General features: G+C 61.6%; 45 protein-coding genes, 1 tRNA gene and 2 pseudogenes (1 of these 48 only partly in view). 11 read left to right on the forward strand and 37 right to left on the reverse strand.

From position 1 onward, the window contains the following. A pseudogene (locus tag ACOVRJ_RS06210) lies at positions 1-6920 on the reverse strand (hypothetical protein); the annotation flags it as partial. A 15-nt stretch (positions 6921-6935) separates the two neighbouring features. On the opposite strand from ACOVRJ_RS06210, the gene ACOVRJ_RS06215 reads away from it, so the two are divergent. Further along, positions 6936-7039, forward strand: a tRNA-OTHER gene (locus tag ACOVRJ_RS06215). A 193-nt stretch (positions 7040-7232) separates the two neighbouring features. Here ACOVRJ_RS06215 and ACOVRJ_RS06220 read toward each other — a convergent pair. From ACOVRJ_RS06220 to epsA, 6 genes and pseudogenes are all read right to left on the reverse strand, one after another. After that, positions 7233-7826 (reverse strand): annotated as a pseudogene (locus tag ACOVRJ_RS06220) (filamentous hemagglutinin N-terminal domain-containing protein); the annotation flags it as partial. 21 nt (positions 7827-7847) lie between these two features. Further along, the gene (locus ACOVRJ_RS06225) at positions 7848-9551 is read right to left on the reverse strand and encodes a ShlB/FhaC/HecB family hemolysin secretion/activation protein (RefSeq protein ID WP_422043021.1); all 1704 of its coding nucleotides are present in this window, start codon (positions 9549-9551) and stop codon (positions 7848-7850) included. 199 nt (positions 9552-9750) lie between these two features. Beyond that, on the reverse strand, positions 9751-10857 hold the full coding sequence (locus ACOVRJ_RS06230) for a PEP-CTERM sorting domain-containing protein (RefSeq protein ID WP_422043022.1): 1107 nt from the start codon (positions 10855-10857) through the stop codon (positions 9751-9753). Between the two features lie 78 nt (positions 10858-10935). After that, positions 10936-12492, reverse strand: a complete 1557-nt coding sequence (locus tag ACOVRJ_RS06235) for a hypothetical protein (RefSeq protein WP_422043023.1) — start codon at positions 12490-12492, stop codon at positions 10936-10938. Between the two features lie 91 nt (positions 12493-12583). After that, on the reverse strand, positions 12584-13423 hold the full coding sequence (locus ACOVRJ_RS06240; RefSeq protein WP_422043024.1) for a PEP-CTERM sorting domain-containing protein: 840 nt from the start codon (positions 13421-13423) through the stop codon (positions 12584-12586). Positions 13424-13725: 302 nt separating this feature from the next. After that, positions 13726-14685, reverse strand: coding sequence for an XrtB/PEP-CTERM-associated transcriptional regulator EpsA (gene epsA, locus ACOVRJ_RS06245; protein WP_422043025.1), 960 nt, complete (start codon positions 14683-14685; stop codon positions 13726-13728). Between the two features lie 310 nt (positions 14686-14995). On the opposite strand from epsA, the gene ACOVRJ_RS06250 reads away from it, so the two are divergent. The 4 genes from ACOVRJ_RS06250 (at position 14996) to ACOVRJ_RS06265 (ending at position 21469) form a co-directional block, all read left to right on the forward strand. Further along, positions 14996-16564, forward strand: a complete 1569-nt coding sequence (locus ACOVRJ_RS06250) for a S8 family serine peptidase (RefSeq protein WP_422043026.1) — start codon at positions 14996-14998, stop codon at positions 16562-16564. A 748-nt stretch (positions 16565-17312) separates the two neighbouring features. Beyond that, positions 17313-18452 carry a ribosome small subunit-dependent GTPase A gene (gene rsgA / locus ACOVRJ_RS06255; protein WP_422043027.1) on the forward strand — a complete coding sequence of 380 codons (1140 nt, stop codon included), beginning with the start codon at positions 17313-17315 and terminating at the stop codon, positions 18450-18452. Positions 18453-18537: 85 nt separating this feature from the next. Then, positions 18538-18879, forward strand: a complete 342-nt coding sequence (locus tag ACOVRJ_RS06260; RefSeq protein WP_422043028.1) for a nuclear transport factor 2 family protein — start codon at positions 18538-18540, stop codon at positions 18877-18879. 196 nt (positions 18880-19075) lie between these two features. Beyond that, positions 19076-21469 (forward strand): TonB-dependent receptor plug domain-containing protein, encoded by a 2394-nt coding sequence (locus ACOVRJ_RS06265; protein ID WP_422043029.1) that lies wholly within the window; start codon positions 19076-19078, stop codon positions 21467-21469. 1 nt (position 21470) lies between these two features. Here ACOVRJ_RS06265 and ACOVRJ_RS06270 read toward each other — a convergent pair whose 3' ends face one another. Further along, positions 21471-21884 (reverse strand): hypothetical protein, encoded by a 414-nt coding sequence (locus tag ACOVRJ_RS06270; RefSeq protein WP_422043030.1) that lies wholly within the window; start codon positions 21882-21884, stop codon positions 21471-21473. 190 nt (positions 21885-22074) lie between these two features. On the opposite strand from ACOVRJ_RS06270, the gene adhP reads away from it, so the two are divergent. Continuing rightward, positions 22075-23097, forward strand: coding sequence for an alcohol dehydrogenase AdhP (adhP, locus tag ACOVRJ_RS06275; protein WP_422043066.1), 1023 nt, complete (start codon positions 22075-22077; stop codon positions 23095-23097). Between the two features lie 43 nt (positions 23098-23140). On the opposite strand, the gene ACOVRJ_RS06280 is transcribed toward adhP, so the two are convergent. Together ACOVRJ_RS06280 and ACOVRJ_RS06285 are read right to left on the reverse strand one after the other, a co-directional pair. Next, on the reverse strand, positions 23141-23593 hold the full coding sequence (locus ACOVRJ_RS06280) for a GNAT family N-acetyltransferase (RefSeq protein ID WP_422043031.1): 453 nt from the start codon (positions 23591-23593) through the stop codon (positions 23141-23143). Positions 23594-23713: 120 nt separating this feature from the next. Continuing rightward, positions 23714-23911: a hypothetical protein gene (locus tag ACOVRJ_RS06285; RefSeq protein WP_422043032.1), complete on the reverse strand. Its 198-nt coding sequence runs from the start codon at positions 23909-23911 to the stop codon at positions 23714-23716. 1202 nt (positions 23912-25113) lie between these two features. On the opposite strand from ACOVRJ_RS06285, the gene ACOVRJ_RS06290 reads away from it, so the two are divergent. Continuing rightward, positions 25114-26178, forward strand: a complete 1065-nt coding sequence (locus tag ACOVRJ_RS06290) for a formylglycine-generating enzyme family protein (protein ID WP_422043033.1) — start codon at positions 25114-25116, stop codon at positions 26176-26178. 46 nt (positions 26179-26224) lie between these two features. Here ACOVRJ_RS06290 and ACOVRJ_RS06295 read toward each other — a convergent pair whose 3' ends face one another. Further along, the gene (locus tag ACOVRJ_RS06295) at positions 26225-26887 is read right to left on the reverse strand and encodes a hypothetical protein (protein WP_422043034.1); all 663 of its coding nucleotides are present in this window, start codon (positions 26885-26887) and stop codon (positions 26225-26227) included. A gap of 296 nt (positions 26888-27183) precedes the next feature. On the opposite strand from ACOVRJ_RS06295, the gene ACOVRJ_RS06300 reads away from it, so the two are divergent. Continuing rightward, on the forward strand, positions 27184-28977 hold the full coding sequence (locus tag ACOVRJ_RS06300) for a hypothetical protein (protein ID WP_422043035.1): 1794 nt from the start codon (positions 27184-27186) through the stop codon (positions 28975-28977). A gap of 9 nt (positions 28978-28986) precedes the next feature. Here ACOVRJ_RS06300 and argJ read toward each other — a convergent pair whose 3' ends face one another. The 5 genes from argJ to ACOVRJ_RS06325 all read right to left on the reverse strand — a co-directional run bounded on the left by argJ (position 28987) and on the right by ACOVRJ_RS06325 (position 33391). Further along, positions 28987-30228 (reverse strand): bifunctional glutamate N-acetyltransferase/amino-acid acetyltransferase ArgJ, encoded by a 1242-nt coding sequence (gene argJ, locus ACOVRJ_RS06305; protein WP_422043036.1) that lies wholly within the window; start codon positions 30226-30228, stop codon positions 28987-28989. Positions 30229-30321: 93 nt separating this feature from the next. Further along, on the reverse strand, positions 30322-31341 hold the full coding sequence (locus tag ACOVRJ_RS06310) for a S49 family peptidase (protein ID WP_422043037.1): 1020 nt from the start codon (positions 31339-31341) through the stop codon (positions 30322-30324). Between the two features lie 28 nt (positions 31342-31369). Continuing rightward, positions 31370-31756: a Rieske (2Fe-2S) protein gene (locus ACOVRJ_RS06315; protein WP_422043038.1), complete on the reverse strand. Its 387-nt coding sequence runs from the start codon at positions 31754-31756 to the stop codon at positions 31370-31372. A gap of 4 nt (positions 31757-31760) precedes the next feature. Then, entirely contained in the window at positions 31761-32420 is a 660-nt protein-coding gene (locus ACOVRJ_RS06320; RefSeq protein WP_422043039.1) for an HAD-IA family hydrolase, read from the reverse strand. Further along, a complete protein-coding gene (locus ACOVRJ_RS06325; protein WP_422043067.1) occupies positions 32417-33391 on the reverse strand; it encodes an RluA family pseudouridine synthase in 975 nt (324 codons plus the stop codon). The genes ACOVRJ_RS06320 and ACOVRJ_RS06325 overlap by 4 nt, the downstream gene beginning before the upstream one ends. A 928-nt stretch (positions 33392-34319) precedes the next feature. On the opposite strand from ACOVRJ_RS06325, the gene ACOVRJ_RS06330 reads away from it, so the two are divergent. Beyond that, positions 34320-37331, forward strand: coding sequence for an Rne/Rng family ribonuclease (locus tag ACOVRJ_RS06330; protein WP_422043040.1), 3012 nt, complete (start codon positions 34320-34322; stop codon positions 37329-37331). Positions 37332-37570: 239 nt separating this feature from the next. Here ACOVRJ_RS06330 and nagZ read toward each other — a convergent pair whose 3' ends face one another. From nagZ to ACOVRJ_RS06430, 20 genes are all read right to left on the reverse strand, one after another. Next, complete coding sequence (nagZ, locus tag ACOVRJ_RS06335) at positions 37571-38638, reverse strand: beta-N-acetylhexosaminidase (RefSeq protein WP_422043041.1); 1068 nt, start codon at positions 38636-38638, stop codon at positions 37571-37573. Positions 38639-38652: 14 nt separating this feature from the next. Continuing rightward, positions 38653-39048, reverse strand: a complete 396-nt coding sequence (acpS, locus tag ACOVRJ_RS06340) for a holo-ACP synthase (RefSeq protein WP_422043042.1) — start codon at positions 39046-39048, stop codon at positions 38653-38655. Beyond that, positions 39045-39581: a GNAT family N-acetyltransferase gene (locus ACOVRJ_RS06345; RefSeq protein WP_422043043.1), complete on the reverse strand. Its 537-nt coding sequence runs from the start codon at positions 39579-39581 to the stop codon at positions 39045-39047. Before ACOVRJ_RS06345 ends, acpS begins: the two co-directional genes overlap by 4 nt. A gap of 8 nt (positions 39582-39589) precedes the next feature. Continuing rightward, the gene (locus tag ACOVRJ_RS06350; protein ID WP_422043044.1) at positions 39590-40381 is read right to left on the reverse strand and encodes a pyridoxine 5'-phosphate synthase; all 792 of its coding nucleotides are present in this window, start codon (positions 40379-40381) and stop codon (positions 39590-39592) included. 52 nt (positions 40382-40433) lie between these two features. Continuing rightward, positions 40434-41210, reverse strand: a complete 777-nt coding sequence (gene recO / locus ACOVRJ_RS06355; RefSeq protein ID WP_422043045.1) for a DNA repair protein RecO — start codon at positions 41208-41210, stop codon at positions 40434-40436. After that, entirely contained in the window at positions 41207-42154 is a 948-nt protein-coding gene (gene era, locus ACOVRJ_RS06360; protein WP_422043046.1) for a GTPase Era, read from the reverse strand. The genes recO and era overlap by 4 nt, the downstream gene beginning before the upstream one ends. A 27-nt stretch (positions 42155-42181) precedes the next feature. Next, the gene (gene rnc / locus ACOVRJ_RS06365; protein ID WP_422043047.1) at positions 42182-42889 is read right to left on the reverse strand and encodes a ribonuclease III; all 708 of its coding nucleotides are present in this window, start codon (positions 42887-42889) and stop codon (positions 42182-42184) included. A 20-nt stretch (positions 42890-42909) separates the two neighbouring features. Continuing rightward, a complete protein-coding gene (locus ACOVRJ_RS06370; RefSeq protein ID WP_422043048.1) occupies positions 42910-43314 on the reverse strand; it encodes a DUF4845 domain-containing protein in 405 nt (134 codons plus the stop codon). Between the two features lie 53 nt (positions 43315-43367). Then, complete coding sequence (gene lepB, locus ACOVRJ_RS06375) at positions 43368-44342, reverse strand: signal peptidase I (protein WP_422043049.1); 975 nt, start codon at positions 44340-44342, stop codon at positions 43368-43370. 31 nt (positions 44343-44373) lie between these two features. Further along, positions 44374-46182, reverse strand: a complete 1809-nt coding sequence (gene lepA, locus ACOVRJ_RS06380; protein ID WP_422043050.1) for a translation elongation factor 4 — start codon at positions 46180-46182, stop codon at positions 44374-44376. 578 nt (positions 46183-46760) lie between these two features. Beyond that, on the reverse strand, positions 46761-48230 hold the full coding sequence (locus ACOVRJ_RS06385) for a Do family serine endopeptidase (RefSeq protein ID WP_422043051.1): 1470 nt from the start codon (positions 48228-48230) through the stop codon (positions 46761-46763). A 164-nt stretch (positions 48231-48394) separates the two neighbouring features. Continuing rightward, positions 48395-48856: a hypothetical protein gene (locus ACOVRJ_RS06390; protein WP_422043052.1), complete on the reverse strand. Its 462-nt coding sequence runs from the start codon at positions 48854-48856 to the stop codon at positions 48395-48397. A 66-nt stretch (positions 48857-48922) separates the two neighbouring features. Then, on the reverse strand, positions 48923-50170 hold the full coding sequence (gene fabF, locus ACOVRJ_RS06395) for a beta-ketoacyl-ACP synthase II (RefSeq protein WP_422043053.1): 1248 nt from the start codon (positions 50168-50170) through the stop codon (positions 48923-48925). Positions 50171-50217: 47 nt separating this feature from the next. After that, a complete protein-coding gene (gene acpP, locus ACOVRJ_RS06400) occupies positions 50218-50457 on the reverse strand; it encodes an acyl carrier protein (protein ID WP_263537748.1) in 240 nt (79 codons plus the stop codon). Positions 50458-50612: 155 nt separating this feature from the next. Further along, positions 50613-51362: a 3-oxoacyl-ACP reductase FabG gene (gene fabG / locus ACOVRJ_RS06405; protein WP_422043054.1), complete on the reverse strand. Its 750-nt coding sequence runs from the start codon at positions 51360-51362 to the stop codon at positions 50613-50615. Positions 51363-51378: 16 nt separating this feature from the next. Beyond that, on the reverse strand, positions 51379-52320 hold the full coding sequence (gene fabD / locus ACOVRJ_RS06410) for an ACP S-malonyltransferase (protein WP_422043055.1): 942 nt from the start codon (positions 52318-52320) through the stop codon (positions 51379-51381). Between the two features lie 49 nt (positions 52321-52369). After that, positions 52370-53347 carry a beta-ketoacyl-ACP synthase III gene (locus ACOVRJ_RS06415; protein ID WP_422043068.1) on the reverse strand — a complete coding sequence of 326 codons (978 nt, stop codon included), beginning with the start codon at positions 53345-53347 and terminating at the stop codon, positions 52370-52372. A gap of 29 nt (positions 53348-53376) precedes the next feature. Then, positions 53377-54474: a phosphate acyltransferase PlsX gene (plsX, locus tag ACOVRJ_RS06420; protein WP_422043069.1), complete on the reverse strand. Its 1098-nt coding sequence runs from the start codon at positions 54472-54474 to the stop codon at positions 53377-53379. Positions 54475-54741: 267 nt separating this feature from the next. After that, positions 54742-54927: a 50S ribosomal protein L32 gene (gene rpmF, locus ACOVRJ_RS06425; protein ID WP_263537751.1), complete on the reverse strand. Its 186-nt coding sequence runs from the start codon at positions 54925-54927 to the stop codon at positions 54742-54744. A 314-nt stretch (positions 54928-55241) separates the two neighbouring features. Beyond that, complete coding sequence (locus ACOVRJ_RS06430; RefSeq protein ID WP_422043056.1) at positions 55242-55814, reverse strand: DUF177 domain-containing protein; 573 nt, start codon at positions 55812-55814, stop codon at positions 55242-55244. 87 nt (positions 55815-55901) lie between these two features. Between ACOVRJ_RS06430 and ACOVRJ_RS06435 the strand changes: the two genes are divergently transcribed. Further along, positions 55902-56525, forward strand: coding sequence for a Maf family nucleotide pyrophosphatase (locus ACOVRJ_RS06435; protein WP_422043057.1), 624 nt, complete (start codon positions 55902-55904; stop codon positions 56523-56525). Further along, a complete protein-coding gene (locus tag ACOVRJ_RS06440) occupies positions 56522-57292 on the forward strand; it encodes an SAM-dependent methyltransferase (RefSeq protein WP_422043058.1) in 771 nt (256 codons plus the stop codon). The genes ACOVRJ_RS06435 and ACOVRJ_RS06440 overlap by 4 nt, the downstream gene beginning before the upstream one ends. Before the next feature lie 33 nt (positions 57293-57325). Here ACOVRJ_RS06440 and ACOVRJ_RS06445 read toward each other — a convergent pair whose 3' ends face one another. Further along, positions 57326-57671, reverse strand: the final stretch of a protein-coding gene (locus ACOVRJ_RS06445; RefSeq protein WP_422043059.1) for a DEAD/DEAH box helicase. Its footprint extends 1148 nt past the window's final position; only the last 346 of its 1494 coding nucleotides appear in the window; the start codon falls outside the window, past its right edge; it ends in the stop codon at positions 57326-57328.

Consider the following 57671-nt stretch of genomic DNA (forward strand, 5'->3'; position numbering starts at 1 on the left):
GTAACGCCGGGCGTGGTTGCACCGTTGCCGGGTGACGCCGTAGGTGATGGCGTTGGCGCTGCGGTTGGTGCAGCCGTTGGCGCTGCGGTTGGTGCTGCCGTTGGTGCCGCGGTTGGCGCTGCGGTCGGTTCAGCCGTTGGCGCTGCGGTTGGTCCAGCGGTTGGCGCGGCCGTTGGGCCAGCGGTTGGCGCAGCCGTTGGCGCTGCGGTCGGAGCTACCGTCGGCGCAGTCGTTGGTGCAACGGTTGGTGCGACGGTTGGCGCGATCGTCGGGCTTGACGTTGGCGTCAAGGTCGGGGCAAGCGTTGGACTTGTCGTTGGCGCTGCGCTCGGTGTTGCAATGCCTCCGGTCGGGGGCGCCGGCGGCTTCACGCCGGGGGTCGTCATGCCATTGCCCGGCGAAGGCACGGTAGGCGCAGCGGTCGGCTTTGCCGTTGGTCCTGCCGTTGGTCCTGCCGTTGGGCCTGCGGTTGGCGATGTCGTCGGTTGACCCGTTGGCGCTGCAGTAGGCCCAGCCGTCGGTCCGGCCGTCGGTCGAGCAGTAGGCGTCGTGGTGGGCGCAAGCGTGGGGGCCATTGTCGGCGGCAAGGTGCCACTGACGTGAATCAGCTCCACCCCGTCATACAAACGAACCGCCTCGACTTGAATCTGCCGAACATCACTGAAAGTGGCGTTCAAGGGATCAACCGCCACACCATTGCCGCCTGGCGTCGCATTGCTCACACCGGTACGCGCGGCGCGCAACATGACCAAGCCATCACGCCCGTCCTTGCCGCCTGGCGCACTCAGCTGCGCACCCTTTTGCAAACGGATGACTCCGGAGTCTGACATCAAGCGCAACTCGCCACCCTCGGCTTTCGCAGCGGTACTGCGTGCAACGATCTGGGCCCCCGGACGCACAGTCAAGTCACCACCGCTTGCCAGACTGACAACCGCGCCCCGTGCAGCTTGCGCCTGCAACTCTCCCTGAATGTCCAAACTTCCGCTGTCAGCAGACAGCTCGATCGCTGCGGAGCGCAGCACGGTCCCGGCCGCCAGGGTCTGATTGCCCTCTCGGTTGCGCACCGAAATCAGCTGATTGAAGTGCCCCGGTTCCAGTTGCGCAGCCAGGCGGCTCAAATCGACGGCTTGGCGGCTGTTCAGCTTCAAGCTTGCACCCGCCTCTGGGGCACCCGCACCCAGCAGGCGGCCACGCAGGTCCAACTCACCCTTCGCAGCACTCAACAAGAGCGTGCCGCCTGCAGCTTGATCCTTGAGTTCGGTCGTCTTCAAGGACGAAACGTTCAACTCCGCGCCCTCGGCAATGCTAATCTTGCCCAACTCACTGCGAGCCTCGAGACGGCCTCCTGGCGTCGTCACGGTCTGCCCGTCAAACTGCCGGATGCTGCCTCGCACGGAAGTCAAGGAGCCACTCGCGAACTCCAGCGCATTTCGCGCCTGCAGATTGATTTGACCCGAGGGCAGATCAATCTGGCCGGCTTGCCGCAAGTCAGCGGCACTGAGAGTCAAGGTAGCTCCAGTCCCTGGCAGGGCCCCGGCTTGCACTGGAGACTGGCCCTCGATCGCCAATGCTCCGCTCGCCGAAATCGCTTGCTTGGCCGACTGCTGGCCCACCAATCGACTCGACTTCAGTAACAGTCCGCCAGAGCTGTTCAGCGTCCCCTCGCCCATTAACACCACGTCGCCGCGTGCGCTCAGATTGGCTTGCGCAGCTCCTTGGATGAACTTAGCCCCGGACCCGATCAAGAGGTCGCCGCCGAGTGCTTGCAGATCCAATTGCGCGGAGCCGCTGCTGGACGCTTCGGTAGGTTTGAATGCACTGCTGTTCAAGAGCGTCAGGCGCTGTGCACTGGCACTGGCCGAGCCGGCCGTGCGCAAGACGCCCGCATCCAAGACCAAGGACTGCAGCTGAGCTCCGCCCAGCGAGGCCCCGTTTTCAAACAGGATGTCGCTATAGCTGCGCAAGCTCAGACTGTTGGCATTGCCCAAACCTTTGCTCAGCGCGGCGCCAAGCTGAAGCGCATTGCTGTCGTTTGCGGCGCTCGAACTGCCAATCAACACCTGCCCGGCACCCACGGCCAAGCTGCCGGCCTTCAGCTCTGCGGCATCATCGAGCTGCATCCGCGAGGCCGACTCCACACTCACGCTGCCCTTGGCACCCGCATCCAGGACACTGGACGCGCCAATGATCAGCTGTGCCTTTGAACCCGAAGGAACGGCACTGCGTTCCAAGGTCGAATCGCTGGAGGAGACACGCACCGAGGCACCATCGCCACTGACGCGCAAGGTCTCCAAGGCCTGCGAAGCAGCGCCACTCACCGCACGACCGCGCAATTCGGAACCCGCCGCCATCTCAACAGCATTGAGCGCTGAGAGAACAATGTCCTCACCGCTCAAGGCACTGCCCGCTTCAAGACGCACCGTGTTCGCACTCGTCTGAACCCAGGCCTTGCCCTGGGCGTCGACGCTACGGACGCCACCAAGCAGCAGTCGCCCCACACCCAGAGCACTCAATTCCTTGGCCGACAAGACCAGAGCATCGGTCGGTGATGCAGTCGAATCGGCCACCACGATATTGGCCGAAGCAATGCTCAAGGAGCCTGCGCCGGCCTGGGCTGCATGCGCGAAGCGCAGATCACCCTGCAGACTCATGCTCTTGGCATTCAAACTGAGATGGCCGGCGTCCACTGCCTTGGCAGGTGCCGAAACGCCAGCGCGGGCCGAGCGCTCGCCAAAATAGCTGTCGGCCTGAGATTGGCGAATCTCGGATGACTTGCGGGCCAGGGCGCTCGGCGTGAACACGAAGCCACTGGGGCGTGCATCGACCAAGTCGGTGCCCGCAGTCGCCAAGGTCGCGGCGGCCAACACCGCACCATTGGCCTGCTCCACGACAGTTGTCTTGGCGACAACGCCAGCAGAGCTGGACGGACTCACCAGAAAACTGCCAGGCAAAGTCGCGTAACGCGCCGGCAGCACGGCATACCGCCCGGCCTTCAGACGCACAGCGCCGAGCTGCAAGTCGTTCGCCAGGATCAGCTGACGCCCTGCGGAGATCTCCGCAGCTGCCCCGCTTGTATCCAACTCGCCGGAGATGTGCCGATCCAAAGGTGCCAGCTGCGCAGCACTGTCTGAGCTGGGCAAGATGGCGAAAGCGCCATTTGCAGCCCCTGCGAACACATCCTTAGAGCCACCTGGCCCGGCCACAAACTCATGCGCCTGCAAAGCGCCGCCGCCGGACAGGTCCAAGCTCGCCTTTTTCCCCTCTCGGCTGGACAAATCAATCGAAGCTGCGCTCAGATCAATTTGCTTGGCCGGCAAGGCGGTCAGCGGATTCGCCTGCGAGGCGTAGTACCAATCACTTCCACCCAAGGTACTGCCAAAGGGAACCAGCAGCCCAGCGCCCGATACCGAAGTGACGCTGTCGGGGCTCAAGGTCAAGCTGCGCTCAGCAGCAAGCTGAATGCGGCCCAAGGGAGCACGCAACACCCCATCTTGGACAATATCCTGAGCCTTCAATGTCAAGAAGCTGCCCGCAGAAAGCGGCGCCGTTGGCAGGCCATTGGCATTCGGTGCGCGGGACACCGTCAAGCGGTTCGCCCCAGCGTCGACAGTGAATTGGGTCGCCGAGCTCGCATAGATTTGCGCGCCGCTGAGGCTCAAATCCGCATTGCTGATCAAGCCGCCTTCAGGCTGCTTCTTGGCAGACAAAACGCCATGCAAACGAAGATCACCTTGGCTGCTCAAATTGACTTGGGCCGCACCACCGATCTGAACCTGCCCCAGCACATCAAGACTGGTACCGAGCGAAGCAGCGCCAGCCTGGCGCGGGCCAGACTGCACCGTCAAAACGCCGCTTCCCTTCGTCAGCGCGGTGCTGGATGCGAGGCCCGTGTTGCCAAGCATGACGGATGGCCCGCGCAGATCGACCAAAGCGCCCGATGCCAGCTGCAACAAGGGGGAATCCAGACTCAGGCGACGACCCGCCTCCAGACTCTGGGAACCGACAAACTCAATCCGGTCGAGGCTGGTCAGGCTCAGATCAGCCAGGCTGTTGGCGGCACCGAATAGGTCGCTTCCCATGGCCACCGTCTTGAAGCCCGGCAATCGAGCTTGCGGAGTCAGCGCTCCGCCTTGCAACAACAGCCTGTGAGGCGCAATGCCTGACGAGGTATCCGTCTTGCGAACGGCCACTGCAAGACGTCCGGCCGCCACATGGGCAGCCCCCGCCTTAGCATCAAAGCTGCCCGCCAAGCGGCTGTCCTGCGTCCCAGCCGCCTCGATGCTGATACTGAGCTGGCCCGCCGAGCTGGCCACGGTCTGCAGGCCCTCGGGAAAGGCCGGACCGCTGCTACCGCCAGCCAGCAAAGCTTGGCTGCCATTCGCCTGGATCGTGGCGCCCTCACGCCAATCAATCGTCGGCGCGCTGAGGCTCACACGCCCCCCATCCAGCACACGACCACGCTGCAAGCCATCGTTGCTCTGGCTCATCACCGCGCGGCCGGACACATCGATGCGGGCTGCTGAACCAATACGCAACACATCATCCGGGCCTGTGCCTCCGGCGACCGACAATTGCTCCAGGGTGATGTTGCCGCCGGCGGTGCGAAGAGCGCCGTCGAGCTGCAAGCTCCGACCGGCCCGCAACACCAACTGAGCAGCCGGATCCAGCTCAATCGAGGCTCCGGCCGCGACACCGAGCCTGCCGCTGTCCGAGATGGTCGATTGACCGCTCGACTGCAAGGTCAAGTTCACCGGGCGACGCAAAGACAGGTCGTTCTTCACCAAGGGCGCCACATCAGCGAGACGCGTGCCCTCGGCCACATTGCGCAAAGCCACGCTGGCCAGCCGGTTCTGCAACTGGGGCGCGATCACGCTGCCGGCCAGCACATCCAGCGACAGCTGACCGTCCACATCGAAACGCTCGAAGCCCCCTTGCGAGAAGAACTCGACTCCAAGATTGAGCCGTCCAGGGCCCGCCACCGGCGTCCCGCCAATCACCACATCGGCCGCGCGCAGGGTGAGTGCGCCCCCCCGCTCCACGCCATAACCGAGCAACTGACCACCCAGCTCAAAGCTCTGGGCCTGCCCGTTGATCAGGCTGCTGCTCAATGCGATCGAACCCGCATTGCCCCCCTGCACCGAGCCATTGGGGCGCAGTGTGGCGCCGCTGCTCACATCCACTTGTGAAGCACGAGCCAACACCAGGCCAGCCCCGGATCGCAGCGCGACGCTGCCGCCTTGGGCGCTGCGCTGTGCATCGACGCCGTCGCGTTCTTGATTCAGCAGCCGACCGCTGGTGTCAAGCCGCACACCCTCGCGCACGACGATGTCCCCGGGCAAACTTGAACTTTGAACGTTCTCAACCGTTTGGACCTGCAAGCTGCCGCCTGCGATACGCAAGTCGGCGCCGAGTTGAACACCCTCGCTGCCACGGGTGTACAGCGTCAGCGCGCTGCGATCCGCAAGATTCAGCGTCGCCCCCGACTCGGTCTCAATGCCACTATCACTGGCCAAGACAATGCTGCTGAAGCCCGCTTGTTGCAAGCTGCCCGTGCGCAGCTGTGTCCAGCCATTACGCACCGCAGGTATCTCACTGCCAACGCTTGAGCTGCCTGTAGCAGCCCCCAGCGTCGCACCCAAGACCGGATTGGCCCAATAGCTGGCATCCAAGGCGGACAGGGCGGCACTCAACACGATACGGCTGTCCACCCCTGTGCCTTGCGCATTGGTGCTGCCGAGTTGGAACTGACCGCCGCGGGCCAAGGCATCTTGCCCCGCCACCTGACGCGAACCTACCGTGGTGCCGGCCAACAGCGCGCCATCCAGGATGCTTTGCTGCGCGAGCACGCGCAGCGTGCCCGCAGCGCGACCCTCGACATAGCCGGCAGCGGTCGAACCCTGCGCGCTCGCGCTGTATCCTTTCACCCGGCCCCAGCGATTGAAGAGGCCTAAGCTGGCATTGCTGATGCCCACATACCGAACATCCGCCTTGGCCTCATTCAGCGAGGTCTGGCTGCCATCCGCCGCGGTCAACAAACTCGGCTTGACCGTCGCTTCGGTGTAGCTAACCTGCCCCCCTGCCATTGAAACCTTGGAACCCTGATGGGCAGCCACCAAACCGGTGGATTCCAAAGCGACCACACCGCCGGTCGACATGCGTTCGTTCGCGTCTTTCGCAATACCGGCGCGGTAGCTGCTGATGTCGCCCAGGATGGGCGCTTCACTGCGAATATCGAAGGTCACCTTGGCTCGATACAGCGGGCCATCCTTCTGCAGCGGCGAATCCTTCAGATCATTGCCGCCCAAGAGTTCGCTGGTCACAAAGTTTCGCGCTGCCGACACCACCGTATCCGTGGTGCCCGCCACGTCAAGTGCCGCACCGTCTCCAATTACGATGCGAGCTTGCGGATCGAAAGCCCGTCGACTTGCATCCAGAAGTGGCGCGCTCATGGCCGCGCTGCCCGCCTGCACCTCGTAGTCCGGCGTCTTCTCGGCTCGCAGACGCACCTGCGCACCCGGTGCCTTGATCTGGGCACCGCTACCGTCCGCGTTGCGGCCCTGCAGATCAATGCTTCGCCCGCTCATCTCAATGCGAGAAGCATTGAAAGTGTCACCGGTTGAGGTTTGTTTGCCCGCATCCGCCAGGACTTCGATGCTGCTGCCCGCACCCAAGGTCAGCGTTCCGCCTGTGCTGGCGCGCTTGGTAATGTCCGCACCCGAAAGGGCCACGGTTTCCCCTCGAGCCAGCAGGAAGACCGAACCGTTCTCGCTGACGCTGGTGCTCGCACTGATGCGGCCGCGCTGATTGACCGCCATCCCCACCAGCGTCGTGTTGCCACGTTGGGTGACGATCTCGCCCAGTTGCTCCACCGAGCCACGACCCGTCCCGACCTCGACCAACAAGCCCCGAACCGCCGGCACCTTGGCATTGATTTCGGAGGCGTAGATCTTCTCGACCGTGGGCGACTGCAGGTAGACCTGCTCACCGGCGGCCAATGCGGTTTGGCCACCGGGCGTTTCGATTCGCCCCGCCTGCACCACTTCTTCAGCAAACAGGAACACCCGCCCGCCATTGGGGGTGGTGATCGAAGCGCCCTTGGCCACCTCCACAAAGCCCTTGCCCAGATCGGGCACGCCCAAAACTTCAGCATCACGCCGGAAGCTGGGGTTGCTGGAGTAGATGGACTGAGTCAGTCCACTCAGGAAGTCCGCGTTGTCCACATTCAAGGTCGATGCGATCAACGCACCCACATTGACCTGCGCATTCGGCCCAAACAGAATGCCATTGCCATTCAGCACGAAAACATCACCCCCGGTGATGCGTTCAGGCTGGGTCCCACCCCGTACATACTGAGGATTAGGGACGGTGGATATCAAACTGCCAAAGATGGCACTGGGCGCACTGCCCTTGTCGACCCGGTTCAGCGCGGCACTTCCCGCACTGGGCATCCGATACTCAACCTGACTGTTCGCGCCAATATTGAAGCTCTGCCACTGATAGATGGCCCGTGCGCTGCTTTGTTCAATGACCTGATTGATACCCCCGCGGGCATTGACACTGTTCTGCGGAGCCGCTGCCCCCGTGCCGCTGGTGCGCCATCCGGCCAAATTGACGGTAGGCACAGGTACCGCATTGGCGGCCGGCGCCGACACACGCAAACCGGCCTGTGCGAGCGACTGCAAGGGCCAAATGGCCACCAAGGCCATCATCAGCGGCGTCACGAGCGGTGGCGAGACCTTCAGTCGGACGGGTGAACTCATTTCAGATGCGTGCCCCACAAACTGTGAACCAGCGGACGTCGAAGCGGTGCGGCGAACGGATGACATGGCAGATAGGGTCGGTTGAACTTAGATCTGTGCCGAAAGACGCACATGGACGCGCGGCTCACCCTTGCGGCTGAACGCGGTCGACTTCAAGGGCCACGCGAGGTCAAACTCGGTACTCAGGTTCGGTGCCGTGCGCAAACGCAGGCCCAAGCCCGTGCCCAGCAAGCGAGTGGCACTGCTTTGCTCTGGCAAGGGCTGCAAGGTTTGAACTCGTGCCGCATCCAGGAAAGCCAACAGGCTCAGTTCGCGCCAAAAACCAAGGCGAGTTCCGGCATCACGGTCGCTGCCCGATGCGGGCGAAGCAAGGTTCAGCAGGTTCGCGCTGCGCCACTCCAAGGACGCAAGCAAGGCGCTGTCGCCGGAAGCCTCGGCCTCCAAAAAGCCCCGCACCGTGTCGGCCCCGCCAATGCTGAATTGCTCACCGGACACCAAGGGTTGAGTGGCCAACTGCCAGCCCACACGACTGCTCAGGCTGCCCAGAGATGCCTCACTGCCCACCCAAGCGGCCAAGGGCCGGTTGTCACGCAACTCGCCGCGCCAGTATGCGAAACCTCCATCGGCACCATCGCGCTTGCACTGGAACTGGTCGACCTTGCCTGAATTGCCCAAGCAATCGATATCCCGCTGAAGCAAGCTGCGCACCGCAAACACCAGGGAGGTGTTCAGCGTGATCTGCGAACGGTTACCGAACCAGTTGCCCGTGTAGCCCAACTGAAACGGCAGGTACTTCAAAGGCGTGGACAGGCTGGCCTGGTCTTCCTTGACGTTCTTGTAATCAGCACCCAAGCTGAAGCTGTGCAATTCATCAGCGCGGCCCACAGAGCGCAGCCAGCGCGCGCCCCAGGTACTGCCCTTGCCGATCACCTTGCCGGCTCCCAGGGGCTCAACCAAGCTGTCTGACAGGACCACACTCAACAGCAAGGTGTCGCTGGCCGAGAGGGGCGCGGTGTAATTGGCGACCAGAACCTTGGACTGCTCAGGAGCCTTGGGCGCAGTGATGTAGCTAAGCGACAAGCCATGATCGCGTTGCCACAGATTGTCATAACGGAGGTTCAGTGACGCACGCCAGGGCTCCGTGTTCGCCGCATGCCGATTGTTGAGCTCGAAGGTGGCAGACATGGGCAGCTGATCGCTCACCTTCAACTCGGCTTCCACCGTACCCGGAACCAAGCCGGGACGCAGCACGGGCTGCACCTGCCGCTCGGCGCGGCTGAGCGAGGCCAGCTGGCGCTGCACCTCATTGAAGTCGGGCACGGTGCCGGGGGCCAGTTGAGCCACCCGCTCGCGGATCATGCCCTGGTCGTAATAACGCGAGCCGGTGACGCGCAAGAGCTCAACGCGACCCTCGGTCACCCGCAACAGAATCAATCCTTCGTCCACGCGCTGTTCCGGCACATCGACGAAGACGGTCAAGTAGCCGGCCTCTTGATAACGCTTTTCCAGAGCGGCGCGCGCACCCTCGACATCCGCCATTTGCCGGCTCTCACCCATGAAGGGCAGCAGCACTTTCTCGATCGCCAAGGCCGACAGCACCGTGTTCCCCTCCACCTCGAACTCGAGAATGGGGAAACGCGGCTCGGCCGATTCGGCGGGCCGATTGGCCTCAGCAGCGGGCTGAGCCTGCGCCGTCAACGGCGCCAGGCTCAGCAAGCCCAGAGGCCCGCAAGCAAATAAATTGAGTGCGAGGGCAAGCCTCGCTGACGTCGGAAACGCGAGCGATTTCATGATGCAGTCAGTATCGAAAGCCGCAGTGAATCGGCGATGAAGAAGGCTGATCCGTTTGGACTAGCCGCCACACAATCCGGTGACAAGAAAAGGACAAACCCACCTAGATAGGTGGGTTTGCGGGGCAGATGAAGTGGCTCAGGCCAAGCAGGCGCAAGAATGAGTCATGCGCAAATCCTCATCCAACAGCTGAGAACCCTCAGGCCGCAGCGCGGCGCCGCCCCCGATACGCCAAGCCAGCCAGGCCCAAGCCCATCAAGACCCAAGTCCCGGGCTCCGGCACCGCCGTGACCGCAGCCACCACCAAGGATTGCGGCACATAACCCGCAAACTCATCGAGCGGCAACTCGAAACGACGCGCAGCAAAGCCGGCCGTGTAATCGGTGAAACTGATGCGCTGCAAACCCGCAGCCGTCTTGGCGGTCACACCCGAGGCTTGCATGGTGTAGCTGAGCAGGTACTTGCCCGCGTAGGGAGAGTTCACCGAGGCGTCAACTTTGGTGAAGCCCCAGTAGCCGTCGTAGGCCAGGTTGTCGAACTCGTCGACCGACACGGTCGCACTCTGATTGGTGCTGGACCGGCTGACGTAATAAAACCAGGAAGAACTATTGACTGCGTTTGACATATCAAACGTAGCGTTGCCGTTCAACTTTGGAGTCAGTCCAACGCCATTGTTTCCGTAATAGGCATTGCCTGATTCAGAGTCCAAGTTGACACTACTGCCATTGGCAAAAAAATCCAGCGCAACACCTGTCGTGCCATGGGTACCGGTGTTGTTTACCTTATCGAAGAAGGTCCCCATTTGTGTGGGGCTTGTCCCTGTAGTGAACAGATCATTCCGCAGTGTCTTGATCTTCGCTTCATCCCCTTGCTGCACCGTCATGAACAGGCGCACACCGCCGACGGAGATTCCGCCGGTCGAGTCAAGCCCCAACACGGACCACCGAATACTGGCGCTATTCGCCAGGCCAAGAAATTGAGTCCACCGCTCGTCGTCAACGGCAAAAAACGACTGCACGCCAATCTCTTGCTGCCCACTGATGAAAAAGCTATTCAGATCCAAGCCCAGGTCCAATGTGTACGAAACCTTGGCGGCATTGTCAAAAGCGACAAAGAAGAGTTCACCATTTCCGTTGAACTTCTCAAATGCGCCCCCCACGGTTTGACTACCTCCAGGCGCAATCGCAGCACTGACCAGCGGGGGCAAAAAGCCCATCACTACAAGCAGGGCAAGGTGTCGAAAGCGAGTCTTGTAAGTAGACGACGAAGAAATATCGGAGCGCGAGAGGATGTTCATCATGTTCATAAGACCACCTGGAATTGCAAGAAGGGGAGTCGAAACCCCCCTTCCCTATGTAAAGCGACTACCCTTGGGCAGCTATCTTTACTTCACTGCGGCCAGCGGGTTGCAGCTGTTGCCGTTACGTGTCACGCGCGAGCCAAACTTGATCTCGTTGACGGAACCGACACCAAAATCACCGGCGTAGCTACCTGGCAAGGCCAGGACACCGGCTTGGTTGTTGCTGCTCAGCTTGGCCAGAGCATCGGGCTTGGCGATCTGAGCCGTGAAGCCGTCGATGAAGGCTTGCTGCTCGGCGGTCCGCGAAGCGGCAGTCTTGTACTGAATGGTCGACTCAACGAGGTAGTCGTAACGGCCTTGCTTGGCAAACGCACCGTCAGCTACTGCACCTTCCAAGCGCACATGCTTCCAGGTCGCGGTCGCCGGGTTCTCCTTCGACACATGGCCCACGGCATAACCACCGGCCTTGTTGGCTGCCGTCAGGCAGGCAGTCACGTCACCAGTACCCGGACCTTCAAACACGAAGGTCGTTCCGGTAGGCATTGGGCCGTTGCCGGCGTTGCCACCCATGTTGTCAATCAGATAGTTCGCAATCGACTTGCCCGAAACCGTCGTGGCCTTGGATGCCGACATCGCCTCGGCTGCAGCCGAGTCCGCAAAGCTGTAGTCAGCTGGGGAACCCGAGTTTGCATTGCAAGGGAAGCCAAACAATTGCAGGTTGGCGGCGGCCTGGGTGCCGGAGCCGTCAACGCGACGGCAAACATTAACCTGACTGCCCACCAGTGCTGCGTTGTTGCTCAGCAGACGCCAGTTGGTCTCGGTGCCGGCGAAGATCGAACGTGCTTCGGCCAAACCGACGGAAGGTGTGCATGACTCATCGGTCGATGCCGTGGTGCACAGCACGCCTGCGGTCGAGTACTTGGTCGCCAAACCTTGCTTGGCGAACATATCGTTGTACAGATTGGCGTTCACAGCCAGCGCAAACACGGTTTGGATCACAGGCATCACGGTCAACTCAGCGAGCTGACCATCGCTCAAGCCGTCAGCAGGATAGACATCGTCATCAGCATCCAGCGGGTCCTTAGGCACGTTGATGCCCTTGAACAACTTGGGCTCGACGTCAGAGATGCCGAGGTTAGGCACTGCCGAGCGTGTGCTGGGGCAGCCGAAGTAGGCGCGATCGGTCACATTGGCAAAGGCCGGATCAGAGGCGGTAGCGCCTTTGCAATTTGCCAGGTTGCTGGTTTCCACAAACGGGCGTTGGTCTTCGAAGTAGACCGGGAACACGCCTTGGGCGGAACCACCGGCGCCACTGTTGAAGAATGCGATATTGGTGTTGGCAGGCAGGCCAATCTTGGCGCCACCGACGGCGTCAACCTTGCAGGTAATGGCCCAGAAGTTGCCATTGAATTTGAACGAAGTGCCAGACTCAACCACGTTGTACAGCGTGGTTGAGGCGTTGGTCGCCGTACCGCCGCAAACATCCTTCAAGATGACGCCGGCAATGGCAGCGCGCAAAGCCGTTGCACCCGAGGTGTACAGGCGGACGGTGGAAGGAGCATCCACGTTGACGGCAGGAGCTGCGAAGGCAGGGGCTGCGGCGCAAGCGGCGGCAGCCAGGGCGATGGAATGAAATTTCATGATGATCCTATTTAGCTGGAGAGCTCGCACCCGACAGCAGTTGGGTGCGAGTCAATGTGAAAGCGAGTCAGTCAGTCGAAATTCCGACAGTTCAACCTTGCGAGCGACGACGGGCGACGAATCCAACAGCCAGCAGGCCGGCAGCAAACAAAGCGTAGGTGCTTGGCTCAGGAATCGCTGCAACGGCTTCCAGGTTGTAGGTCAAAGCGGGTGTCGCGCCGGATGTAGCAAACGTGAACAAGCCGGAGTTCGCAGAATTTTCGAAGCCATCGATGAAAATTGGGCCTTCGGTTTTTGCGGAACGCGTCAAGTAGTTGAACTTGGCAGAGGCACCCAGCACCGAAGCGCCATTAAAAGCGAAGTTGGTGTTGTAGCTGCTGCTCAAGCCACCGGTGGTGCCGTCGCCCACATAGGCTGCACCGCTGTCGGAATCCAGGTTCACGCTGGATCCATTGGCTTGCGTACCATGAGTGCCGGTCGTATTGATGGCGTTGTAAAAGTTGCTGAACTGGCCCACGAAGTTGGTCAGTTGGTTGTTCTTGACCGACGCAACTTTGGCTTCATCGCCAGCACGCACCGTCGTCATGATGACCTGGCCACCCTTCGAAGTCGCAGCACTTGCTGACTTCTGTACAGAAGCGATCATCCACTTGGACTTCGACAGATCCGCTTGCGCAGCAAAGCTGGTCCAGTTGGCATCACCAGCCAAGGACCAAGTCTGGGAGTAGCCAGCTTCGACGCCGTCGGCCGCCAACCTAAAGGCATCCACGGTGACGCCCAGATCCAATGTGTAGGACACCTTGGCCGTCGAGTCATAGACCGACAGGAACAACTCGCCAGCTTCACCAGCGGTGTTACCGAGAATCTTTGCGAACGAAGGTGCAGCCAGCACCACCAAAGCTGCCGCAGCAGCAATCTTCTTGATCATCATGTTGAAAACTCCAATGGGTTGAATAACTCGAGAGGACAGGGCCAGGAACCCGAAACAAAAATCGGGTACCGGACGACGCCTAAAGAGCAACCACTGGCGAAGCGTTTGAACGATGCGTCAAGTTCAAACCTTGCGGCGGCCACTGTCGGGCGGAACCAAGCCAGGTGGGCTTGGTAATCGGGGAAAGAGCTCGGGCGAGCACCTGCTCACCTCAAACAGAATGTTGCCAGCCTTGCGTGAAATATGTCCCAGTCTGGAGCTCGGGTTTCATAGTCCACTCGGATCACGCGCAGGCCACCGAATCAGGCGCCAGCGTCGCCACCTTGCATGGAGCCGCGGCCCAACAGATTCATGGTCATGGCCCGCGCCACAGCCTGCGCCCGGTTGGCAGCCCCGAGTTTGCGAAGAATCTTCTGCACATGGTTCTTGACGGTGAGCGCACTGATGCCGAGTTGCTCGCCAATCTGTTGGTTGCTCTTGCCTTCGCGCACCCAGGTCAGGATCTCGCGCTCGCGCTCGGTGACACCGTGGACCAGCTTGGAACTGCTCTGCATGCGCATCGGCGATTCGCTCACCTCCCGCTCGGTGGCCTGCACTCGCAACCATGTGGCATGCAGGTGCGGCATCAACAGATCCAACAACATGCGCTGTTGCGGGACAAAGCTGGCGTTTGAATCCGCGAAGATGAAGAAGCTCTCTAGCTCACTGGGGCGCTGCGGCCGCGAGACGCCGTGCACCAGCAACTCCTTGTAGCCTGCGGCCTGCAGGTAGGCGCGTATCGGCGCCACGACATCACCCAGCAAACTGTCTACAGGAATGATCATTGCCTTGCAGCGCTGATCGATCCAACGCCCTTGGAGCTGCTGCATCAAGGCCGCCCTGGCATCCACCAAGGCTTCCAACAGATCGCCCGGCAGCGCCACGCTGTTGAAAGCCTCGAACAGCAAATCACGATTGGCACGCGCATAGGCCCCACAAACGGCCAGCTGATGCGGCAACAGAGCCTGCAAATTGCTACGAGTCCATACAAAAAACTGGTAGCGCCGCCGCACGTCCATGGCCGATTCGGCCACCCTGACGATCGATTCAATCTGATCTGCGCTGATCGGCCCTTGCAGTTCGGGCCTCAAGTGTCCCGCCGTGTCGGCAAGGCCTGGGCGCTGCATTGAAGCACCCGGTTCCGCCTCAACACTGACCCAAGGGGTCAGTGGCTGAGCTGAGGTTTGCGCGGGCTTGTCTTGTTCAGGCAATGCTCGTTGCATAAGAGTTCCAGTTTATTCAAATCTTCATTAGCTCCCAAGAGGGAGCCCGCAGCACCACTGGGCGCCATCAATCAAAACAAAGGCGCGCGCCAAGCACACCCCGATTCGACGCACAGGCATGACAGTAACTGCAGGCCCAGGCTTCGGCGACGGGAGCTTAGGTGGGCCATATGACTGGCCGTTGAAAGTTCAACCCAACCATGAGCCAAACGGCTCATTCGCTGCATCACAAGGGACTGTTTGCAACACTGAGGAGATGAAGCGCCACCATGTCACTAGGGATTCATGCGGCGGCGATAGCCTGCCCCCCATGAAGATCACCCTCCGTATCCGTCCCCTCCTGCAACTCGGCTTGATCGCCGGCCTCAGCATTGGCGCACTTTGGCCCGCGCTCGCAGCCACACCAAACGATTCGCGCTATGCAAGCGATCAATGGTGGCTAGGCCCCGTCGACACCAGCGCCAATGCAGGCGTGGCCAACTTTCCTAAAGCATGGGACATCAGCAAGGGCGCGCCGGTTTCGGGCGCTGCTCCGGTTATTGCGGTTTTGGACTCCGGGATGCGCGATCACCCTGATCTGCGCGCCAACCTCGTACTGCCCGGCTACAACTTCATCAGCAAGCCGGAGTACGCCAACAACGGCGGCGCAGGCCGCAACAACGACCCGACGGACACGGGCGACGCGCTGACTCAAGCCGAGAAGGACAGCAATCTGGCCCTGTGGGACGGCTGCCCCGTGCAAGCCGAGAACAGCTGGCACGGCACCATGGTGGCAGGCCAAATCGGCGCCGTCAGCAACAACAGCAAGGGCGTGGCCGGGATCAACTGGAACGCCCGCATCCTGCCGGTTCGGGTTTCTGGCAAATGCGGCGCGGCTGTGCAGGACATGGTTGACGGCATGCGCTGGGCAGCGGGTTTGCCCGTAAGCGGAGTCCCGCTGAACAACAACCCTGCCAAGATACTGGTGCTCGGATTCGCCAGCGCCGCCTCTTGCGATGTGAACGACGCCAACCCAGATATAGCCAAGGCGGCCAAGTTGTATGTGGAGACCATTGCCGACCTGCGCGCCCGAGGCGTGCTGATCGTGGCTTCGGCAGGCAATCTGCGCAGCTCGGTCGGTCGACCGGCCAACTGCGCGGGCGTGATGGCCGTCACCGCGGTGAATCGCCAGGGCTTCAAGTCCATCTACGCCAATCTCGGCAGCCAAGTGGCCCTGGCCGCAACCGGCGGCGATGCCGACTACAAACGCACCTGCGATGACGTCAGCGGCGTTCCGGACTCCGGCATCTTCACGACCAGCGGGCCGGGCAAGACGCCCTCCAGCACGGCCGAGGATTACGCCTGGGGCACCGGCACCAGCTTCGCGGCACCGCAGGTCGCGGGTGTAGCGTCCTTGATGTGGGCGCTCAACCCCAGCCTGAGCCTTGCGCAAGTGGAAGCGGGTCTGCGCGAAAGTGCTCGCCCGCACGTGGCAGCCGCCGCTTTGGGCCAGTGCGATGCCAACAACAAGAGCCGCTGCACCTGCACCACCAGCACCTGCGGCGCCGGACTGCTTGACGCCGAGGAGGCGTTGAAGTTTGCAGCAGCCCCAAGCAGCTACAAGGCACCGACACGCAGCAGCGTGAGCCTGAGCAGCGAGGCCCTGGACAGCTGCGGTATCAAGCAAGGCACGAAACCAGCACCCGTCGATCCTGCACCAACTCCGACACCAACACCAACACCAACACCTACCCCCACGCCCACTCCGACACCCACGCCCGAACCCTCCACAGGTGGCGGTGGTGGCGGAGGCGCGGCCTCACCCTGGTGGGTGGCGGGACTGGGCTTGGCGGTGGCGGTGCTGCGGCGCCCGAAAAAGGTCCATGTGATCCAGCGTTAGCCTTGATGCAGCGGCGTGTTTGGCGGCGCTGCAGCTACAAAGTGAGTTTGCACTGCTTTCACTTTGCTTTTCGTCAAAACAGCGTCACAAACCGGCTGCACAATAGCGGTCATTCGAGGCAACAACAACCGGCTGCAGATTGGGCAGAGTTCTGGAACCCGTCACCAGTGCCGAGAATACCGTCGCCAATCATGGTGTCCGGAAGTCAACAGGGCCACAAACCGCAAGGGGGTGGCCCTTTGCTTTTGTGGCGCCGGTTTTGGCGCAAGGCGCTCTGCCAAAGCGCTTGATTCAATCAGCTGCATCCTGTGGCGCGCAAGCCGCACTGCGCGATCGGTGTTGACAGAGCTTTGCCTCGCTAGGCACACTGCGCCCTCCATTCGATGCCACACCGGCATCTGAAACCACCCACCCTCTGAAAAGGAGCACACCATGCATGCAACTGGTATTGCCCCCAATGCGTCGGCCCTGCTCCTGCAGATGGGCGCTTGCCGCTGAAGTGCCCTCTTCGCTTGGATCCAACCTGACGCCAAGCTTGAGCGGATACTGAACTGAACTTCACTTCAGCTGATAGATAAGCCTGCTCGCCTGATTGAGCAGCACCGCGGTCCCAGCCAGACCTGCGGCCGACGCAAGACTTTCCTCAGCAGCCCCGACAGCGCCCACCCGCGCTGCCGGCCTCTCACGCCTGCGCCTTCTTCAAGGCTGCGGCGTGTTGGAAACGTATGACCGTCTTTTCATCACCATGTTGAATAGCAACACAAGCATCACCCATATCACCAACACTCACTTCAACACCGACACAGGGATTGAATCCCTGCAGCCCTTTCGCAGCTTGGGCTTGAACCCCATCGCCCTGTGGCCAGCCCTGAGCCAGCTCGACTGGAGCGATGACGCGCAGCTCTGGCGTGTGACCGAGCTGCATCGCGACCGACTGGGCCTGCAAAGCTGCAAGTCAGACGAGGCCTTCAATGCGCGGGTGCTGCCCGCTTTGATCCAAACCCTGGCAAGCCAAGGCGAGAGCCTGGCCGTGGGGGACTGGGTCTTGGCGCGCCGCAATGCGCTGGGCGAAGTCTGGGTCCATGCCCGTGCTGCACCGCTCAACGCTTTGAACCGACGCGACCCCGAGGGCCGACGCCAGGCCTTGGTCAGCAATGTGGACCTGGCCCTCTTGGTGATGGGTTTGGATCACGACTTCAAGCTGGCCCGGCTGGACCGCTATTTGGTGCTGACCCACTCTGCCGGCGTGCCGGCCTTGGTTGTCTTGACCAAGGCGGATCAATGCCCCGAGGTAGCGACGCGCATCGCGCAAGTGCGCGCGCATCTGGCCGGCTCGCCCGGTGCGGTGTTGGAGGTGCTGGCGATCGACGGTACCGCACCAAGCAGCCGCCAGGCCCTGCTGCCTTGGCTGGGCCTGGGGCAGACCTTGGTGATGCTGGGCTCCAGTGGCGCGGGCAAGTCGACCTTGAGCAACACGCTCAGCCAGACAGCGCAACAGCAAGTGGGCGGCGTGCGCCTGGACGACAGCCGCGGCCGCCACACCACCACCGCGCGCAGCTTGCAGCGCAGTGTGGGCGGCGCCTGCATCATCGACACGCCGGGCCTGCGCAGCTTGCAACTGGACGCTGACGAAGCCGCCGTGCTGCGCGCTTTTGACGATGTGCAAAGCCTGGCTCAGGCCTGCCGCTTTCGCAACTGCGCCCACCAGGGCGAGCCCGGTTGCGCGGTGCAAGCTGGACTGAATGCGCAGCGGCTGAAGAGCTTTCACAAGCTGCAGCGCGAGGCCAGCCGGGAGCAGATGACACATCTGGATCGCCAAGAAGCATTGGCCAAATGGAAGACGATTGCGCGGGCCAGCCGCGCCGTGATCAAGTCCAAACGCGACTGACACCAGGGCCTTGCGAGCGGCGCAGTGAAACGACATGCCTGCATGCGACACTGCGCCGCATCCAACATCCATCAAGCTACAAACGATGAGCCCTGCCGAACTCGCCCAGGCCCAGTTGCTGGCCTATAACGCCAAGGATCTCGAGGCTTTTGTGGCCTGCTACAGCGAAGACGTGCGCGTCTGGCGCAAGCCGGGCGAGCCGCCGAGCTTGCAAGGCCGCGAGGCTTTTCGCGAAAGCTACCGCAACGGCCCTTTTGCCCAGCCCCAGGTGCAGGCCGAAATCGCCCAACGCATCGTGATGGGCAATACCGTGATCGACCATGAGTTGGTGCACGGACGCGGTGGCGACCAGCCGCAACAGGTGGCGGCGATCTACCGTTGCCGTAACGGGCTGATTGCCGAGGTTCACTTCCTCTCCCCCGATTGAATCCCGCAGCCCCCGAGCAGCAAGGCGGGTAAAGAAGTTAAAACCTGGGTGGGCTTGGCAGAAAATTCAGCTTGGGCATGCGATGCTTTGCACCAGGGCAAGCCCTCATCATCATCGTCAACCCAAAAAACAAAGGCATAGAGAGTTTCGCCGCCGCAGGCTCAGTCAGCCCTTACGCCGAATCGATTCCACTCTCATGCTTGAACTTGACCTCTCCCGCCCCTCGCGAACCCGTCGCAATCAAAAACGCGCCCAGCGACTGAGCTGCTGCATCGCGGCCCTGCTTCCCTTGCTCGCGACCAGCCTGGCCCACGCCCAGGTCGAAAGCGTCGCTGCGAACGAGGCGCCCCAAGCCCCCAGTGCTGCGGCGAGTGCAGCAAAGAGAACACTGCCGCCACCAGCAAAGCCAGCCAGCGTCAGCAAGGCCAATGAACAGCCGGCTCAGCTGGAGCGGGTGGAGCTCAGCGGCAAGGCCAGCGATGAGGTCGCGCGACGCGCCTCGACCGCCTCCAAGATCGTCATCGGCCGCGAGGAGATTGAGCGCTTTGGCGACTCGACCGTCGGCGAAGTGCTCAAGCGCCTGCCCGGCGTGACCACCGGCGGTCGCCCCGGTCGCGGCGGTGAGGTGCGCATGCGCGGCATGGGCAGTGGCTTCACGCAGATTCTGGTCAATGGCGAACGGATGCCGCCGGGCTTCTCGCTCGACCAATTACCGCCCGACCAGGTCGAGCGCATCGAAGTGATGCGAGCGCCCACCGCCGAGTTCGGCGCACGCGCTGTGGCGGGCACCATCAATGTGGTCTTGCGAGAAGCACTGGCCAAACGCCTGAACGAAGTGCGAATGGGCGTCTCTTCGGAGCGCAGCCAGCTGCGCCCGAATGCCAGCTGGAGCCGCAGTGACAAGCTGGACGAACACGGCGGCGCCTACACCCTGAGCATCAATGCGCAGCAGGGCGACACCTTGGACGAGCTGAACAGCCGGAGTCTGACGCGCAATCTGAACACTCAGGCCGAATCCAGCCTGCTGACCCAAGGCCGCACCCAAGCCTCGCGCAAAGGCCTGAACCTCAATGCCCGCTTGCAGTGGAAGTTAGGCGAAGGCGAGAACTTCAATCTTCAGCCTTTTGTAAACGCCGCTCGCGGCAGCAGTGACAACGCCCAGACCTTCAGCCGCACGCCCGCACAACCCACCGACGGCAGTTACTTCTTCGATCGCTCCAGCGCCCAAAGCAACAGTCGCTTCGACATGATGCGATTGAACAGCCAATGGACCAAGACGCTGGACGAAAGCCAGCGCATCGAGCTTCGCGCAGGCCTGGGCCGTGCACAAGCGCAAAGCGATACGTTCACGCAAGAGTACCTGGGCGCCCCGGGTAGCGCAGCGATTCGAACCCAACAAGACCGTAGCGACAGCCGCGACCGCAGTTGGAGCCTGAACGGCAAGTACTCGAATCAGATGGAGAACGAGCACAGCCTGGTGGCCGGCATGGAGGCCGAAGGCACGCAGCGCGAGCAGAACCGCGACTGCCTGCAAAACGGCAGCACTTGCCGCGGCCAACTGGAGTTTGGCGATCTGCTCTCGGCCGGAACCCAACGCTTGGCAGCCTATGTGCAAGACGAATGGAGTGTGGGCAAGCAATGGTCGTTTTACGCCGGCCTGCGCGGCGAGACAATCGCCACACGCAGCCAGTCCAGCGCTCAAGAAGTGAAGAACCGCTCCAACGTCTGGACGCCGCTCTTGCATGGCGTTTGGAAGCTTGACGAGAAAAGCCGCGACCAAATTCGCGCCAGCTTGACGCGCAGCTACCGCTCACCGAATGTGCAGGATTTGATCGCCCAACCTTCGATCAATAGCTTTTACCCCTGCCCCGACGGCCAGCTCTGCGGTGCCAACACCATTGACCACCCTGACCGGGCCGGCAACCCGAATCTCTTGCCCGAGCTGGCCACCGGCATCGACCTGGCCTACGAGAACTACCTGAGCAAGGGCGGCATTCTGAGTGTGAGCGCCTTTGTGCGCCAGATCAGCAATCTGATCCGCAATGACACCCGGCTGGAAAACGTCAGCTGGGCCAACACGCAGCGCTATGTGACGCGGCCGCAGAACATCGGCAATGCCAAGACCTACGGTGTGGAGTTGGAGGCCAAGTTCCGGCTTGATGAGTTCATTGACGAAGCCTGGCCGGTGCAAGTGCGCAGCAATCTGAGCTTGTTCCGGTCTTCGGTGGACGGCATTCCTGGCCCCAACAACAAGCTGGATCAACAGCCCAGCGCCACCGCGAATCTGGGCGCCGACTACCGCCTGCGCAGCCTGCCGCTGAGACTGGGCGGCAGCATCAACTGGACCCCGGCCAACACGGTGCAGCAAAGCCTGGAAACCGAGGCCAATACCAGCCGCAAGATCGTGCTGGATGCCTTCGCACTGTGGAATATCGACCGCGATATGTCGCTGCGTTTGTCCGCCAACAATCTGGCGCCGCTGGACTACAGCAATGGCAGCCAGACCCTCACCAGCGACAGCCTGATCACCAAGAGCAGCAGCGGTGCCAGCTACACCCAGTGGCAGCTGCGCTTGGAGATCAAGATCTGAGTCAGCCGGGCTGCGCTGCGGCAAAGATCAGGAACAAGACCCCGAGCCCGCCGGTGGCGAGCAAGAGGGCCGAGCTGAACCACAGTTCGGCCCAGGTGCCGATCTTGGCCCGCGGCCCCTGGCCTGGCCGCTCGAAGATGAGCACCGGCACCCATTGGCCCAACTTAGGGCCGGAACTGGAACTCGTGACTTGGCTGCGCAGCTCGGCACGCTGGCCGTTGGCGAGCTGAAACTCAACCCGGTAATAGCGCATCACTCGGCCAAAGCGGAGATAGCGCCATTCCCCAATGACCGTGCCGCGCACGGCGCAAGAACGCCGCAAGAAAAAAAGCTGGCGCAGCGCCGACAGCAAACCGGCCAATAGAGCGAGCAGCACGACAAAGGCCAAGATCAGGATTGAAGCTTTAGCGAGCATGGTCCAGGACTTTAAAGCGATCAAGGCCAGTCACGATGAGATTTGAGCTTGCGCTGCCTTAGCACCCCGCACAAAAGACCGCTGGCCGCATCAGCCGCTCCGGCCTTTGATCTAGCGCATTGAATTCTTGCTGCCAAACGACATACTGCCTCCGAGTTCAGTTCAGCTTGCACACCCGGAGGGCTTGATGATGGTTCAGAAAATGAAGGCCGCTGTCGTCCATGAGTTCGGCGCGCCGCTGCAGATCGAAGAAGTGGATGTGCCGGACGTGCCGGACGGCCAAGTCTTGGTCAAAGTGGTGGCCTCCGGCGTTTGCCATACCGATTTGCATGCCGCCAACGGCGACTGGCCGGTCAAGCCGAGCTTGCCCTTCATTCCAGGGCATGAAGGCGTGGGCTTTGTGGCTGCAGTGGGGCGCGGCGTCAAGCATGTGAAAGAAGGCGACCGGGTGGGTGTACCTTGGCTGCACACCGCCTGCGGTCATTGCGAACATTGCATCACCGGCTGGGAAACGCTCTGCGGCGAGCAGCAGATGACCGGCTACACCGTCAACGGCGGCTATGCCGAATATGTGTTGGCCGATCCGGGCTATGTGGGGCGCCTGCCCGACAGCCTGGATTTCGATCCCGCGGCACCGCTGCTGTGCGCCGGCGTCACCGTCTACAAGGGGCTCAAAGTCCTGGACTGCAAGCCCGGCGACTGGGTGGCGATTTCAGGCATCGGGGGTTTGGGCCATATGGCGGTGCAGTACGCGCAAGCCATGGGTTATCACGTGATCGCGGTGGACATTGCTGATGACAAGCTGGCCCTGGCGCGCGAGCTGGGCGCCGAGGTCTGCATCAATGCCATGACTCAGGACCCCGTGGCCGAGGTGCAAAAGCATGTACGCGGCGCCCACGGCGTGCTGGTCACCGCCGTCTCCAACAGCGCCTTCAAGCAAGGCGTGGGCATGCTGCACAAGCGCGGCACCATGTCTTTGGTGGGGCTGCCTCCGGGCGACTTTGCTCTGCCGATCTTTGATGTGGTGCTGAACGCCAAAACCATTCGCGGCTCCATCGTTGGCACCCGCAAAGATTTGGAAGAAGCCCTGGCCTTCGCCGCCGACGGCAAGATCCGAACCCACTATCACAATGACAAGTTGGAATCGATCAACCAGATCTTCGATCAGATGAAACTAGGCCAGATCGATGGCCGCGTGGTGATGAAGATCTGAACCTTCGCCAGCCTTGCAGGGCTGGCAGGGCTGGCTGCAGCCTTCAAACGCCGGGATGGCGCAACTCGGTCACCGATACCGCGAAGCTCTCATTTCCCGGCATGCAGCCATGCGCATGGCCGAGTTCCACAAAGCCTTCTTTCTTGTAAGTGGCCAGCGCCGCCGCGTTGCCGTGGAGCACCTCGGCCGTCATCGGTGAGGCGGTCTCAAGCAGCACCGCCTGCACCAAGGCCGAGCCAATGCCCCGGCCATAACAGTGCGGATCCACGTACAGCCAAGCCAGCTCTTCGGGGCTGAAGGCCGTAAAGCCCAGCACCCGGCCGTCAAGTTCGGCCACCCGAATCTCGTAGTCGTGAAAGCCCTCCTCCTCCGCCACTTCTGCGAGCGTCAGATAGGCCGGCTCTAGCCCGGCGGCCGCCAATTCATCTCTTCGTGCGGCGTCGTGAATTTCGCAAACGCGTTGCCAATCGTTGGCGGTGTAGGGACGGATATGCATGATGATGGATTCCAACTGCTTGGCGAGCAGCGCGTGAAATGGAAAGATCGGAAACCGCCTGGCAGTCTTTTCAGAAGGCAGACTGAGCAAGCAGCAGCCAACCGATGTCACTCGCTCAGGTCAGGACCGATCCCGATAGCCCAGCAAGCGGGCCGGCAAAAACAAAAGCGTTCTGAGCAAGGCAAACACCGCCTCCACGCTAATGCCGATCAGCCGAAATGGCAGACTCAAGAGCCAGACCAAGGGCCAAAAAAGCAGGGCCAACAAGGCCAGCGGCCAGCAAAGCACCAGCAAGACCAGCCACAAGAGAAGCTTCATTTCAAACGCTCCGATGAAAGCAAGACAACTCGGGTCAAGGCAAAAGCAAAGCAAGGCCAGCCAGCCTCCCAACGCCCACGCACCTCAAAGAATATGCACTGTTTGAGGTGGCGCTACCTTGTGTTTGATTCCCGCAGATCGTGCGGCTGTCGGCAATCGTAAAGACTCCCCCTGCGCAGGCGCTGCACGAATGCGACGTACTGCAGATTCTTGAGCTTGAACTGCAAGACATCCTCGCAAGCACCCTAGCTTTGTAGCAAAGCCTCTGCTTCCAGTAGCCGCAAGGGTGGTAGTTGCGGCAAGCAGCCTGCTCGGTGAACCTGCCAACACAGCGAGTTACGGTCCTTCTAACGCCAAGAGTGAGCGACCGCAAGGTGCCCGGAGTGGACTGTTAGTTTTATGCGTGAGGCACGGCAACCCAGGCCATCGCTGGGCTCATGGCGCGGGGGTCGGCCCCGGAGGGCCGACTGCCTTGCGCTGCTCGCAACTTGGGGCCGGCTCCGAACTCACTTCACTCACTTCACTCGCTGCGCTCGTTCCGTTCAAACATGCGGAGCCAAGCTAGAGGTGGAAGCGCGCTATGCGCGCGCCCCAAGTCGCTGCGCTGCTCAGCCCCTCACAAATCGCCCAGCAACGCCCCGTGCTACCGTGCGCTTGCATCGCGAACGCTCTACCCCCGCAACCGCGCCAAACACCCGCTTCGCTTGGGCTCGGCCCGTCGACGGGCGATTTGTGCCCGGCCGAGCGCGCAGCGCAGCGGGTCAGGCGCGCGCAGCGCGCTTCAATATCTGACTTGGCGGCACTTGTTTGAGCGCAGCGAGCTTGCTCGCGAAGCGAGTTTGCCACCGCTGACCCGCGCAGTGAGCACCGAGGGGAGCTGGCTCGCCAGAGCCAGCCCGGGCACCATGAGCCCGGCGGCGGGGCGAGCCCAAGTGCGCGCAAGAGCAGCCAAGTAATGACCGCTCTGGGCACATAGCCGGCACCGAGGACATGGGAATTGAGATCGCCAGGGGTCGAGACCTTCCGCTCTCTTGCCTGACTGACCGCGTAGCGGGTGGTCACCAAACTCTGCAGGCTCAACACGGTTCGTGCGGCACCGTGGCCAGTCGCAAGCTGGTGGTGAGGGTCGCAGTTGATTTGGCGTCCTACGCCTGCTGCTGGGCTGATCTCCACTCCGCCGAGAAAACTGATTAGGATGCCGCATGAAGCTCTCTGCCCTCCCAGTACTCGTCGCTTTTCTGGCCCTGACCCGCCTCGCAGCCCACGCCGCTCCCGAAGGCGCTGCCACAGCCACTCCCGCCTCAGGCTCTTGGACCAACTCCATTGGCATGCAGTTCGTGCGCATCCCGGCCGGTGAGTTCCTGATGGGCAGTGAAGAAAGCGTCGAGGCCCTGGCCCAGGCCTTTCCAATGCTTGAACGGCGCCGCTTTGAAAACCTGCAGGATGAAGCGCCGGTCCACCGGGTCCGCATCAGCCAGGCGTTTTTGATGGGGGCCCATGAGGTTTCTGTGGGTCAATTCCGGCGCTTCGTCCAGGCTTCGGGCTATGTGCCGGAATCGATCCGCGACGGCACGGGCGGCTATGGCTACCGGCGCGACTATGACCCATCCACCACCCAACGCGGCGATGCCTTCGAGGGCCGCAAGCCCCAATACTCCTGGCTGAACCCCGGATTCGCACAGACCGACGAACACCCGGTCGTCAACATCACCTGGTTTGACGCAATAGCCTTGGCCGAATGGCTGAGCAAAACCGAGGGCCTGCGCTACCGACTGCCGACCGAGGCCGAATGGGAATATGCCGCCCGGGCCGGAACACGCAGCCGCTTTCACTCCGGCGATGAGCCGGCATCACTGATCAAGGTGGCCAATGTGTTTGATGCGGACGCTGCCATCCACTGGCCGAACTGGCGCAGCAACGCGGTGAAAGACCCAAAGGGGCGTGGCGATGGACATGCCTTCACCGCGCCGGTCGGCTCCTTCGCGCCCAACGCCTGGGGTTTGTACGATATGCACGGCAATGCTTGGGAATGGGTCGCAGACTGGCATGCCGATGACTACTACGCCACGTCATCGGCGCAGGGCGTCGCGGTCGACCCCCAGGGTCCGGCAAGCGGCGATGTGCGGGTGCGGCGCGGCGGATCCTGGCACACCTGGCCTTTTTACGCTCGCTCCGCCTACCGCAACTGGAATGCACCGGACACGCGCTACACCCTGGTCGGCGTGCGCCTGGTCAGGGAGATCAGCGTCCAAAAACCAGGGCGCTGAAGAGCATCCGGGCTCAGCTGAGCTCAGTTCAACCCAGATCGCCCCCCTATGGGCGCTCGGCCGCCTCGACCGTGCCTGACAGCCGCAGCCGAACCAGTGCGCAAGCCTCCTGCGCACCGTTGACGCCGAGCTTTTGCCACAGCTGCTCCAAACCGCCACGCACCAAATCGGGGCCAGATGCCAGCAAGGCCACCAATTCGGTGCCGGGCTCGCCTTTGAGCAGGCCAAACAGAAGCTCGGCCTCGCTTTGGCTCAACTCGAAGCTGCTCATCAAGCGATCCATCAAGGCCGCATCATCAGCCTCACGCACGACGATCAACCATTGACCTTCGCCCAAAGCCTCGGCATCGACCGGATGCAAGGTGAAGCAAAGACGCTGGCGCCCCACAGCGCCAGTCGCTGCGCCAAGCGGTGGCATGGCTTGCGCCAACTCCCCCTCTTGCGCCCAAACGCTCAAATCGCGTGGACTCGCCCCCGCACGGCGCCGCAGTGCCTCACGGTGCAGCCACAAGAGCAGCTCTGGCGGCAGATAGCCGCGCTCAAAGTGACCGCCGCGAAAGTATTTGGCCATCCAACTGCGGGCGAGCGCACTGTGCCAGGTGCAACGCCCGGTGAGTTCCGAGACCGTCAAGCTGGCATAGCCGAAAGCATCCAGGGCGGACCTCACCTTGGCCGAAGGCGGAGCAAAGGCGGGCGGGGTGTCGGTCATCATGTCAAGTCGCACAGCAGCAGGATTCATAGGCATTGAAGCAACGCAAGCCTCATGCCACTTTGCAGCACCAAACAACAAGGCGCGCCTTGGCGCTGAAGCCATCGGCTTGCCAGAGCCGCCACCAGGTCCGCAAACGCCCTTCTTTTCCAGGTTTCAAAAGCGGCACGCCCCGCTGACTCTGCAGCAGACTTCAGGCACCATGACGGGCAGCGACATGGCGCGCCCCACAGGCTTGCTTTGCTGCGCAAGATTTCCACCCCCTTCAACCCCATACAAACCAAGACCCCGCGCCCATGGATCGACTGGTCGAGCAAGTGGTGACATGGCACAACCGCCATCCGCTCGCAAAACGGATCACCATCTATGACGTCCACACCATCGGCGTCGTCGCCCTGCCCTTTATGCGCAATGGGCCGGCCGCTGGCGTGGGCGCAGGCCGGGTACCAGGCGATGCTCGCGGCCAGATCGAACCGGTCCTGACCGATGAAATTTCACCCGAGAGCCTGGCCGCAGCCTGGGATGACGAAAGCACGGTCGCCGCCAACACCAACGCCGCCCACCTGGATGCGCTGGCCGATCAAGAGGCCCCGCCTGGCGCGCACAACAAGGGGTCGAGATGGCAGGCGCTGCTGGCCGGCTTGGCCTTCTGGCGGCGCGGTTCGGCAGCCTCGGGTGGCAAGGGAACCCAGGGGCCCCAGATCTGGCCCGCCTTCAGCGAACGTTTTGTCGCCTCGCTTTCGCCCAAGGCCGTGGCCCGCTTCGCTCAGCAGCACGGCTACGCCAGTCAACCGGGCGACGCCACTTGGCCCCTGCGCATCGTTTCCATCGACGACAGCCTGATGAGTCCGGCCAAGGCCAGCCAGGGCGGGGCCTGGCCCTTCGAGCTTTACCTGATGAGCGCGGCCATCGACGCCGGTCGCTCACGCAGCCGTGTGCTGGTCGGCCGCGGGACTCAACAGCCTCAAATCATGGGGCAGCGCTGCCTCAGTGGGCCGAGATTGGCCCTGTTGGCTGTGGTGTTGCTGAGCCTGATTGGCGTTGCCACCGTCTTGCTCGTTCCGGGCGTGATCATCAAGAAAGGTGAAGCCACCGAAAAGCCAGTCGAGGTCGCTGCGCCGGCGTCGGCAGCCTCAGCAGGGTCGAGCCTTGGAGATCCGACTGGCCTCGCCAGCCCTGCGCAGGCCGCCAGCCACTCCGCAGCGGCAGCCGCCTCCAGCCCAGCCAACCCCGCATCAGAGGCCCAGCATGACTCGGCCAGCCCGGCAGCCAGTGAGGCCACCTTGCCAACCCCGCCGCCCGCCGATCTCGCCAGCATCGCAGCGGCGCAGAAGGCCGCCATTCAAGCGGAAGCCGCGGCGGCAGAAGCAGCCAGAAAAGCCGCCGCAAGCGCCGATGGCAAGGCAGGCAGCAACAAAAAGAGCGCAGACTCTGAGCTTGAAACCCCGGCAGAGGATGCACCGCCGAGGCCCGATATTCGGCCCCAGTTTGTCAAGCCCATCCCCGGACGCAGCGCACGCCCCTTGCTAAGCGCCCCGGAGACTGAGGCCTCGGGCAACAGGGCCGGTGAAGACCTGACCCCATCCGACAAGAAGAAAGCGGACGACGACAAGACCGGCACCAACCGCAGAGTCGCCGAAAGAGAGGCCTCAAGCAACACCAACAAGCAGGCTGCAGACAAGCGTGTGCCGCTCACCAGTGAACCGCCTAACAGCAAGCGATCAAGGCCGGACGATGAGCCGGGCCGGTCAGACAAACCTTCATCCCTGAGCGGATCGAGCAGCAGCGGAGCGGGCGACAGACTCGATCCTCGCGCGAGCGCCCGAGCCGCCGCCTTGGCCACCAGACCGGTGGTGGCCCTGGTCGGCCCCGTCAGCGCCAGCAAGGCCGAAGCCGAAGCCACCTTGGAGCGCATGCGCACCCTGGTGGCGCCCACCCAAACCGGGCGCAGCCCGATGCAGGCCCAGGTCTTCCAAACGCCAGAGGGCTATCGCCCCGCCCTCTGGCCTTTCGCCAGCCGGGAAGAGGCGCAACTGATCAACGCAACCCTGGTGGCACGCGGCATGCGCACCCGGGCGGTGGACTTCTAAAGACGCTCTTTACGAGCGATAGTCGGCGTTGATGCTGACGTAGTCGTGGCTCAGGTCGCAGGTCCAGACCGTGGCACTGGCCTGGCCCCGGTTCAGGCTGACCCGTACCGTGATCTCGGACTGCTTCATCACCCGCTGCCCGTCTTCTTCACGGTAGGCCGGATGACGTCCACCGGCCTGCACCACCAGCACCTCGTCCAGATGCATATCGATCAGGGTTTGGTCCAGATCGGCAATGCCAGCATAGCCCACCGCAGCCAGAATGCGGCCCAGGTTCGGGTCACTGGCGAAGAAGGCGGTCTTGACCAACGGTGAATGAGCAATCGCATAGGCGGCCAACTTGCACTCGGCCTCGTCGCGGCCACCTTCCACCACCACGGTGATGAACTTGGTGGCGCCCTCGCCGTCGCGCACGATGGCTTGCGCCAATTGCTGCGATACCTGGATCAGCGCCGCACGCAGGATCTTGGCCTCGGCCGAATCCAGCGACTCAATCCGCGCATGAGCCGCCTTGTGAGTCGCGATCAACACAAAGGAGTCGTTGGTCGAAGTATCGCCATCGATGGTGATGCGGTTGAATGAGGCGTCAGCGGCCTCGGTCACCAGGGCTTGCAGCAGCGCAGGGTTGATGTTCGCGTCGGTCGCCACATAGCCCAGCATGGTGGCCATATTCGGACGAATCATCCCGGCGCCCTTGCTGATGCCGGTGAGGGTGACCGTTTGGCCCTGGATCTGCACCTGCGTCGACGCGGCTTTGGGAATGGTGTCGGTGGTCATGATGCCCAATGCCGCTTCACCCCAAGCATCTGGGCGCAAGGCGGCAATGGCTGCGGGCAGGCCGGCAATGATGCGATCGACCGGCAGCGTTTCCATGATCACGCCGGTGGAAAAGGGCAGGATCTGCTCGGGCTGCACGCCCATCAACTGAGCCAACGCCTGGCAGCTTTGCTGCGCACGCGCCAGTCCATCGGCGCCGGTGCCGGCATTGGCATTGCCGGTATTGACCAAGATGGCACGAACACCGGCACCACCGGCCGCCACACCGGCCAAATGCTGACGGCAGATCTGCACGGGGGCCGCGCAGAAGCGGTTGCTGGTGAATACACCGGCCACCGAAGCGCCCTCGTCCAGGGCAATCACGCTGAGGTCACGTCGATCGGCCTTGCGGATGCCCGCCATCGTGATGCCCAGTCGGACACCGGGAACGGGATGTAAAGCGGCAGGATCGGGAGCGTGGAGATTGACGGGCATGATGGGGCTAGAACTGGTTCAAGAAGTTTTGAAATTGTAGGAGCGGCTCGCGACCTTGACGGATGGACCCAAGGTCGCCAAGGCTGAGCAAGATCAATGGATAGGCGCCAAGCCTCGCAAGGTCTTGACCGCTCCCTCACCCACAGACGCGCCAAAGCGTTTGGCCAGGCGCTCGGCCACGTTCTCGCGCGGCGTGTAGTCCACCACTTCCTCAGCCTTCACGACCTCGCGCGCCACATAGTCGAGATTGCCCAGGTGATCGGCCAGGCCCATCTTCACCGCTTGCTCGCCGTTCCAAAACAAGCCAGAAAAAGTCTCCGGCGTTTCCTTCAGGCGCTTGCCACGCCCTTCACGCACCACCTCGATAAACTGTTGATGGATTTGATCCAACATGGCTTGCGCAAAGGCCTGCTGCCTCGGTGACACCGGGCTGAAGGGATCCAACATGCCTTTGTTGTCGCCCGCGGTCATCAAACGGCGCTCAACGCCCAACTTGTTCATCAAGCCGGTGAAGCCGAAGCCGTCCATCAAAACACCGATGGAACCGACCACCGAGGCCTTGTCAACATAGATTTCATCCGCGGCGGCGGCGATGTAGTAAGCCCCCGAGGCACACATCTCCTCCACCACGGCGTAGACCTTCTTGCCATGCTTGGCCTTCAGACGCTTGATCTCGTCATAAACAATGCCGGCCTGCACCGGGCTGCCGCCGGGCGAATTGATGCGCAAAACCACGGCCTGCGAACCGACATCTTCAAACGCGCTCTTGAGGGCCGACAGCAACAACTCCGCGCTGGCTTCGGTTCCGGCCGCAATCTCGCCGCGCACTTCCACCAAGGCGGTGTGTGGCGCGCTGGTCGACTGCATGTGATGGCGCTGCGAGTAAAAGGACCAGGCAATCAAGCCCAGCACGGCCAACCAGATCAGCCGGAAAAACAAGCGCCAGCGCCGCTCACTGCGCTTATCCAGCAGGTATTCGCGGGCGAACTGAGCCAGCAAGGGCTCATACGCGGCCACGGCCACGGCAGCAGCCTCGGTCTTGGCGGCGGGCGCCGCATCGCCACCCAAATAGGGGTCAGCCATCGGCCGAGGCAGTTCGTCGTTAGGATTCATTGTTCTTGACTTGGTTTTTTACGGTAGATCAGTCTTCAAAAGCGGGCCGGGTGTCGCGCGAAGGATACCAATAGACCCGTCCCTCGCGCTCCTGAACCTCCAACTTGGTCAGCCCCATGCGGCCGCACATGCCGGTGACGCAGCGCCCCGTCAAGGGGTCATAGACGGCACCATGGATGGAGCACATGATGTACCGCTTGTCACCATCGAGAAACTCGCCTTCTTGCCAATCCATTTCGGTCGGCACATGGGCACAACGGTTCAGATAAGCCACCACCTGCCCCTCAAAGCGCAGCGCAAAGGCCCGCGCGGGCTCGCGGAATTGCAACACGTCAAAGGTGTGGGCGCGGCCGCGTTCGATCAAAGCCTCAGAGTTGCACAAGTCAATCGGGCTTGGAGAGTCGGGGTTTGTCATGGATTCAGGCATTCTTCAACAACCAGTCGTGCAAGTCGGGCACCGAGTGGGCAATGTGCAGCGGGTCAAACTCTGCAAAGCTCTCATGATCGTGAGCGCCGTATGCCACGCCCAAGCTGGCCGTGCCGGCATTGCGGGCCAGTTGCAAGTCGTGGGTGGTATCACCAATCATCAGGGTTCGCTCCGGCTCGACGCCAAACTCGCGCATCAATTCAAACAGCATCTGTGGATTGGGCTTGCCGGCGGTTTCATCGGCGGTGCGGGTGCCATCAAACACCGAGCGCAAGGCCTCGATCTGCAAGACCTCATTTAAACCGCGTCGACTCTTGCCGGTGGCCACCGCCAGCCAATGATGCCGCGCCTTGAGCGCCCCCAGCATGTCCAACACACCATCAAACAAGGTGATCTGATGCTGAGCCGCCACATAGTGATGGCGATAGCGCTGGCCCAGTTCTGGGTAGCGGGCCGGCGACAAATCGGGCACGACATAGGCCAAGGCCTCGTTCAGACCCATGCCGATCACATAACTGGCACGCTCCTGGCTGGGCTCTGGGAGTCCCAGATCAAGCGCCGCGGCCTGAATGCTGCGGGTGATCAAGGCGGTGGAGTCAAACAGGGTGCCATCCCAATCAAAGACGATCAAGTCGAACTGCTGCGGCCTCATGACGGGCGGCCCTGAGCTTTGCCTTGATTCTGCAAAGCCTGGATCAATTGCTGGCATTCGGCCGGCAAAGGCGCCAGCAATTCCATTTCTTTGCCGCCCTCGCTGGGGTGCACAAAGCGCAAACGCTTGGCATGCAAGAACATCCGGTCAAAGCGCAGCGGGCCGCGCGCCAAGGCGCGATTCGCTTCAAAGTCACCGTACTTGGGGTCACCCACGATCGCATGGCCCTCATGCGCCAAATGGACGCGGATCTGATGGGTGCGCCCCGTCTTGATGGTCACATCCAACAGGCTGTGCTCGCCCAAACGCTCCGCCACCCGAACCAAGCTGATGGACCGCTTGGCCTGATCCGCGTGGGCGTCGTTCGGGTCGGTCACCGCCCGAACCCAGCGCTCACCATCGCTGCCGATGAACTTAAGCAGGGGCACATCGATGACTTTCTTGTTCGCCGCCCATTCGCCGCTGACCAAGGCCGCGTAGGTCTTGCCGGTTTCGCGCTCGCGAAACTGGTCTTGCAAAGCCACCAGGGCGCCGCGCTTCTTGGCAATCAAGAGCAGGCCAGAGGTCTCTTTGTCCAACCGATGCACCAACTCCAAGAACTTGGCGGTGGGCCGAGCCTGCCGCAACTGTTCGATCACGCCGAAACTGACGCCTGAACCACCGTGCACCGCCACGCCGGCCGGCTTGTTGATGGCCAGCAGATAGTCATCTTCAAAAATGACGGGGAACTCGCGCGGGGGCACAAACTCGACCTTGGCCTCAACACGTTCGGGCAGACGCACCGGCGGAATGCGCACCTCGTCGCCCATTTCCAGCCGGGTATCGGCCTGGGCGCGGCCCTTGTTGACGCGCACCTCGCCGGCCCGGATCACTCGGTAAACATGGGTTTTGGGCACGCCCTTCAACTCACGCAGCAGGAAATTGTCCAGCCGCTGACCCGCCGAGGCCTCATCAATCACCAGCCGGCGCACCGCCGGTGCGGCCGCCTGCGGGCTGAGGGGGGCCGCCGGCTCCGGTTGCGGCTTGCTCGTCGCTTGTTTGAGAGCAGGCTTTGAAGTCGGCACCCGCTCACCCAATGGCCGAGCAGTTTTGGCCTTTCGGACCGTTGCCGTAGCCCGAACTGGGCCGGATTTGCGGGTTTGTGTGGCGGCCGGCGCTTTGGCTTTAGCCCTTATAATGTTGCTCACCACGTTGTCGCCGTAAGTATTTGATTTGTCTGATTTTACCTGGGTAGCCCGAGACAAAGGCTCCGAGCGCTGAAGACAAGTCGTACAAGAGGCGATGCGGGGCAAGAGGAGTGGCGATTTGCCGCGTCTCTTGCGTAGTGATGATGAACAAAATTGGTGATGCAACGCTCGGTTGCCGGAAGCGGGCCTTGTCCCCATGTGACAAGGCGGCCTCGGGTGCTGCGCGGCAGAGCAATGTAGAACGAGCCACGCCGCGTGCAGTCCCAATTGACTGTACGAGGCACCAGACAAGGTTTTTTGGGGCGTGAGGCCGGTCGATCAAGAGTCTGACCGCCTCAGCCCAGCGTCCAACAGTCCGCACGGATGATTTCCTTCACTCCCCTCACCCCCCACCGCTCATCAGCACTGCCCCGGCCAAATGCCGGCGAGGCCGTGCTGCCTTGCCGTGGCCGGGCCGCGCAGCTCAGGGCTGCGTGTTCATGGGACGGGACCTCCGCGCCGACTGTCATGTCGCAAGCGCCAACGCTGGCCATTTGATCGCACTCCGATCACGGTCAGTCCAGGGCGATTCCTTCCTCGGTTCCTCCACATTGCCCGTGCATCGATGTGTTGCCGCCAGGGCCCGAATCCGGGTTCGAGCGGTGACGTGATGCTGCGCGTGTGCCGGCCGGACTAGAACTCCGTCCGCTCACGCGTTTGAGGAGTAATGACGATGAAACGCATGCTGATCAATGCGACGCAGCCGGAAGAGCGGCGCCTCGCAATCGTTGATGGCCAAAAACTGCTCGATTTCGAAACCGAAATCGAAGGCCGCGAGCAACGCAAGGGCAATATCTACAAGGCCGTGGTCACCCGCGTTGAGCCTTCGCTGGAAGCCTGCTTTGTGGACTACGGTGAAGACCGCCACGGCTTCCTGCCCTTCAAGGAAATCGCCCGCCAATACTTCCGCGAAGGTGTGGACGTGCGCTCGGCACGCATCCAAGACGCCATCAAGGAAGGCCAGGAACTGCTGGTCCAGGTGGAAAAAGAAGAGCGTGGCAACAAGGGCGCTGCCCTGACCACCTTTGTTTCGCTGGCCGGCCGCTACCTGGTGCTGATGCCCAACAACCCCCGCGGCGGTGGCGTTTCGCGCCGCATCGAGGGCGAAGACCGTGAAGAGTTGAAGGAAAACCTCGACCAGCTCGAGTACCCCAAGGGCATGAGCTTGATCGCTCGCACCGCAGGCATCGGCCGCTCCGCCGCCGAGCTGCAGTGGGACTTGAACTACATGCTCAAGCTCTGGACCGCCATCGACGATGCGGCCAAGGGTGGCAAGGGCGCTTACCTGATTTATCAGGAATCGAGCCTGGTGATCCGCGCGATCCGCGATTACTTCACCGCCGATGTTGGTGAAATCCTGATCGACACCGATGACCTGTTCGAACAGGCGCATCAGTTCATGAACCACGTGATGCCCGAGCAAGGTCATCGCGTGAAGCGCTACCGCGACGACGCGCCGCTGTTCAGCCGTTTCCAGATCGAGCACCAGATCGAAACCGCCTTCAGCCGCACGGTCAACCTGCCCTCGGGCGGCGCCATCGTGATCGACCACACCGAAGCCCTGGTTTCGGTGGACGTCAACTCGGCCCGTTCGACGCGCGGCAGCGACATCGAAGAAACCGCCACCCGCACCAACCTCGAAGCCGCCGACGAAATCGCGCGCCAGATGCGTTTGCGCGACCTGGGCGGCCTGATCGTGGTCGACTTCATCGACATGGAAGAGTCGAAGAACCGCCGCGAAGTTGAGCAACGCCTGCGCGACGCGCTGCGCCCTGACCGCGCCCGCGTGCAGTTCGCCTCCATCAGCAAGTTCGGTCTGCTGGAAATGAGCCGCCAGCGCCTGCGCCCTTCTTTGAGCGACGGCAACCACATCACCTGCCCACGCTGCAACGGCACCGGCCACATCCGCGACACCGAATCCAGCGCGCTGCAGATCCTGCGCATGGTTCAGGAAGAGTCGATGAAGGACAACACCGCCGCCGTGCATGTGCAAGTGCCGGTGGAAGTGACCTCCTTCTTGCTGAACGAGAAGCGCACCGAGATCACCAAGATCGAAATGAAGCAGCGCGTCACCGTGCTGCTGGTGCCCAACAAGCATCTCGAAACGCCCAACTACAAGCTGGAACGCCTGCGCCACGACGACCCGCGTCTGGAAAACCTGCAAGCCAGCTACACCATGATCGAAGAGCCGCAGGATGAGGTGGGCATCACCCGCCGCAATGACGCGGCCGGCGACAAGGGCAAGAACAAGCAAGAGCCCGTGATCAAGGGCGTGCTGCCCGAGATGCCGCCCCCAACCCCGGTGGCACCGGCTCCCAAGGCTGAGGCTCCCAAAGCAGCCGCGCCGGCACCTACCGCTGCAGCGCCTGCTTCGAGCGGTGGCTTCTTCGGTTGGATCAAGGGTCTGTTCGGCGTGGCCGCTCCGGCGCCTGTCGAAGCGCCTGCGGCCGCACCGGCCAAGTCAGCCACTGGCGGTGATCGCAAGCGCGAAGGTGGTCGTGACGGTGGGCGCGAAGGCGGTCGCGATGGTCGCGGCCGTGGCCGCAATGGCGAACGTGGTGGTGAGCGCGGTGCAGAGCGCGGTGAACGCGCAGAACGCGGCGATCGCAATGCCAAGCGTGATGGCGCTCGCAGCGAGCGTCCGCAAGAAGCCCGCGGCGACAGCCGCCCTGAAGGCCAACGCGGTGAGCGTACAGAACGCACTGAGCGCAGCGACCGCAACGGCAATCGTCGCCCAGAGCGCAGCGAGCGCCCAGAAGCCGGTGCCGAGCAGCCTCGCACCGAGCGCAACGAAGGTGGCCGCCGCCCGCGTGGCGACCGTCCTGAGCGCGGTGAACGTAGCGAGCGCAATGAAGGCCGCAACGAGCAGCGCAATAGCGAAGAGCTTGGCCTGAACAGCGGAGCCGCCGCGCTGCCGGTGCAAGCCCAGCTGATCGCCGATGCGCCGACAGGCTTTGCCGACACGCAAGCCGATGCCAACGCTGAAGCCTCCAACGAAGAGCGCCAAGGCCGTGGCCGTCGTCGTCGCCGTGGCGGTCGTGACCGCGAAGACGGTGGCGCAGCTAACGAGGCCCAGGCGTCGATCGAAGGCCAAGAGGCCAACGCAGCTGAAGCCGGCTCGGCTCAGGCTGAAGACGCCGGCTCAAACCGCGCCGAGGGCGAGGCCGATGGCCAAGGCGGCGAAGCTCGCCGTGGCCGCAACCGGGGCCGCGACCGCGTGCGCCGCGAGCGCCGCGATGACCAAGCCCCTGAGCTGAACGGCGAAGCCGCAGCCGCTGAGGTGACGCCACAAGCGGATGCTACTGGCAACGCTGCTGTTGAAGCCGCGCCTGCCGCTGCAGCCGTGAACGCTGAACCTGCTGCTCCGGTCGAAGCTGCACCTGCCGTCGCCGCAGCGCCCAGCCCAGCCCCGGTCGCCGCTGCTCAGGCTCCGGTGGCCCCAGCCGCCCCAGCCTTTGTGCTGGACCTCGACGCTCTGCAAGCCGTTGCCGCCTCGACGGGTCTGCAATGGGTCAACTCGGATGCCGAGAAGATCCGCGCCGCCCAGGAAGCGATTGCTGCCGAGCCCAAGCCGGTGCATGTGCCGCGTGAACGCTTGGCCACGGTGCTGGCCGATGAAGGCCCGCTGGTCTTGGTCGAAACCCGCAAGGATTTGGCCCAGATCAAGCTGCCTTTCGAACAGTAAGTCACACCCTTGTCTGACACGGGTGGCGATCAAACCGCACGTGTCTGCTACTTGAATCGATGGAGCCCCGGCTCCATCGGGCATCAAGGGCCAAACAAAAGCCGCCTCGCTGCATTGCAGTCGGGCGGCTTTTTTTCGTCTTCATGACTCAGTTCAAACAACGGCTCCGGTCGCCGGCGTGGAGGGACCCTGAGCAGCCGGAGGCCAAGAAGCAGCGCTAGCAGCCTCTTGGCCTTCACTCAAGGCAGGCTTTGCAGGGCTTGATGGTAGGCAGGATCGTGCATCAGCTCATCCCAGGTCAGCGGTGCGCGCTCCGGCAAAATCAGTTGACGCCGCCCTTCACTCTCGGCACTGGGTAGCCATCGCCCCGTCAGTGCGGCTTCACTGAGTTGCTGCAAGACCTCGTCAATCTGCTGACCATCAGCCTCGACGGACTGATTGCACAACAAAGCCAAGTCACAGCCCGCATGCAAAGCGGCAATCGCGGCCTCGGTGAAGCCGATCTCCCGACCTTCCAAGACCCGCGCGCCTCGCATGCCCAGGTCGTCGCTGAAGATCAAGCCGCCAAAGCCCAAGCGCTCACGCAGAATCTCCTGCAACCAACGGGCGCTGAAGCCGGCTGGGCGGGCATCGACCTTGGGATAAACCACATGGGCCGGCATCACCGCCGACAAGCTCAGATTGAGCCATTCAAACGGTTTGGCATCTTCGGCCAAGATCGCCTTGAGGCTACGCCGATCGACCGGCACATCCACATGCGAGTCCGCCTTCACAAAGCCATGCCCCGGGAAGTGCTTGCCGCAACTCCCCATGCCGGCGATCAACAAGCCATGAGCCACACTCTTGGCCAAGAGCGCCACAACGCGGGGGTCACGATGAAAGCTGCGCTCGCCGATCACCGAGCTTTCACCGTAGTCCAAGTCCAGCACCGGCGCAAAACTCAAGTCGACGCCGCAGGCGCGCAACTCTGACCCCAAGACATAACCCACCGCCGTGGCGGCCTGGGTTGCCGCCATGGCGTCTTCCATCCACAAGGCACCCAGACTTCGCATGGGTGGCAAATGGGTGAAACCATCGCTGCGAAAACGCTGCACGCGCCCGCCCTCATGGTCCACCGCGATCAGCAGGTCGGGCCGGATCGATTTGATTTCGGAGGTGAGCTGCGTCAGCTGAGCTCGGCTTTCAAAATTACGCGCAAACAAAATCAGGCCACCCACCAAAGGATGAGCCAAGCGTCGGCGTTCGATCTTGCTGAGGCTTAAGCCCGCCACATCAATGATCAAGGGCGAATGAACGTGGGATGACATGGCAAAGTTGTCCTTCATTCTTTGGTTTCAACCACCACAAAACTGGTGGCGTAATCGGTTTCATCACTGACGCTGACATGCGCCTTCAAGCCCTTGGCCTCAAACCATGCGGCGAGACCGTTATGCAGGCGGAGCTCCGGTTTGCCGCTCGGCGCATTGACGATCTCGCAGTCACGCCAGGTCATGGGCATGCGCATGCCCATGCCAATCGCCTTGGAAAACGCTTCTTTGGCCGAGAAACGGGTGGCCAGATAGCTCACGCCACGCGCGGCGACGCGAGCCCGCCGCTCGCGAAAGACCTGCATCTCGTGAGGGCCCAAGACCTTCTCCGCGAAGCGTTCGCCGCGACGCTCCAGGGTGTCGCGAATGCGGCGGATGTCGCAGACGTCGGTACCAATGCCGTAAATCATGCCTCGGGCTCCAAAGCGGGCCAGCCCAGCAGTTCATTGCGGTGTTGTTGTCCACCCAATTCGAACCATGCCTCGCCCCAAGACAGGGCGCCTTCGCGGCGGTAGAAGCGCAAAGCGCCTTCATTGCCGACCCAGGCGCTCAGCCACAGCGCGCGGTCGGGCCATTCCTGTCGCGCCTGGTGCAAAAGCTTGAGGCCCAAACCTTGACCCTGGCTGTGCGGCGAGACATACAAACGCTTGAGCTCCACGGCAGGGCCTGAAAGCTGCACCGGACACACCGAGCTGTCGTCAAGGTGGGCCCAAGCCAACAGAGTGTCGCCCCGCTCGATCAGCCAGTGACGGCTCAAATCGATGGACTGCCGCAGCGCTTGCTCATCAAAGTCACGCTTCAAAAACTCAGCCACCGTGCTGTTCACGCCGCCCTCGGCAGCGTAGCGGTCCAACCAGACCCAGCGGGCCAAGGCGGCAATGCGCAGCGCGTCCTCTGGCTGGGCGGGGCGCAAATCAAGGAAACTGGAAGACGTCTTGCTCATCGTTGGATTCAGGGGGCATAGGCGCGCTGAATGCAGCGCTGATAGTCCCGCACGGTTTCGGTGTAACCCAACTCAAGCGCATCGGCCACCAAGGCATGGCCAATCGACACCTCTTGCACGCCGGGCACGGCTTGCAGAAAGCGGGTCAGGTTGTCGCGATTCAGGTCATGGCCCGCATTCACCCCCAAGCCCACGGCCAAGGCGGCCTGGGCGGTTCGGGTGAAGCCGGCCAGCACCTCAGCTTCGCGCTCGGTGCCATAAGCACTAGCGTAGGTCTCGGTATAAAGCTCGACCCGATCGGCACCCAATTCGGCCACGAAAGCCATCGCCTCCGGCACCGGGTCCATGAACAAGCTGACGCGCACACCACAAGCCTTGGCTTCGGCCACCAAGGGGCGCAAACGCTCCAGGTCCGCAGGGAACTGCCAGCCATGATCCGAGGTGAACTGGTCCTCAGAATCCGGCACAAAGGTCACCTGATGCGGCCGCACGCTGCGCACAAAGTCCATCAGGTTCTGGGTCGGGTTGCCCTCGATGTTGTATTCGGCATGCGGCCAGGCTTGCATCAAAGCGGCCAAATCATGCACATCCTGGGTCCGGATGTGGCGCGCATCAGGGCGCGGGTGCACCGTGATGCCTTGCGCGCCCGCCAACAAGCAGGCCTCGGCCGCGCGCAGCACGCTGGGAATGCCCAGGTGGCGGGTATTGCGCAGCAAGGCCACTTTGTTGACGTTGACAGACAAGGCGCAGCGCAGCGCGCCGTGCGATGAAGAAGATTCCGGAGCAAGCAAGGGATTCATCAAGAACTCTCAGTCGATAGTCGTGTCCGCGTCCGATCCACACATGGGATCATCAATCGCTCAGCTTTTGCAGGTCCAGCATCACCTGCCGGGTACGCAGCGGCCGCTGACCCAGATGATAGTGAAGCAGACCGCGCAAGCTGCTGCGCAAGGCAGGCAGGAAGCCCGTACAAGCTTGGCGCAGCGCGGCCATGCTGCCGTGCAAAAGTGCGGCCTGCAAGTGCACCAATTCATGGCCGCTGAAACTGGCCGCGTCAGCACCCGAGGCCACAACTCCGGCCTCGGCGTTCAGACAAAAGCGGCGCTCTGGATGCAGCGGCGCTTGCGTCACGGTCGAGAGGCTCAGGTCAGGCAACAAACCCAACTCTCGCAGCAGGCGAAGCTCAAACGCCCGCAGAGCCGCTTGCGACTGCGCATCCTCATTGGCATGCAGATGCGGCAAGGTGTCGGCATAGGCCTCAAACAAGTGCGGGTGCGGGTCTTGTCGGGCCAAGAGCTTCAGCAGCAACTCATTCAGGTAATAACCCGAAAACAAAGCGGCACCTGCGGGCAAGGTGCTGCCACCCACCCACTCGGCACCGCGCAGCCCCACCACCTCGGCGGCCCCCTCTTCAGGCGCCGATTTGGAAGGCTTGCTCAAGCTCACCTGAATGCGCTGAAACGGCAGCAAGACCGCACGCAGCTGCGAGTAAGGCCGCTTGGCCCCCTTAGCGACCACGGCCAAGCGCCCCTGTTCACGGGTGAACAGGTCCAAAATAAGACTGGACTCGCTCCAGTCATAGTGATGCAGGACAAAGGCCTGCTGAACGCTGGGCGAGCGTGATTTCACTCGTAACCGTAGGTCCGCAAATGCTCTTCGGTGTCGGCCCAACCGGAGCGGACCTTGACCCATAACTCCAGGAACACACGGCCCTGCATCAGGTGCTCCAGCTCTTGGCGAGCTTCGGAGCCGATGCGCTTCAAGCGCTCACCGCCCTGGCCGATGATCATGCCTTTGTGGGCATCACGTTCCACGACGATGGAGGCCGAGATGCGACGCAACTCGCCCTCGTCTTCCCACTTGTCGATGATGACGGTCGAGGTATAGGGCAACTCATCGCCGGTCAATCGGAACAGCTTCTCGCGAATGATCTCGCTGGCGAGGAATTTTTCGGAACGATCCGTCAGCGCGTCTTCCTCATAGAACCAGCCTTGCTCGGGCAGATAGGGCTTGAGGATCTTGAACAGGCGCGCAACGTCGGCTTCCTTCTTGGCAGAGAGTGGCACGAACTCGCTGAAGTTGCGACGCTCTTGCATGCTTTTCAGCCAGGGTGCCAACTCGGCTCGGCGTTGCACCGCATCCAGTTTGTTGGCGATCATCACCACTGGCTTATCTTCCGGCAGCAGGGACAAAACCTTGGCGTCGTCCAAGCCGAAGCGCCCGGCCTCCAACACGTATAGCACCAGGTCCACATCGCCCAGCACGCTGTGCACGGTGCGATTCAAGGTGCGGTTGAGTGCCGCGTTATGCTTCATCTGGAAGCCCGGCGTGTCGACAAAGACAAACTGAGCTTCTTCCACCGTGCGAACGCCGGTGATGCGGTGGCGAGTGGTCTGCGCCTTGTCCGAGGTGATGCTGACCTTTTGGCCGACCAAGGCGTTCAGCAGCGTCGACTTGCCGACATTGGGGCGGCCGACGATGGCAATCAAACCGCAGCGTTGCGGCAATGCCTCTTGGGTGCCGGTCCTGCCGTCCGTCGAATCTGCGTCTACCGGCTTTGTGTTTTCAGTCATGGTCTGGGCGGCGCACGGCCGGCTCCTTCAGTCGCGCAAGCCAGCACCTGGCTTGTCACGGGCAATCAATTCGTCGAGCAATCGACGGGCGGCATCTTGTTCGGCAACTCGGCGCGACCGGCCTTCGCCGCGTGTGGCCACGCGAAGCGAAGCCACGGCGCATTCCACCTCGAAGGTCTGAGCATGCGCTTGCCCTCGGGTCTCGGTAATGCGGTAGGCCGGCACGCTGAGTTTGCGCGCTTGCAACCACTCTTGCAAAGCGGTTTTGGCATCCTTGGCCCAGTTGTCGGTGCTCGAAGCGCTGCTGATCACTTCGGCCAGCAAATTGCGCACCACCGCCAGCGCGGCGGGGTAGCCGCCATCGACAAACGTCGCACCAATCAAAGCCTCGGTAGCATCAGCCAAGATCGAGGGGCGCTGCGCGCCCCCGCCTTTGGCTTCCCCATCACTCATGCGCAAGACCAGCGGCAACTCCAGCGAAAGGGCCAAGCGATGCAGGCTGTCTTCACGCACCAAATGGGCACGGATTCGGGTCAAATCACCTTCATCGGACCCAGCAAAACGTTCGTAGAGCAAGCTCGACACCGCAAGGCTCAGGACCGCATCGCCCAAAAACTCAAGGCGCTCATTGTGATCAGCGCCAAAACTGCGATGCGTCAAGGCGCGAGTCAACAGCTCCGGCTGTTTGAACTGGTGACCCAGTCGGCGTTGAAGGGCTGCGAGTTGCGGACTCATGCGATGCAAGACTCAATCACTCAGCGGGACTGACCAGCGTACTTGATCAAGAGGAACACGGGGCCTCCCAACTCCACCTGCTTGTCATAGGCAAAGCTGATGCGTAGCTTGTCGTTCTCCTTGGTGATCACAAGATCCTTGGAGGAGATGCTGGTCACTGAATACTCGACCTGCTGGGCTCGATCAAAGTCAGCTCGGACCGCAGGCACGGTGCTCGGGTTGGATGCAGCAATGCGATCGACCACCCGCTGGATGGTGTAGTACTCCATCACGGTGGGCAGCACACGCGCCGCCACCACACCGCCAAAGGCCACCACCACACCCCAGAACAAAAGGCCGATCAGGCTCACGCCTCGCTGGTGGCGCCGCCCGCCTGCGCCCAACACGGCGCGCGAACCCGTTCCAACAAGCTTGCTCAAACCCATAGTTCAAATTCCCTTGCTCTGATACGGAAAGCCCAAAGGGCTAGCGACAGGCCTCAATTGAAGGCGCCAATGCGCTTGAGGTTACCGAAATTCATCCAAACAAAAAAGGCCTTGCCGACGATGTTCTCATCCGGCACAAAACCCCAGAAACGCGAGTCACCCGAGTTGTCCCGGTTATCACCAATCAGGTAGTAGTGTCCTGCGGGCACCTTGCAAGTGACGCCTTCAGGGCTGTACTTGCAGTTATCCTGGAAGGGGAAAGGGCCGCCCTTTCGATTCGGGTGAAACAAAGGCGAGCGCTGCGGATCAACCAGCAGTTGATGCTCCTTCTCACCCAATTTCTCGGTGAAACGCGGCCGATAGGCCATTGAGCTTTCGTCGTAGAAATCGCCCTGCGCTTGAACCGGGACGAGTTCGCCGTTGATGTAGAGGCGTTGATTTAGATACTTGACCTCATCGCCTGGCAAACCGACCACACGCTTGATGAAGTCGATGCTGGTGTCTTCGGGCCAGCGGAACACCATCACATCACCGCGCTTGACCTCGTTATTGCTGAGGATCTTCTTGTTGATCACCGGCAGACGCACGCCGTAATGAAACTTGTTGACCAGAATCAGGTCGCCCACCAGCAAGGTCGGCACCATGGAACCCGAAGGAATCTTGAAGGGCTCAAACAAAAATGAGCGCAGCAAGAACACCGCCAAGATGACCGGGAACAAACCGGCCGTCCAGTCCAGCCACCAAGGCTGCTGCAGGATTTGCTGACGCGCAGTTTCAACGTCACCATCAACGCGTGCAATGCCCTGCTCGGCCAAGGTTTGACGGCGCTTCGCATCGTTCTCCAGCAGCAAGGCTGCCGCTTGCTCACGCTTTGGCTGGAAGTGGAAACGCTCGGCCAGCCAATAGGCCAGCGTCACCACAGTCAGAATGAAGAGCAGAAGAGAGAAATTGCCGCTCCAGTAGCCGGTGTACCAGCCCCCCAAAAAGGCGACGAGGATGGCGTAAAGAATTCCGGTCAGAGCACTCATCAATCGATCGATCTTGTTTTGAAAAGGGATTTCAGTCTTCAACTTGCAAAATAGCGAGGAAGGCTTCCTGAGGCACCTCGACCGAGCCGATTTGCTTCATGCGCTTCTTACCGGCCTTTTGCTTCTCGAGCAGCTTGCGCTTGCGCGAGACGTCACCGCCATAACATTTTGCCAGCACGTTCTTGCGCATCGCCTTGATGTTCTCGCGCGCAATGATGTTGGAGCCGATCGCCGCCTGAATCACCACGTCATACATCTGGCGCGGGATGTGCTCACGCATCTTGGCGGCTACACCACGGCCACGGAACTGACTCTGCACACGGTGCACGATGATGGACAGCGCGTCGACGCGGTCGCCGTTGATCAAGATGTCCACCTTGACCACGTCGGAAGCGCGGTACTCCTTGAACTCATAGTCCATGGAGGCGTAGCCGCGCGACACGCTCTTGAGCTTGTCAAAGAAGTCCAGCACGATTTCGGCCAGCGGCATCTCGTAGGTCAGCATGACCTGACGGCCGTGATAGGCCATATTCATCTGATTGCCGCGCTTCTGATTGGCCAGGGTCATCACCGGGCCGACGTAGTCTTGCGGCATGTAGAGATGCACGGTCACGATGGGCTCGCGGATCTCCTGGATCTGACCCATTTCCGGCATCTTGGATGGGTTCTCGACCTCAATCACTTCGCCGCTAGCCAACACCACTTCATACACCACGCTGGGCGCCGTGGTGATCAGGTCTTGGTCGAACTCACGCTCCAAACGCTCTTGCACGATTTCCATGTGCAAGAGGCCCAAGAAGCCGCAGCGGAAGCCAAAGCCCAGCGCTTGCGAGACTTCGGGCTCATAGCGAAGCGAGGAGTCATTCAGCTTGAGCTTTTCCAGCGCGTCGCGCAGCTGGTCGTACTCGCTGGCTTCGGTCGGATACAGACCAGCAAACACTTGCGGCTGAATTTCCTTGAAGCCTGGCAAGGCCGCTTCGGCCGGGCCGAGATTGTTGGGCAGCTTTTTGTCGACCGTGATGGTGTCACCCACCTTGGCCGCTTGCAGCTCCTTGATGCCGGCGATGATGAAGCCCACCTCACCCGCGTTGAGCTGATCACGGCTTTCCGACTTGGGCGAGAACACACCCAGGTTGTCGGCCGGGTAGACGGCGTTGGAGGCCATCATGCGGATGCGGTCGCCCTTCTTCAGCGTGCCGTCGACCACGCGCACCAGCATCACCACGCCCACATAAGCGTCGTACCAGGAGTCGATGATCATGGCGCGCAGCGGCGCGTCGACCAGGCCCTTGGGTGGCGGCATGCGGGCGATCACGGCTTCGATGATTTCATCGATGCCCATGCCGGTCTTGGCGCTGCAAGGAATCGCATCGGTCGCATCGATGCCGATGACGTCTTCGATCTCTTCCTTGGCGTTCTCTGGATCTGCATTTGGCAAATCCATCTTGTTCAACACCGGCACCACCTCAACGCCGAGGTCGAGCGCGGTGTAGCAATTGGCCACGGTTTGCGCTTCAACGCCTTGGCTGGCATCGACCACCAACAAAGCGCCTTCACAAGCCGACAAAGAGCGACTGACTTCATAAGAGAAGTCCACGTGGCCCGGTGTGTCGATCAGGTTCAGGTTGTAGACCTTGCCGTCTTTGGCCTTGTACTGCAGCGCTGCGGTCTGCGCCTTGATGGTGATGCCACGCTCGCGCTCGATGTCCATCGAGTCCAGCACCTGCGCTTCCATCTCGCGATCGGACAGGCCGCCACAGCGTTGAATGATGCGATCCGCCAGCGTGCTCTTGCCGTGGTCGATGTGGGCGATGATGGAGAAATTGCGAATGTGGTTCATGCTGTTCTTAAATGCGCTGTGCCGGTAGACACAAGGGCGCAGCCCTTGCAGCGCAAGCTCAAATCGCGGAGCGATGTGAAGGCGCAAAGCGCCGTGCTGAAGCTAAAAAAAAGGCACGTCGAAACGGTGACGCGCCTTCCAACAAAACGTATGGCAACTGCATGTTGGGCGTTCATTGTAGCCAAAAGGCCGGAACTGAAAACCGCGCGAGGACTGGAACCCCTGGCGTTGCGGCCCGCCAACATCAAAGTTACACACAACTTATCCACAAATTTGATTGAACAACTTGTGGATGAAAAAGGCTGTTGTAAATTGCCCGCGCTTTGCAGCGTCCAGATGCTACAAAACCCGGATCCTGGGCCCGGATTCTATCTGACGAAGCCATCAATTCCCTGGCGGGGCCGGCGTTTGTCCACAGAAATGCCGGGGAGCCGGTCCAGGGCTAGCCCAAGACCAAAGTTCAGAGCCGGCACAAGACGCCCAAATTCACCCAAAACCATTCACGATGTGAAAAGACCCCCTGGTGCACTCAGCCAAACCAGGGGGTCTGTCGCCGCATTGCTGCGGCGCATCTGAACTTACTTGGCAGCTGGCTTCAAGAGCACAAAGCTCACCACATCATCACGGCGCACCATCAAGTTGATGGTCTTGGCTTTCTCGGCCTTGCTGATCAAGGCCTGGAATTGCTTGACGTTGGCGACGTCGTTGTTGTCCACCGCCAAGATCAAATCTCCTTCGCGAAGGCCAGCGCGTGCCGCAGCGCCTGAACTCGCATCAACCCGAACGCCTGCGCGCAGCTTGAGTTCGCGCTTCTGAGCCTCAGGAATCTCCGAGACCTGAAGGCCCAATGCCGCAGCAGCACTGCTGGCCGACTTGCCTTCCGACTCATTGGCGGCTCGACGCGAAGATCCATCGTCAGGCATCTCGGCAACCGAAATACTGAGATCCTTGTAAGCCCCACGGCGGAACACCTGCACCACCGCCTTGCTGCCGGGTTTCAATCCCGCCACCACGCGACGCAAATCGCTGGCTTTTTCAATCACCTTGCCGTCGAACTTGGTGACCACGTCGCCGCCTTCGATGCCCGCCTTGTCGGCCGCACCACCGGCCGTCACGCTACGAATCAAAGCGCCCGTCGGCTTGCCCAGGCCAATCGCCTCGGCGACTTCTTTGCTGAGATCATCGGGGGCCACGCCAATGAAGCCCCGAACCACTCGACCACTGCCGCGCAACTGATCGGAGACACGAATGGCCTCGTCAATGGGAATCGCAAATGAGATCCCCATGAAGCCACCCGACTGGCTGTAGATCTGAGAATTGATCCCCACCACTTCGCCGCGCATATTCAACAAAGGGCCGCCCGAGTTGCCGGGGTTGATGGCCACATCGGTTTGAATAAAAGGCAGGAAGTCGCCGGTGTCGCGGGCCTTGGCGCTGACGATACCCGCCGTCACGGTGCTGTCAAACCCGAAAGGCGAACCGATCGCCATGACCCATTCGCCGACTTTCAGGCGACTGACCTCACCGATCTTGACCGCCGGCAATGCACTGGCCTCGATCTTCAACACCGCCACATCGGTACGGCGATCTGCGCCGATCAACTTAGCCTTGAACTCACGCTTGTCCGTCAGCGTGACCCAGACATCATCGGCTCCGAGCACCACATGGGCGTTGGTCATGACGTAGCCATCGGCGCTCAGGATGAAGCCAGAGCCGACGCCTCGGCGCTGGGGCTGCTCCTCATCACCCCCACGCGGACCACCGCGACGCTGATTGGGCACGGGGATGCCAAAGCGGCGCAGGAACTCTTGCATCTGCTCATCGACCTCAGGCGAAGCGCCGGTTCCGCTGCGCATACGCTCCGACGTACGAATGTTGACCACAGCAGGGCCGACACGCTCGACCAACTCGGTGAAGTCAGGTAACTCCCGGGCTTGCACATGCCCAACACCAGGGAGCAAGGTCAGGCTGACCGACAGCACGGCAGCCGAGAGAAGAGCGCGGCTCATTCGCGAGACGACAGGCAAGGAAACAGACTTTGTTGACATGGCTTGACTCAGAGTGCTCACAAAAAAGGATTGGCGAGTACGCATCGATCACGCGTCGATTGCAAGGATCTGCCGACTTGAGGGCGAGATCCGGCAATTCAAGGCAAGGCCGACGCACAGTTCTCGCTGGGCATCCTGGCATCAGCCTGCGCGCAGGCTGAAAGTCATGACTCCGGCTCTTCTTGCTTAGCCAAATAGACACAGGCTCGCAGGGCCGCCCAATGCGCCTGACCGCGTCGGGAAAACGCTAGATAAACCGGTCTTGAGCGTCGTTCATCAGCGCGCAATGTCGCACGCAGCAAAAGCCAAGCGCCGAAATCAAACAAGACCTCGAGGCGCACGGGCACTTCCTCGGAATCCCGACCCCGAAATGTCAGCCACCACTGCTGCCCATCCCAACGCAAGCGACGGCTTTCGATACGTGCACTGCGCCACCCCAGTGCCGTGGCAATCGGGACCAAGGCCCAGATCAAGGCGCCGTAAAGTCCCCAATTCAGATGGGCAGACAGCGCCATCAGCGCGGAAAAGGCGGACAGCGCCGCAGTCAGCGCCACCCACACTTGGAGTCGCGGCTGCGGCAGAGTCTCGATCTGGAAAGCGGGAGCGCTTCGTCGAGACGGGCGCATCTTGGCCTCCGCTACAGACCCATCGCTGAGAGGCAAGAACCGGCGTTAAAGCGCCAGTTCCGCAGCTTAGATCTTCTTGAAGATCAGGGTCCCGTTGGTACCGCCAAAACCAAAATTGTTTTTGGCGGCATAGTCGATCTTCATCTCGCGCGCCTGATTGGCGCAGTAGTCAAGATTGCACTCCGGGTCTTGATTGAAGATATTGATGGTCGGCGGAGCCACCTGGTTGTGCACGGCCAGCACCGTGAACACCGACTCGATACCACCGGCGCCACCGAGCAAATGCCCGGTCATCGACTTGGTCGAGCTGATGACCAGCTTCTTGGCCACGTCATCACCGAATGCCAGCTTGATGGCATTGGTTTCATTCAAATCACCCAGCGGCGTTGAGGTGCCGTGGGCGTTCATGTATTGGATCTGATCCGGATTGAGTCCGGCGCTGCGCAGCGCGGCTCGCATCGAACGCTTGGGGCCGTCCACGCTGGGGGCGGTCATATGGTACGCATCGGCACCCATGCCAAAGCCAGCCAGCTCGGCGTAAATCTTGGCACCGCGCTTCTTGGCATGCTCGTACTCTTCCAGCACCAACACACCACCGCCCTCACCCAGTACAAAGCCATCACGGTCTTTGTCCCAGGGTCGGGATGCGGTCTTGGGATCGTCGTTGCGCGTCGACAGCGCGCGCGCCGAGGCAAAACCTCCAACGCCCAAGGGCGAGACGGTCGCTTCCGCGCCGCCAGCAATCATCACATCGGCATCGCCGTCCGCAATCAAGCGGCCAGCAAGACCGATCGCGTGCAATCCGGTTGTGCACGCCGTCACCACCGCCAAATTCGGGCCTTGAAAGCCGTACTTGATGGACACATGACCCGAGATCATGTTGATGATGGACGCAGGCACAAAGAACGGCGACACACGGCGTGGGCCGCGCGCCAAAAGCTCGCCGTGAGTCTCTTCGATCATTGGCAAGCCGCCGATGCCCGAGCCCACGAGCACGCCAATGCGCTCAGCTTCTTCTTCCGACAACTGATCCCCGGTCGGCAAACCGGCGTCTTGCACTGCTTGAATAGACGCCGCCATGCCGTAATGGATGAAGGTGTCCATGGACCGCGCTTCCTTGGCAGGAATGTAGTCCGTGACATTGAAGCCTTTGACCTCACCTGCGATCTGGCAGCTGAAGGCGGAGGCATCAAAGCGAGTGATGCGGTCAATACCGGACTGACCGGCCAGGATATTGCTCCAGGCCTCGGCCACTGTGTTGCCCACAGGGCTGATTAGACCTAGTCCGGTAATGACGACGCGACGACGGCTCATGCGATTAGGGGTTCAGTTAGGGATTACCTGACAGCCGAGAGGCTGACTCAGGCCTTTTGGTGCTTGACGGCGTAGTCGATCGCCAGCTGAACGCTGGTGATCTTTTCGGCTTCTTCATCGGGGATTTCGATGCCGAACTCGTCTTCGAGTGCCATCACCAATTCCACGGTGTCGAGGGAATCTGCGCCCAGATCAGCCACGAAGGCCTTTTCATTGGTCACATCAGCTTCAGGCACGCCGAGTTGCTCGGCGATGATTTTCTTGACACGTGCTTCGATATCGCTCATGACTCCTCCAGGAGGGGTTTGCTAGGAACAGCCCGGGATTCTAAGGCCTCTAGAGTGTCTTGCCTAAATTGAGGCTGAATTAGTCACTCTATGGAACCTTCACCGGCCGGGCAAATCCGGTGGATGAGAGCAGATTGCCCTCATCACAAATCAAATCAGTTCATGTACATGCCGCCGTTGACATGCAACTCGGTACCGCTAATGTAGGCGGCCTTCGGTGACGCCAAGAAGGCGACGGCATCGGCAATTTCCCGAGGCTCGCCCAGGCGGCCAACAGGGATTTGCGCCAACAGGGCCGCTTTTTGAGCCTCTGGCAGCACTTCAGTCATGTCGGTCGCAATGAAACCAGGTGCCACGCAATTGACCGTTATGCCTCGGCTGCCCAACTCGCGCGCCAGGGCGCGGGTCATGCCCGCCACACCGGCTTTGGCTGCGGCGTAATTGGCCTGCCCTGGATTACCGGAAGCACCGACCACCGAGGTGATGTTGATGATGCGACCATAGCGCTGCTTCATCATGCCGCGCATGACGGCACGGCACATACGGAAGACAGCCTTGAGATTGGTGTCCAGCACCGCATCCCAGTCTTCGTCCTTCATACGCATGGCCAAGGTGTCCCGCGTAATTCCGGCGTTATTCACCAAGACATGCAGGCCGCCGAGCGCCTTGGAAACCGACTCAACCGCCGCTTCCACTGCAGCAGCATCGTTCACGTCCAAGACCATGCCCTTGCCACCCAGCGGTGCCAAAGCCTCGCTGATAGCAGCAGCACCGGCCTCACTGGTGGCGGTCCCCACCACCACAAAACCTTGCTCAGCCAAGGTCAGAGCGATCGAACGCCCAATACCGCGGCTGGCGCCGGTCACAAGGGCCACCTGCCCAGAAGAAGTAGTTTCCGTGCTCATATGCTTCGTTTCTTTCTCAAGCCAACAAGGCGCGGGCTTCCGCCAGGCTCGTCGGGTCCAGCACCGTCGTGCCGATGATTTCGGGATCGATGCGCTTGGACATACCAGCCAGCACCTTACCCGGGCCGCATTCAATGATGTGCGTGATGCCACGCGCCTTCAGGGCTTGAATGACCTCGACCCAACGCACGGGGCCAAAGGCTTGGCGGTACAGCGCGTCGCGCAGGGCCTCGGCTGTGTTCACCTCGGCCACATCGATGTTGTTGATCACCGGGAAGCTCAAAGGTCCAAAGGCGGTTTCGTTGAGCTTGACTCGCAAGGCCTCGGCGGCCGGCTTCATCAAGCTGGAATGGAAAGGCGCCGACACCGGCAGCAACAGGGCGCGCTTGGCGCCGGCTGCCTTCAGCAACTCGCAAGCCTTGTCGACCCCGGCCTTGCTACCCGCAATGACGGTTTGCTTGGGGTCATTGAAATTGACCGCCTCAACCGCTTCGCCACTGGCGGCGGCAGCGGTCACACAGGTATCGCGTACCGCTTGAGCCTCCAAGCCCAGAATCGCCGCCATGGCGCCAACGCCAACGGGCACGGCTTGTTGCATCGCCTGAGCACGGAAGCGCACCAAAGGCAAGGCCTGAGCAAGGGTCAAGGCGCCCGCCGCCACCAGAGCGCTGTATTCGCCCAAGGAATGGCCGGCCGCGGCCGCCGGAACCAGACCGGTCTCAGCAATCCAAGCCCGGTAGCAGGCAATGCCCGCCGTCAGCATGACCGGCTGGGTATTGGTGGTCAGGTCCAATTGTTCCTTGGGGCCTGCCTTGATGAGGGTCGCAATGTCCTCACCCAAGGCCGCCGAGGCCTCGTCCAGCGTGCGCAAGACCTCGGGATGATCACCCCAGGCATCCAACATACCGACGGCTTGCGAGCCTTGGCCGGGAAACACAAAAGCAAATTTCGCACTCATTGATTCAGTTCTCATCCCAAGGGGCCAGGCGGACGCCAACCCCTTTGTTTCAGAAGTCCAGCAACACCGCGCCCCAGGTGAAGCCACCGCCCACGCCTTCCAGCATGACCGTGTCGCCCGCCTTGACCTTGCCCGCGCGAACGGCGGTATCCAACGCCAAGGGAATCGATGCCGCCGAAGTGTTGCCATGCTCGTCGACAGTGACGATCAGTCGCTCCATCGGCAGCTTCATCTTCTTGGCCGTGCTGTGCATGATGCGGATATTGGCTTGATGAGGAATCAGCCAATCAATGTCCGACTCCTGACGGCCCGCCTTCTCCAAGACCGAGCGCGCCACTTTCTCCAGCACACTGACGGCCATCTTGAAGACCGCTTGACCATCCATCTTCAGCAAGGGGTCACCCAAGACCTTGCCTCCAGACACCGTACCCGGCACGCACAAAATGCCCGAGTGGCGCCCATCGGCATGCAACTCGGTAGCCAAAATGCCAGGCTTGTCGCAGGCGCCCAGGACAACCGCGCCGGCACCGTCACCAAACAAAACGCAGGTGGTGCGATCTTTGAAGTCCAAAATGCGCGAGAACACTTCGGCACCAACGACCAAGGCTTTGCTGGCGGCGCCGGTACGGATCATCGAATCCGCCACCGTCAGGGCGTACACAAAACCCGAGCAAACAGCCTGCACGTCGAACGCGGCTCCACCGTGCACACCCAGCTTTTGCTGAAGCAAGCATGCGGTGGACGGAAACACCATATCGGGCGTCGAGGTCGCCACGATGATCAGGTCAATCTCTTCAGCAGACACGCCCGCGGCTTGCAGGGCCGCTTGAGCGGCAGGCAAAGCCAGATCGCTGGAGCTCACTCCCGCATCTGCGAAATGGCGCGCGCGAATGCCTGTGCGTTCAACAATCCACTCGTCGGAGGTTTCGATGCCATCCACGGCCAGTTGCGCCGCCAACTCAGCATTGCTGAGTCGCTTGGGAGGAAGGAAACTACCAGTGCCGAGGATGCGCGAGTAGCGAGGCAGCGCGGCGCGCTCTGTCTGGGAGCTTGATGTCATGCAGCGTGAACGACCGGGGTCGCTTTATCTCCTGAGCCCACTTGCTCAAGCTCGGCCGATGCATCGGACAAAGACTTGGACTGCAAGGTGGCAATGATTCGATCATGAACCCGGTCTAGCAACCGGTTGCGGGCGGCATCATACGCCCGGTTCAAAGCGGTCTCGAAAGCCACTTGATCGGCCGAGCCGTGGCTCTTGAAGACCAAACCACGCAAACCCAATAAGGCCGCACCGTTGAAGCGCCGATGGTCGACACGGCCCTTGAAACGCTTCAAAACTGGCATCGCCATCAAAGCCGCAGCCTTCGTCAGCCAATTGCGACCAAACTCTTCGCGGATGATGGTGATGATCATGGTCGCCAGACCTTCGGCGGTCTTCAAAGCGACGTTGCCCACAAAGCCATCGCAGACCACCAGGTCCACGGTGCCCTTGAAAATATCATTGCCTTCCACATTGCCGTGGAAGTTCAATTGACCGGAGGCTCCCGCCTGACGCAACAACTCGCCGGCGCGTTTGATGGTTTCGCTGCCCTTGATGACTTCTTCGCCAATATTGAGCAAGCCAACGCGAGGCTCGGGCTCGCCATCCACCGCTGACACCAAGGCACTGCCCATCAACGCAAACTGCAGCAAATGCTCGGCCGTGCAATCGACATTGGCACCCAGGTCCAACATCGTGGTGAAGCCACCCTTTTGATTCGGCATCACAGAGGCAATCGCGGGGCGATCAATGCCATCCAAGGTCTTGAGCAAATAGCGTGACACGGCCATCAAGGCACCCGTGTTGCCCGCAGAGACGCATGCATCTGCGGCAGGCGCTGCGCCGTCCACCGACTTCAGCTGACTGATGGCCACGCGCATCGAAGAATCCTTCTTGCGACGCAGGGCCACCTCCACCGGATCGTCCATCAGGACCACTTCGCTGGCCGGCACGATGCGGCAGCGCGGCCAAGCAGCGGCTTCCACCAAAGCATCCGGCAGCCCGACCAACAACAGCTCGGCTTGCGGGTGACGCTCCAAAAAGGCTCGCGCAGCGGGCAAGGTCACGGAAGGTCCGTGGTCTCCGCCCATGCAGTCAATCGCCAAACGCACCACATTCAGTGGCGCCAGGTCGACAGCATCAGCCGAGGCAAGCGTGCCGTTCACAGGAATTGACATCAATGCAAACCAAATAGGGGATCGACAGGACCCTGACTCACTGGCAAGGCCTGCCAATCAAGACCGTCGATCAAACACGAGCGCAAAACGTGACACTCAAACACAAAAACCCGGCACTGCAACAAGGCACAGGCCGGGAGTTTGTGAGCCATGGCAGATCAAAGCAGCGCGCAACTCAGGAGCTGCGCAGTAGCCTGCAATCTATCAGGAGGCGTCAGCCTTGGTCTTCAGGACCTTGCGGCCGCGGTAGAAGCCAGTGGGGCTGATGTGGTGACGCAGATGCACTTCACCTGTGGTGGGTTCGATTGCGGTGCCCGGTGTAACCAGGGCATTGTGCGAACGGTGCATGCCACGCTTGGAGGGGGACTTTTTGTTTTGCTGAACGGCCATGAAATTCTCCTAAGGCTCCGGTGATTGAGGGGCTTTGCCGCAGGTACTGACTCGAAATCGAGTTGCGAATACTTGCTGCGCTTGCGGCCCTTACACCCCGGGCGCCGCGATTGCTATTGATTCAAGCGTCACGAGCTTCATGCGCACCATGCGCCAGCTGCCTACTTCTCTGAGTGTCCTTCAAGCTCGCTTTCTCAAGCACTGCTTCAAGGCCCATTCCCAGTCTTGCGACATGCCACTTTGATTCTCGAACCGGGGAAAGCCCGTGATTGTAGCACGCATGCGCAAGTTTCCCAAACCGCAGCTTCGAATGCCTATTGCTTCGGGCCCTGCTGCTTCTTCAAAGCCGCAAGCGCCGCAAAGGGATGGGGGCGCTGCTCCTCCGCCCTCTCCATCTCTTGCAAAGCGGGATCAACCGGCGCAACCAGCGGCTGCGGGCAAGTTTCATGTCGCGGCACCAGTGGCAAAGACAGCAGCAATTCATCTTCGAGCAACTCGATGACATCCAGGCTGCGCGTCAAGACCAACAAGTCTTCTTCACTTTCGGCATCAACACTGAGCGCTTCGGCTTCATCTTTGACAAAGCGAAACCAGTGCGACAGCTCAATCGCCTCTTCGACCGGCTGCAAACAACGCTGACAGGTCAAGCGAACCAGGGCGGAAGCCTCAAGATGCAGCCAGGTCTGGGCCTCTGCACCACGCTCTTCGCGTCGCTCGCCCGTCACGCGCCAAGTCACAGCAGGCCAGGCGCTGGCCGGCGCCTCAGGGGCCGCCGCATCCGCAAGACGCAGGAGCGAGGCCGCCGCCAGCTCTCCACTCAATTCAGCGCCATCGCGTGCAAAGGCCGCGACATCCAGCTTGCCAGGGAAATATTGATGCTCTTTCATAGCCTCAAGTGTAGGGGCGCAATCAAATGCCACGCCGCCAAGTGTCAACGCAAAAGACAGATGCCGCGGCGATGCGAAAATCCGGCGATGCAAAACACCCTAATCCCCCGCCCACTGATCCTGGGTTCGACCTCACGCTACCGACGCGAACTGCTGGAGCGCCTGCGCCTGCCTTTCGAGGTTTGTGCCCCGAACGTCGATGAGAGCGCTCTGCCGCAAGAAGCGCCCGCCGACCTCGCCCAGCGTCTGGCCCTGGCCAAGGCCAATGCCATTGCCCAGCAACACCCCAAAGCCATCATCATCGGATCGGACCAAGTCGCCGACTTGAACGGCACGGCTCTCGGCAAACCCGGCACCCATGAACGCGCCGTCGAGCAACTGCAAGCGATGAGCGGCCAGACCGTGATCTTCCATACGGCCCTGGCTGTGGTTTGCGCCGAAAGTGGTTTCACTGCCGTGGACACGACCGTGGTTCGAACCCGCTTCAGAACGCTGTCCGCCGCAGAAATAGAAAGTTATCTCCAGGCCGAACAGCCTTATGACTGCGCCGGCAGCGCCAAGTCCGAGGGGCTGGGCATCAGCTTGCTCGCCGCCATCGAGTCCGACGACCCGACCGCCCTGATCGGCCTGCCCTTGATTCGTACCTGTGAAATGCTACGACAAGCCGGACTCGACCCGCTGCTGCACGGCAAAACTGGAGTCACCCAATGAAGAAGGGTCGCCTCTACCTGATTCCCAACAGCCTGGACTTCGGTATTGAAGGTGCCGCCGTGGATCTGCAACAGGTGCTGCCGCTGCACGTGATTCAAACGGCAGCACGCCTGAATTTCTGGGCCGCAGAGAACGCCAAGACGACGCGCGCCTTCTTGAAGCGAGTCGACGCCATCACCCCCTTGAGCCAAGCTCTGCAAAGCTTGCAAATCAACGAGCTACCCCGACCACCCAAGGGCCGCGCAAGCCTTGAAGCCGCCGCGCAAAATCAAGCTTGGCAAAAGCTGCTCGAGCCTGCACTCGCAGGGCATGACATCGGCCTGATCTCCGAGGCCGGCCTGCCCGCGGTGGCCGACCCCGGCGCGCTGCTGGTGGCCGCGGCCCATGATGCAGATATCGAGGTCATCCCGCTGAGCGGACCCAGCGCGCTGTTGATGGCGCTTTCAGCAAGCGGCTTGAACGGCCAGAGCTTTGCCTTTGTTGGTTATCTGCCGGTAGACGCGGCAGCACGAACGGCCCGCATTCGAGAGCTGGAGTCCTTGTCGGCGCGTCAGCAACAAACGCAGTTGGTCATTGAAACGCCTTATCGCAACTCGGCCCTGCTGCATGCACTGCTGAGCAGCCTAAAGCCCAACACCCGCCTGTCCATCAGTTGCGGACTGAGCCTGGAGCAAGGCTGGACCCGAAGCGCCAGTGTCGAACAATGGCGTAGCTCCGGTGAATCCATGCCGGACAAGGTGCCGGCGGTATTCGTTTTCTTGGCCTGATTTCCAGTCAAGCCCACCCCTCCCGGGGTGGACTCAGGAATCCAAGGTCGACGCAGGGACCTTGGCGCCAAACAAAGCCGCGACCTTGCGTTTCGGCTTGATATTGCTGGAGAGGCCGCGCGGTGCAGCACTTGCACTGCCAGCAGCGCTCTTTTCCCAAGCCGGCAATTCAGCACTGGCACTGGCCTCATAAGGCTTGTCGAAAAAAGCATCGCGCGCCGGCGCCCGGTAGCTTGAACGCGGGGCCGATGCGGCGTCAGGCCGGGAAGATGCGCCGGACTCGACTCGGTCCGCACGATCATTCCACTCGCGGCGTGGCGCGCGCTCGGGCCGTGCGCGCCGCGTGTCTTCCAGTTCGAAGGCGTCCAATTCGATGGTC

It is taken from the genome of Roseateles sp. (assembly GCF_049240545.1).
In the GTDB taxonomy this organism is placed as follows: Bacteria; Pseudomonadota; Gammaproteobacteria; order Burkholderiales; family Burkholderiaceae_C; genus Paucibacter_A.

Coding starts and splice junctions, on each gene's coding strand:
- ACOVRJ_RS06225 (WP_422043021.1), bottom strand. CDS start 9,551: ATGAAATCGCTCGCGTTTCCGACGTCAGCGAGGCTTGCCCTCGCACTC.
- ACOVRJ_RS06230 (WP_422043022.1), bottom strand. CDS start 10,857: ATGAACATGATGAACATCCTCTCGCGCTCCGATATTTCTTCGTCGTCT.
- ACOVRJ_RS06235 (WP_422043023.1), bottom strand. CDS start 12,492: ATGAAATTTCATTCCATCGCCCTGGCTGCCGCCGCTTGCGCCGCAGCC.
- ACOVRJ_RS06240 (WP_422043024.1), bottom strand. CDS start 13,423: ATGATGATCAAGAAGATTGCTGCTGCGGCAGCTTTGGTGGTGCTGGCT.
- epsA (WP_422043025.1), bottom strand. CDS start 14,685: ATGCAACGAGCATTGCCTGAACAAGACAAGCCCGCGCAAACCTCAGCT.
- ACOVRJ_RS06250 (WP_422043026.1), top strand. CDS start 14,996: ATGAAGATCACCCTCCGTATCCGTCCCCTCCTGCAACTCGGCTTGATC.
- ACOVRJ_RS06260 (WP_422043028.1), top strand. CDS start 18,538: ATGAGCCCTGCCGAACTCGCCCAGGCCCAGTTGCTGGCCTATAACGCC.
- ACOVRJ_RS06265 (WP_422043029.1), top strand. CDS start 19,076: ATGCTTGAACTTGACCTCTCCCGCCCCTCGCGAACCCGTCGCAATCAA.
- ACOVRJ_RS06270 (WP_422043030.1), bottom strand. CDS start 21,884: ATGCTCGCTAAAGCTTCAATCCTGATCTTGGCCTTTGTCGTGCTGCTC.
- adhP (WP_422043066.1), top strand. CDS start 22,075: ATGGTTCAGAAAATGAAGGCCGCTGTCGTCCATGAGTTCGGCGCGCCG.
- ACOVRJ_RS06280 (WP_422043031.1), bottom strand. CDS start 23,593: ATGCATATCCGTCCCTACACCGCCAACGATTGGCAACGCGTTTGCGAA.
- ACOVRJ_RS06285 (WP_422043032.1), bottom strand. CDS start 23,911: ATGAAGCTTCTCTTGTGGCTGGTCTTGCTGGTGCTTTGCTGGCCGCTG.
- ACOVRJ_RS06290 (WP_422043033.1), top strand. CDS start 25,114: ATGAAGCTCTCTGCCCTCCCAGTACTCGTCGCTTTTCTGGCCCTGACC.
- ACOVRJ_RS06295 (WP_422043034.1), bottom strand. CDS start 26,887: ATGACCGACACCCCGCCCGCCTTTGCTCCGCCTTCGGCCAAGGTGAGG.
- ACOVRJ_RS06300 (WP_422043035.1), top strand. CDS start 27,184: ATGGATCGACTGGTCGAGCAAGTGGTGACATGGCACAACCGCCATCCG.
- argJ (WP_422043036.1), bottom strand. CDS start 30,228: ATGCCCGTCAATCTCCACGCTCCCGATCCTGCCGCTTTACATCCCGTT.
- ACOVRJ_RS06310 (WP_422043037.1), bottom strand. CDS start 31,341: ATGAATCCTAACGACGAACTGCCTCGGCCGATGGCTGACCCCTATTTG.
- ACOVRJ_RS06315 (WP_422043038.1), bottom strand. CDS start 31,756: ATGACAAACCCCGACTCTCCAAGCCCGATTGACTTGTGCAACTCTGAG.
- ACOVRJ_RS06320 (WP_422043039.1), bottom strand. CDS start 32,420: ATGAGGCCGCAGCAGTTCGACTTGATCGTCTTTGATTGGGATGGCACC.
- ACOVRJ_RS06330 (WP_422043040.1), top strand. CDS start 34,320: ATGAAACGCATGCTGATCAATGCGACGCAGCCGGAAGAGCGGCGCCTC.
- nagZ (WP_422043041.1), bottom strand. CDS start 38,638: ATGTCATCCCACGTTCATTCGCCCTTGATCATTGATGTGGCGGGCTTA.
- acpS (WP_422043042.1), bottom strand. CDS start 39,048: ATGATTTACGGCATTGGTACCGACGTCTGCGACATCCGCCGCATTCGC.
- ACOVRJ_RS06345 (WP_422043043.1), bottom strand. CDS start 39,581: ATGAGCAAGACGTCTTCCAGTTTCCTTGATTTGCGCCCCGCCCAGCCA.
- ACOVRJ_RS06350 (WP_422043044.1), bottom strand. CDS start 40,381: ATGAATCCCTTGCTTGCTCCGGAATCTTCTTCATCGCACGGCGCGCTG.
- era (WP_422043046.1), bottom strand. CDS start 42,154: ATGACTGAAAACACAAAGCCGGTAGACGCAGATTCGACGGACGGCAGG.
- rnc (WP_422043047.1), bottom strand. CDS start 42,889: ATGAGTCCGCAACTCGCAGCCCTTCAACGCCGACTGGGTCACCAGTTC.
- ACOVRJ_RS06370 (WP_422043048.1), bottom strand. CDS start 43,314: ATGGGTTTGAGCAAGCTTGTTGGAACGGGTTCGCGCGCCGTGTTGGGC.
- lepB (WP_422043049.1), bottom strand. CDS start 44,342: ATGAGTGCTCTGACCGGAATTCTTTACGCCATCCTCGTCGCCTTTTTG.
- lepA (WP_422043050.1), bottom strand. CDS start 46,182: ATGAACCACATTCGCAATTTCTCCATCATCGCCCACATCGACCACGGC.
- ACOVRJ_RS06385 (WP_422043051.1), bottom strand. CDS start 48,230: ATGTCAACAAAGTCTGTTTCCTTGCCTGTCGTCTCGCGAATGAGCCGC.
- ACOVRJ_RS06390 (WP_422043052.1), bottom strand. CDS start 48,856: ATGCGCCCGTCTCGACGAAGCGCTCCCGCTTTCCAGATCGAGACTCTG.
- fabF (WP_422043053.1), bottom strand. CDS start 50,170: ATGAGCCGTCGTCGCGTCGTCATTACCGGACTAGGTCTAATCAGCCCT.
- acpP (WP_263537748.1), bottom strand. CDS start 50,457: ATGAGCGATATCGAAGCACGTGTCAAGAAAATCATCGCCGAGCAACTC.
- fabG (WP_422043054.1), bottom strand. CDS start 51,362: ATGAGCACGGAAACTACTTCTTCTGGGCAGGTGGCCCTTGTGACCGGC.
- fabD (WP_422043055.1), bottom strand. CDS start 52,320: ATGAGTGCGAAATTTGCTTTTGTGTTTCCCGGCCAAGGCTCGCAAGCC.
- rpmF (WP_263537751.1), bottom strand. CDS start 54,927: ATGGCCGTTCAGCAAAACAAAAAGTCCCCCTCCAAGCGTGGCATGCAC.
- ACOVRJ_RS06430 (WP_422043056.1), bottom strand. CDS start 55,814: ATGAAAGAGCATCAATATTTCCCTGGCAAGCTGGATGTCGCGGCCTTT.
- ACOVRJ_RS06435 (WP_422043057.1), top strand. CDS start 55,902: ATGCAAAACACCCTAATCCCCCGCCCACTGATCCTGGGTTCGACCTCA.
- ACOVRJ_RS06440 (WP_422043058.1), top strand. CDS start 56,522: ATGAAGAAGGGTCGCCTCTACCTGATTCCCAACAGCCTGGACTTCGGT.